At 60.8% G+C, this 57196-nt stretch carries 49 protein-coding genes, 2 tRNA genes and 1 pseudogene (2 of these 52 cut by a window edge); 27 read left to right on the top strand and 25 right to left on the bottom strand.

The features are described from left to right. From J2Y48_RS02420 to J2Y48_RS02405, 4 genes are all read right to left on the bottom strand, one after another. A protein-coding gene (locus J2Y48_RS02420) for a GNAT family N-acetyltransferase (protein WP_310412139.1) crosses the window boundary here: on the bottom strand, positions 1–89 show its beginning. Its footprint begins 823 nt before the window's first position; the window shows 89 of its 912 coding nt (coding positions 1–89); it begins with the start codon at positions 87–89; its stop codon lies beyond the left edge, outside the window. Between the two features lie 270 nt (positions 90–359). Then, a complete protein-coding gene (locus J2Y48_RS02415; protein ID WP_310412137.1) occupies positions 360–1319 on the bottom strand; it encodes an isoaspartyl peptidase/L-asparaginase in 960 nt (319 codons plus the stop codon). A 76-nt stretch (positions 1320–1395) separates the two neighbouring features. Further along, positions 1396–2973, bottom strand: coding sequence for an ABC transporter substrate-binding protein (locus J2Y48_RS02410; protein WP_310412133.1), 1578 nt, complete (start codon positions 2971–2973; stop codon positions 1396–1398). Between the two features lie 35 nt (positions 2974–3008). Beyond that, entirely contained in the window at positions 3009–3581 is a 573-nt protein-coding gene (locus J2Y48_RS02405) for a MarR family winged helix-turn-helix transcriptional regulator (protein WP_310412131.1), read from the bottom strand. 173 nt (positions 3582–3754) lie between these two features. Here J2Y48_RS02405 and J2Y48_RS02400 point away from each other — a divergent pair, with 173 nt between their 5' ends. From J2Y48_RS02400 to J2Y48_RS02345, 12 genes are all read left to right on the top strand, one after another. After that, positions 3755–4456, top strand: coding sequence for a creatininase family protein (locus J2Y48_RS02400; RefSeq protein WP_310412128.1), 702 nt, complete (start codon positions 3755–3757; stop codon positions 4454–4456). A 90-nt stretch (positions 4457–4546) separates the two neighbouring features. Then, on the top strand, positions 4547–5521 hold the full coding sequence (locus J2Y48_RS02395; RefSeq protein ID WP_310412125.1) for an ABC transporter permease: 975 nt from the start codon (positions 4547–4549) through the stop codon (positions 5519–5521). Continuing rightward, entirely contained in the window at positions 5518–6408 is an 891-nt protein-coding gene (locus J2Y48_RS02390; protein ID WP_310412123.1) for an ABC transporter permease, read from the top strand. Before J2Y48_RS02395 ends, J2Y48_RS02390 begins: the two co-directional genes overlap by 4 nt. After that, positions 6405–8087, top strand: coding sequence for an ABC transporter ATP-binding protein (locus tag J2Y48_RS02385; protein WP_310412120.1), 1683 nt, complete (start codon positions 6405–6407; stop codon positions 8085–8087). Before J2Y48_RS02390 ends, J2Y48_RS02385 begins: the two co-directional genes overlap by 4 nt. 1265 nt (positions 8088–9352) lie before the next feature. Further along, positions 9353–9583: a hypothetical protein gene (locus tag J2Y48_RS02380; RefSeq protein WP_310412117.1), complete on the top strand. Its 231-nt coding sequence runs from the start codon at positions 9353–9355 to the stop codon at positions 9581–9583. Positions 9584–10183: 600 nt separating this feature from the next. Continuing rightward, positions 10184–13714, top strand: a complete 3531-nt coding sequence (locus tag J2Y48_RS02375; protein ID WP_310412114.1) for a hypothetical protein — start codon at positions 10184–10186, stop codon at positions 13712–13714. Between the two features lie 27 nt (positions 13715–13741). Further along, positions 13742–16117, top strand: coding sequence for a D-Ala-D-Ala carboxypeptidase family metallohydrolase (locus J2Y48_RS02370; RefSeq protein ID WP_310412111.1), 2376 nt, complete (start codon positions 13742–13744; stop codon positions 16115–16117). Between the two features lie 285 nt (positions 16118–16402). Continuing rightward, the gene (locus J2Y48_RS02365; RefSeq protein WP_310412109.1) at positions 16403–16930 is read left to right on the top strand and encodes a hypothetical protein; all 528 of its coding nucleotides are present in this window, start codon (positions 16403–16405) and stop codon (positions 16928–16930) included. Between the two features lie 80 nt (positions 16931–17010). Continuing rightward, positions 17011–17634 (top strand): hypothetical protein, encoded by a 624-nt coding sequence (locus J2Y48_RS02360; protein ID WP_310412106.1) that lies wholly within the window; start codon positions 17011–17013, stop codon positions 17632–17634. A 46-nt stretch (positions 17635–17680) separates the two neighbouring features. Next, positions 17681–18961, top strand: coding sequence for a hypothetical protein (locus J2Y48_RS02355; RefSeq protein WP_310412103.1), 1281 nt, complete (start codon positions 17681–17683; stop codon positions 18959–18961). Between the two features lie 465 nt (positions 18962–19426). Next, a complete protein-coding gene (locus tag J2Y48_RS02350; RefSeq protein WP_310412100.1) occupies positions 19427–20215 on the top strand; it encodes a hypothetical protein in 789 nt (262 codons plus the stop codon). A 308-nt stretch (positions 20216–20523) separates the two neighbouring features. Then, positions 20524–21126 carry a recombinase family protein gene (locus J2Y48_RS02345; RefSeq protein WP_310412097.1) on the top strand — a complete coding sequence of 201 codons (603 nt, stop codon included), beginning with the start codon at positions 20524–20526 and terminating at the stop codon, positions 21124–21126. Here the strand turns inward: J2Y48_RS02345 and J2Y48_RS02340 are convergent. The 4 genes from J2Y48_RS02340 to J2Y48_RS02325 form a co-directional block, all read right to left on the bottom strand. Next, positions 21083–21544, bottom strand: coding sequence for a DUF4145 domain-containing protein (locus tag J2Y48_RS02340; protein WP_310412094.1), 462 nt, complete (start codon positions 21542–21544; stop codon positions 21083–21085). The two genes, J2Y48_RS02345 and J2Y48_RS02340, sit on opposite strands and share 44 nt — an antisense overlap. 313 nt (positions 21545–21857) lie before the next feature. Beyond that, positions 21858–23519, bottom strand: a complete 1662-nt coding sequence (locus J2Y48_RS02335) for a tyrosine-type recombinase/integrase (RefSeq protein ID WP_310412091.1) — start codon at positions 23517–23519, stop codon at positions 21858–21860. Between the two features lie 110 nt (positions 23520–23629). Next, positions 23630–23716 (bottom strand) — tRNA-Leu (locus J2Y48_RS02330). Between the two features lie 79 nt (positions 23717–23795). Continuing rightward, on the bottom strand, positions 23796–25229 hold the full coding sequence (locus J2Y48_RS02325; protein ID WP_310412088.1) for a phosphomannomutase: 1434 nt from the start codon (positions 25227–25229) through the stop codon (positions 23796–23798). Positions 25230–25435: 206 nt separating this feature from the next. Between J2Y48_RS02325 and J2Y48_RS02320 the strand changes: the two genes are divergently transcribed. Further along, positions 25436–25912 carry a BA14K family protein gene (locus J2Y48_RS02320; protein ID WP_310412085.1) on the top strand — a complete coding sequence of 159 codons (477 nt, stop codon included), beginning with the start codon at positions 25436–25438 and terminating at the stop codon, positions 25910–25912. 33 nt (positions 25913–25945) lie between these two features. On the opposite strand, the gene J2Y48_RS02315 is transcribed toward J2Y48_RS02320, so the two are convergent. After that, complete coding sequence (locus tag J2Y48_RS02315; protein ID WP_310412083.1) at positions 25946–26230, bottom strand: SelT/SelW/SelH family protein; 285 nt, start codon at positions 26228–26230, stop codon at positions 25946–25948. A 180-nt stretch (positions 26231–26410) separates the two neighbouring features. On the opposite strand from J2Y48_RS02315, the gene J2Y48_RS02310 reads away from it, so the two are divergent. Next, positions 26411–26860, top strand: a complete 450-nt coding sequence (locus J2Y48_RS02310; RefSeq protein ID WP_310412081.1) for a DoxX family protein — start codon at positions 26411–26413, stop codon at positions 26858–26860. On the opposite strand, the pseudogene J2Y48_RS02305 reads toward J2Y48_RS02310, so the two are convergent. Next, positions 26851–27136, bottom strand: a pseudogene (locus J2Y48_RS02305) (hypothetical protein); the annotation flags it as partial. The gene J2Y48_RS02310 and the pseudogene J2Y48_RS02305 overlap by 10 nt on opposite strands. Positions 27137–27440: 304 nt before the next feature. Here J2Y48_RS02305 and J2Y48_RS02300 point away from each other — a divergent pair. The 3 genes from J2Y48_RS02300 to J2Y48_RS02290 are packed head-to-tail and all read left to right on the top strand — an operon-like array spanning position 27441 to position 30341. After that, positions 27441–28055 carry a TRAP transporter small permease gene (locus tag J2Y48_RS02300; RefSeq protein ID WP_310412078.1) on the top strand — a complete coding sequence of 205 codons (615 nt, stop codon included), beginning with the start codon at positions 27441–27443 and terminating at the stop codon, positions 28053–28055. Then, complete coding sequence (locus J2Y48_RS02295; protein ID WP_310412075.1) at positions 28055–29317, top strand: TRAP transporter large permease; 1263 nt, start codon at positions 28055–28057, stop codon at positions 29315–29317. The genes J2Y48_RS02300 and J2Y48_RS02295 overlap by 1 nt, the downstream gene beginning before the upstream one ends. A 28-nt stretch (positions 29318–29345) precedes the next feature. After that, positions 29346–30341 carry a TRAP transporter substrate-binding protein gene (locus J2Y48_RS02290; protein ID WP_310412072.1) on the top strand — a complete coding sequence of 332 codons (996 nt, stop codon included), beginning with the start codon at positions 29346–29348 and terminating at the stop codon, positions 30339–30341. A 219-nt stretch (positions 30342–30560) separates the two neighbouring features. On the opposite strand, the gene pyrC is transcribed toward J2Y48_RS02290, so the two are convergent. The 6 genes from pyrC to J2Y48_RS02260 form a co-directional block, all read right to left on the bottom strand. After that, on the bottom strand, positions 30561–31601 hold the full coding sequence (pyrC, locus tag J2Y48_RS02285; protein ID WP_310412070.1) for a dihydroorotase: 1041 nt from the start codon (positions 31599–31601) through the stop codon (positions 30561–30563). Positions 31602–31683: 82 nt separating this feature from the next. Beyond that, positions 31684–32034 (bottom strand): DUF805 domain-containing protein, encoded by a 351-nt coding sequence (locus J2Y48_RS02280; protein ID WP_310412068.1) that lies wholly within the window; start codon positions 32032–32034, stop codon positions 31684–31686. Positions 32035–32126: 92 nt separating this feature from the next. Continuing rightward, positions 32127–32753, bottom strand: coding sequence for a nucleoside triphosphate hydrolase (locus J2Y48_RS02275; RefSeq protein ID WP_310412064.1), 627 nt, complete (start codon positions 32751–32753; stop codon positions 32127–32129). Beyond that, positions 32750–33532, bottom strand: coding sequence for an ATP-binding cassette domain-containing protein (locus tag J2Y48_RS02270; RefSeq protein ID WP_310412061.1), 783 nt, complete (start codon positions 33530–33532; stop codon positions 32750–32752). Before J2Y48_RS02270 ends, J2Y48_RS02275 begins: the two co-directional genes overlap by 4 nt. After that, positions 33532–34617 (bottom strand): ABC transporter permease, encoded by a 1086-nt coding sequence (locus J2Y48_RS02265; protein ID WP_310412058.1) that lies wholly within the window; start codon positions 34615–34617, stop codon positions 33532–33534. Before J2Y48_RS02265 ends, J2Y48_RS02270 begins: the two co-directional genes overlap by 1 nt. 181 nt (positions 34618–34798) lie before the next feature. Then, positions 34799–35824, bottom strand: a complete 1026-nt coding sequence (locus J2Y48_RS02260) for a sugar ABC transporter substrate-binding protein (protein WP_310412056.1) — start codon at positions 35822–35824, stop codon at positions 34799–34801. Positions 35825–36102: 278 nt separating this feature from the next. On the opposite strand from J2Y48_RS02260, the gene J2Y48_RS02255 reads away from it, so the two are divergent. The 3 genes from J2Y48_RS02255 (at position 36103) to J2Y48_RS02245 (ending at position 39205) form a co-directional block, all read left to right on the top strand. Continuing rightward, the gene (locus J2Y48_RS02255) at positions 36103–37329 is read left to right on the top strand and encodes an ROK family transcriptional regulator (protein ID WP_310412053.1); all 1227 of its coding nucleotides are present in this window, start codon (positions 36103–36105) and stop codon (positions 37327–37329) included. A gap of 188 nt (positions 37330–37517) precedes the next feature. Then, positions 37518–38288: a type 1 glutamine amidotransferase gene (locus J2Y48_RS02250; RefSeq protein WP_310412049.1), complete on the top strand. Its 771-nt coding sequence runs from the start codon at positions 37518–37520 to the stop codon at positions 38286–38288. 167 nt (positions 38289–38455) lie between these two features. Then, entirely contained in the window at positions 38456–39205 is a 750-nt protein-coding gene (locus tag J2Y48_RS02245) for a F0F1 ATP synthase subunit A (RefSeq protein WP_310412047.1), read from the top strand. 45 nt (positions 39206–39250) lie between these two features. On the opposite strand, the gene J2Y48_RS02240 is transcribed toward J2Y48_RS02245, so the two are convergent. Further along, a complete protein-coding gene (locus tag J2Y48_RS02240; RefSeq protein ID WP_310412044.1) occupies positions 39251–40282 on the bottom strand; it encodes a hydroxyacid dehydrogenase in 1032 nt (343 codons plus the stop codon). Positions 40283–40790: 508 nt separating this feature from the next. On the opposite strand from J2Y48_RS02240, the gene J2Y48_RS02235 reads away from it, so the two are divergent. Both J2Y48_RS02235 and J2Y48_RS02230 read left to right on the top strand, forming a co-directional pair. Continuing rightward, positions 40791–41417 (top strand): ribonuclease D, encoded by a 627-nt coding sequence (locus J2Y48_RS02235; protein ID WP_310412040.1) that lies wholly within the window; start codon positions 40791–40793, stop codon positions 41415–41417. Between the two features lie 105 nt (positions 41418–41522). After that, a complete protein-coding gene (locus J2Y48_RS02230; RefSeq protein WP_310412038.1) occupies positions 41523–42749 on the top strand; it encodes a hypothetical protein in 1227 nt (408 codons plus the stop codon). Positions 42750–42784: 35 nt separating this feature from the next. Here the strand turns inward: J2Y48_RS02230 and J2Y48_RS02225 are convergent, their stop codons facing one another. Beyond that, the gene (locus tag J2Y48_RS02225; RefSeq protein ID WP_310412035.1) at positions 42785–43117 is read right to left on the bottom strand and encodes a DUF6665 family protein; all 333 of its coding nucleotides are present in this window, start codon (positions 43115–43117) and stop codon (positions 42785–42787) included. Between the two features lie 470 nt (positions 43118–43587). Between J2Y48_RS02225 and J2Y48_RS02220 the strand changes: the two genes are divergently transcribed. Beyond that, positions 43588–45204 (top strand): hypothetical protein, encoded by a 1617-nt coding sequence (locus J2Y48_RS02220; protein WP_310412032.1) that lies wholly within the window; start codon positions 43588–43590, stop codon positions 45202–45204. 95 nt (positions 45205–45299) lie between these two features. Here J2Y48_RS02220 and rpsA read toward each other — a convergent pair whose 3' ends face one another. The 4 genes from rpsA to aroA all read right to left on the bottom strand — a co-directional run bounded on the left by rpsA (position 45300) and on the right by aroA (position 49939). Next, on the bottom strand, positions 45300–47006 hold the full coding sequence (gene rpsA, locus J2Y48_RS02215; RefSeq protein ID WP_310412030.1) for a 30S ribosomal protein S1: 1707 nt from the start codon (positions 47004–47006) through the stop codon (positions 45300–45302). Between the two features lie 117 nt (positions 47007–47123). After that, positions 47124–47753 (bottom strand): (d)CMP kinase, encoded by a 630-nt coding sequence (cmk, locus tag J2Y48_RS02210; RefSeq protein ID WP_310412028.1) that lies wholly within the window; start codon positions 47751–47753, stop codon positions 47124–47126. Between the two features lie 153 nt (positions 47754–47906). Further along, positions 47907–48509: a hypothetical protein gene (locus J2Y48_RS02205; RefSeq protein WP_310412025.1), complete on the bottom strand. Its 603-nt coding sequence runs from the start codon at positions 48507–48509 to the stop codon at positions 47907–47909. 71 nt (positions 48510–48580) lie between these two features. Beyond that, the gene (gene aroA / locus J2Y48_RS02200; protein WP_310412023.1) at positions 48581–49939 is read right to left on the bottom strand and encodes a 3-phosphoshikimate 1-carboxyvinyltransferase; all 1359 of its coding nucleotides are present in this window, start codon (positions 49937–49939) and stop codon (positions 48581–48583) included. A 308-nt stretch (positions 49940–50247) separates the two neighbouring features. Between aroA and J2Y48_RS02195 the strand changes: the two genes are divergently transcribed. Then, positions 50248–50634, top strand: a complete 387-nt coding sequence (locus J2Y48_RS02195; protein WP_310412019.1) for a TIGR02300 family protein — start codon at positions 50248–50250, stop codon at positions 50632–50634. A 147-nt stretch (positions 50635–50781) separates the two neighbouring features. Further along, positions 50782–50857: transfer RNA gene (locus J2Y48_RS02190), tRNA-Ala, on the top strand. Between the two features lie 641 nt (positions 50858–51498). Here the strand turns inward: J2Y48_RS02190 and J2Y48_RS02185 are convergent. Next, positions 51499–51951, bottom strand: coding sequence for a BRO family protein (locus tag J2Y48_RS02185; RefSeq protein ID WP_310412016.1), 453 nt, complete (start codon positions 51949–51951; stop codon positions 51499–51501). 279 nt (positions 51952–52230) lie between these two features. Here J2Y48_RS02185 and J2Y48_RS02180 point away from each other — a divergent pair, with 279 nt between their 5' ends. Further along, positions 52231–52986, top strand: coding sequence for an MltR family transcriptional regulator (locus J2Y48_RS02180; protein ID WP_310412013.1), 756 nt, complete (start codon positions 52231–52233; stop codon positions 52984–52986). On the opposite strand, the gene J2Y48_RS02175 is transcribed toward J2Y48_RS02180, so the two are convergent. After that, positions 52983–53318 carry a Rha family transcriptional regulator gene (locus J2Y48_RS02175; RefSeq protein WP_310412701.1) on the bottom strand — a complete coding sequence of 112 codons (336 nt, stop codon included), beginning with the start codon at positions 53316–53318 and terminating at the stop codon, positions 52983–52985. The genes J2Y48_RS02180 and J2Y48_RS02175 overlap by 4 nt on opposite strands. 85 nt (positions 53319–53403) lie before the next feature. On the opposite strand from J2Y48_RS02175, the gene J2Y48_RS02170 reads away from it, so the two are divergent. Then, positions 53404–54693 carry a hypothetical protein gene (locus J2Y48_RS02170; RefSeq protein WP_310412010.1) on the top strand — a complete coding sequence of 430 codons (1290 nt, stop codon included), beginning with the start codon at positions 53404–53406 and terminating at the stop codon, positions 54691–54693. A 351-nt stretch (positions 54694–55044) separates the two neighbouring features. On the opposite strand, the gene J2Y48_RS02165 is transcribed toward J2Y48_RS02170, so the two are convergent. Beyond that, a protein-coding gene (locus J2Y48_RS02165) for a hypothetical protein (protein WP_310412007.1) crosses the window boundary here: on the bottom strand, positions 55045–57196 show its 3' portion. The gene runs 206 nt beyond the window's last position; 2152 of the gene's 2358 nt are visible here — the last part of the coding sequence; its start codon lies off the right edge, out of view; the stop codon is at positions 55045–55047.

Raw genomic sequence — 57196 nt, 5'->3', positions numbered from 1 at the left:
GTGACGCGTTCATCTTCTAACCAGTCCATCAGGATCAGTGCGTGTGTCCGAGTGATTTCTGGACGCAACGAAACAAAAGGCTTGTTCATCTTCGCTACCTTGGTCGCAAGAATGAAAGCCTGTCACGGTCGCTGCCGTGCTGGTTCTTTCGGATCAACGTTGAAAATTAGAAGGCCGATCTAGCAAAGATCCAGCGGTGAAGGCCAGCGGAGAAACGCCCCCGTCAGGATTAGCGAAAGAGTCGGCGACTACCGTGCCCCATAACCATCTCCTCCACCAAGGCAAACTCGATACCAAGCGCGGGTTGCACGGACCGCGCCTGGCTTGCTGCACTGCTCGGATCGAGGCCGCTCAGGAAGTCAGGCGGGAAATTCTTCGAGCTGGAAAACCTGGTCATGGGTCGCGACGAAGATTTCGCCTTCGCTGGTCACCCAGCCGCGGAACATGCCATCGGTGTTGTAGGGAGCGGCGATCGAACCGTCTGCGGCCACGGCGACCAGTCCGGCACCGATCTGATGCGGCTTCAGGTCCTGATGAATGACCTTGTCCGATGCTGCCTTGAGGCTTTCGTTCAGATAGGCCATGCGGCTTGCGATTTCGTGCCCGACAACATGGCGAATGAAGAACTCACCCTTGCCGGTGCCGGATACGGCGCAGACGCCGTCGCGCGCATACGTTCCCGCGCCAATGATCGGTGAATCGCCCACGCGCCCGTCGGGCTTGTTGTTGTAGCCGCCGGTCGACGTGGCGGCGGCCAGGTGACCGGATGCATCCAGGGCGACCGCGCCGACCGTGCCGTGCTTTTCTGATTCCTTTGCGGCGGCGGCAGTCCCGCGGGCTTCATGAGCCTTCATGGCGGCAAGCGCCTGAACGCGACGCTCGGTCGTGAAATAGGATTGCGGTTCGACAGCGAGTCCGGATTTCTCGGCGAACTGGTCGGCCGCCCCCCCGGCGAGCAGCACAGCGTCGCCTTTTTCCATGACCGCACGCGCAGCTTTGACAGGGTTGCGGATCGAGCGGGCGGCACTGACGGCCCCTGCCGCCAATGTGGCGCCGTCCATGATCGAGGCATCAAGCTCGTGGACGCCGTTCTCGTTCAATGCCGCACCATGCCCTGCGTTGAAATGTGGGCTGTCTTCCATGACCACTACTGCCGCTTCGACCGCATCGAGCGCGGAACCTCCAGCACTCAGTACGGTCCAGCCAGCCTTGAGCGAGAGTGCCAGATCGTGACGCGCGGCCGTCCATTCGGCATCGCTCAAGTCAAGCTTGGCCATCACTCCACAGCCGCCATGAATGGCAAGGGCAACCTTGGCCATGTTTTTGTCCTTTCAATCGTTTTTAGAACGGGAAAGGCCGGGCGCTGGGCCCGGCCTTTTTGGGTACTCTCCCGGACTACTTCGCCGGGCGGATATTCATTGCCAAGGTGTCTTCGTCGGCACGCGGCGTCAGGACCACCTTGTCCTTCTTGAGCCCCCAGGCGCTGAGCAGCGTTGCCAGCGGCAGATCGGGACGATCCGTTGCAACCAGGCCGTTGGCCTTTTCCAGCAAGCCGCGACGGGCATCCGCATCCATCTCGGCGGCGGCATCCTCGATCAGCTTGTCCATTTCCGGATTTGCGTAGCCGCGAACGTTGAACGCGCCGAGCGACTTGGCAGGCTCATTGGAGTGCATCAACGACGACAGCATATAGTTTGCTTCGCCCGTCAGCGTGCCCCAGCTTGCCATGTACAGCGAATATTCGCCGCGGGTCTTGGCCGGATTGAAGACGGCAGCCGGCACACCGCTGACATCGGCGGTGATGCCGATGCTCGCCAGCATCTGCGCAATCGTAGGTCCGAGTTCCGATGGCATGCGATCGTTGGCATAGTTCAGCGTGATCTTGAAGCCATCCGGGTAGCCGGCTTCCGTCAGCAGTTCCTTGGCGCGCTTCACATCGAACTTGGGCGCTTCAAGCGACTTGTCATAGCCGAAGATGTTGGCGGTCACGAGCTGCGTCGGAACGACGGCCATACCTTCCAGTGCGAACTCGACGATGGTCTCGCGATCCAGCGCCAGATCGAACGCTTCGCGGACGCGCGGATCGAGCATCGGGTTCTTGTCCAGCTTCGCGCCGTTCTTGGCGAAGACCTGCGGGCTGTTTTCGCGGAAATCGAACTCGAGGTAGCTGATGTAGATGCTCTCGTTCTTCACGACAGAAAGGGCGGAGTCCTGTTCCAGGACCGGCACGTCCGCTGCCGGAACCTTGGAAATGATGTCGACCTGACCGGCCTTCAGCTGGGCCACGCGAGCTGCGTCATTCGGAATTTCCTTGCGGATGACGCGATCCCACGGCTCGGCACCACCCCAATATCCATCGAAGCGCGCCACGACGAGATCCTGCGTCGGCGCCCACGAGACGAACTTGTAAGGGCCGGTTCCGATCGTTGCCTTGCCGCTGTTGAAACCTTCAGCAGCGGTTTCCTGCGTCGAATAGTTGGCAGCTGCCGTATGCGAGGTGATGAACAGGCGCACGAAATCGTTCGGCAGATTGGGGGCCGGCTTCTCGGTCTTCACGCGGACAGTGTGAGCATCGACAACTTCCACAGATTTGACGCTGCGCACGAAGATGGTCGCCGGGTTGGGGCCGGTGACATTGGGAATACGCTCGATCGAAAACTTGACGTCCTCGGCAGTGAAGTCGGAACCATCGTGAAATTTCACGCCCTGGCGAAGCTTGAATTCCCAGGTCGTCTGGTCCAGCGCTTCCCAGCTCAGGGCGAGTGACGGTTCAAGCTCGAGATTGTTGCCGGAGCGGATCAGCGTGTCGAAAATATGCTTGGTGGCTTCTGCATTGGCGGCCGTTGCCGTGAAGTGCGGATCCATCGAAGCTGGCCCAGCCTTGATCGCCATCACCAGATCGGCGGCCAGCGCCTGACCGGCGGTCAGCAGCAGTGCCGTACCAAGCATCAGCGCACGTATTTGTTTCTGCATGTTCATGTAGTTCCCTGCTTTGATTTCGCGGTTTTCTACTCTTCGATCGCAGGCGCGTCGGAGGAGGAGATCGTTTCCGGCCAATCGCGGGACGCGATGACCATTTTGGCCAGGATATCGGACAGCATGATGCGTTCGGCCGGGCTCAGAGCCTCCAGCATCATGCGTTCGCGTTTGATCATCGGTGCCATCTTTGCCTCAACGATCGCACGCCCTGCATCTGTCAGGCACAGCACCACGCGACGAAGGTCGCCGAGATCCTCTTCTCGCCGGATGAGCTTGAGTCGGGTCAGTTTCTGGGTGGCGCGGCTCAGCGTGTTCTTGGGAAAACCGGAACCGGCAACGACCTCGGAAAGCGTCGTGCGGTCCTTCAGGAACAGCGAATAAAGCACCACGAATTCCGGTCGCAACAAATCGTGGTCGGCACCAATCATGCCGTAGACCGGATTGTTGTAGTGCAGCGCGAGATAGTTGATGCGGAAGGAGAGCCAGCACGGGTTCGACCACAGCTTGGCGTGCAGAATGTCGCTCTCGTCAATCCGTTCATCGACGGCTTCCGCACGCCCTGCGCGACCTTCGAAAAGCGCTATCCTGATCGGATCATCCATCGCCTCTCCCCCGCGATTAGGTTCCATTTAGGACAAAATACCGGGCGCATTAGCTATGTCAAACGCATTTTTTGTTCCAATTGGAACTTGTGCGTGATGCGATTTAGAGGTTACTGTTTTCGAAAATCATCTCCACGAGAGACGAAAGCGAATAGGGTCGGAAGGATTTTGGGATGCATATCAATGCGATGAACTGGAGCCAGGTCGAAGAGCGGGTCAAGACGGATGACCGCTGCATCCTGCCGATAGGCAGCGTCGAGCAGCATGCGCGCCTCAGCCTCGGCACGGACATGATCCTTGCCGAAAAGGTTTCGCTGGATGCAGCCGCCCCCCTCGGCGTGCCGGTCTTCCCGGTCGTGCCTTACGGCCTGGCCTCCAGCTTCGCCGACTTTCCCGGCACCGTGTCCTTCAGCCTGCGCACCTATGTCGGCGTGATCGAGGACATTCTCGACAGCCTCCACCGTTCCGGCTTCCGGCGCATCCTGGTCGTCAACGGGCATGGCGGCAACACGCCGGCGGCAACGGTCGTATCCGAATGGCTGAACCGCAACCGGGACGCCAGCGTGAAGATGCACGACTGGTGGCGGGCCCCCAAGACCATGGCCAAGGTGCTTGAAATCGACAAACGCGCGTCGCACGCGTCCTGGATGGAGAATTTTCCGTGGACCCGCCTCGAAGGCGTCGCCCAGCCGGAGCATGTCCAGGAACGGGTCGATTTCGACGGCCTGGCGCGCGTCGATGCCGGCCGCAAGCGCGAGCGCCTCGGCGAGGGCAACTACCACGGCCTGTTCGAGCGGCCCGACGCCGACATGCTGGCGATCTGGGACGTCGCGGTGACGGAAACCCGCGCCCTGCTGGAGAACGACTGGCACTGATCGGCCGCCGGCGGAAACGGGATGTTCCGCCAGGGGCCGCACAATTTATCCCGGTAGCCGGCTGCCGGGATGCGAGTGGGGACAGGACTGATGATTGCATTTATCGTGCGGCGAATCTGGCAGGCGATGCTCGTCATGCTGGTGATGTCGATGCTGGTATTTATGGGCGTCTTCGTGATCGGCAATCCGGTGGACGTGCTGATATCTCCCGATGCGACGCAGGAAATCCGCCAGCGGGTGATCGAGCAGTACGGCCTCGATCTTCCCGTGTGGCAGCAATATCTGCAATTCATGAACAGCCTGCTCCATGGCGATCTGGGCCGTTCCTTCGTCTACAACATGCCGGTTTCCGAGCTCATCGCATCCCGCCTTCCAGCGACGATGGAACTGGCCGTGATCGCCATCCTGCTGGCGAGCGTCGTTGGGATACCGCTCGGCGTATATGCCGGATACAAGCCCGACAGTTGGCTGTCCAAGGCGATCATGGCCCTGTCCATCCTGGGCTTTTCCGTGCCGACCTTCTGGATCGGCCTGATGCTGATCATGGTGTTCGCCGTGCAGTTCGGCATCATGCCGGCGGGAGGGCGCGGCGATACCATCACGCTGTTCGGCGTGCCATGGAGTTTCCTGACCCCCAATGGCCTGCATCACCTGGCCTTGCCGGCGCTCAACCTGTCGCTGTTCAAGATGTCGATGATGATCCGGTTGTCGGCGTCCGGCACGCGCGAAGTCATGCTGACCGACACCATCAAGTTCGCCCGTGCCGCCGGCATCGATGAGCACACCATTTTGCGCAGGCACGTCCTGCGCCTGATCTCCATCCCGCTGGTGACCGTCTTCGGGCTGGAGCTGGGGTCGACTATCGCCTTCGCCGTCGTGACCGAGACGATCTATTCGTGGCCCGGCCTCGGCAAGCTGATCATCGACAGCATCACCTCACTCGATCGCCCGGTCATGGTCGCCTATCTGATGCTGGTTTCGCTCTTGTTCATCACAATCAATCTCGTCGTTGATCTTGCCTATGCCGTGCTTGATCCGCGCATGCGGCAGGGAGGCGGCAAATGACAGCGACATCGGTGACGCCGCGTTCGTCCAACGGGTTCTGGGCCGAATTTCTTCGGCATCCGGTCCCGGTGGCGGCCGCCATTGCAGTGGTTGCCATCATCCTGCTGGCCGTCTTTGCGCCCCTCATCGCGCCGCAGGACCCATACGACCTTGCCAGCCTTGTCCTGCGCGATGCGCGCCGGGCGCCGGGTTATATCGGGCAGGGCGGATACATCCATATCCTTGGTACCGACAGCCAGGGCCGGGACCTGTTTTCCGCCATTCTCTATGGGCTCAGAATTTCCCTGCAGATGGGACTTCTGGCCGGCGCCATCGCATTCACGATCGGTGCCCTCGTGGGATCGGCGGCGGCCTATGTTGGCGGCCGCTTCGAGGCACTCGTCATGCGGCTGGTCGATCTGCAGCTGTCATTCCCGGCTATCCTGCTCGCTTTCGTCGTGGCCGCACTTCTTGGACAGGGCAAAAGCCAGCTCATTGTCGCGTTGGTTTTCTCGCAATACGCCTATTTCGTCCGCACCGCGCATGGTGCTGCCGCAGCCGAGCGCAACAAGGACTATGTCGAGGCGGCGCTTTCGGTGCCGATGAGCGGCTGGTTCGTCGTGACCCGCCACATTCTCCCCAACGCCCTGCCTCCATTGATTGTCGTCGCGACCGTGCAGGTGGCCAGTGCGATCTCGCTTGAAGCCACCCTGTCGTTTCTTGGTGTCGGCCTGCCGCCCACGGAACCTTCGTTGGGCATGCTGATCTCGACCGGCTTCCAGTACCTCCTGTCGGGCCGCTACTGGATCTCGATCTATCCCGGTGTCGCCCTGATCATCCTCATCCTGGCAATCAACATTGTCGGCGACCAGGTGCGTGACCAGCTCAATCCAAGGCTGAAGAAATGACGGCTCCCCTTCTCGAAGTCACCGATCTTCACACCCACTTCGAAGCGCGCGCCGGCACGGTGAAATCCGTCGACGGCATCTCGTTTCATCTCGAGCGCGGCGAGGTTCTCGGTCTCGTCGGCGAATCCGGCTCCGGAAAATCGATCACTGGCTTCTCGCTTATCGGATTGATCGACAGGCCGGGGCGCATTGTTCAGGGGTCGATCAAGCTGGAAGGCCGCGAACTCGTCGACCTCAGTGAAGGTGATCTGCGCAAGATCCGCGGTCGGGAAATCTCGATGGTCTTTCAGGACCCGATGATGACGCTCAACCCGGTGCTGACGGTCCTCGACCAGATGACCATGGCGCTGAGAGCCCACGAGCGCCTGTCTGACGCTGAGGCAAGAACTCGCTGTGTCGAAGCGCTGCGGCAGGTGCGCATCGTCGACCCGGAGCAGAAGGTGGACTTCTATCCGCATCAGTTTTCGGGCGGCATGCGCCAGCGCGTGGCCATTGCCATTGCTCTTTTGCACAAGCCGAAAGTGGTCATTGCCGACGAGCCGACGACGGCGCTCGATGTCTCGGTGCAGGCCGAGATCCTCGTCGAGGTCAAGGCACTGGTCGCCGAGTTGGGCATCTCGATGATCTGGATCAGCCACGATCTCGCCACCGTGGCATCGATCTCGAAGCGCATTGCGGTGATGAAATCCGGCAAGATCGTGGAAACCGGACCGGCGGCCGACGTGCTGCGTGCGCCGACCCATCCCTACACGCAACTGCTGCTGGATGCACTGCCATCACGCGCCAAGCCGGGGCAGTTGCTGGGTGCTCAAGCAGGCGAAAACGAGGCTTTCCAGGCGAATGACGTCAAAGGTGCTTCAGAGCCGTACCCGGAATTCGTAACCGTGAAAGGGGCGGTCAAGCGCTTCGAATGGAAAAGCGGCTTCTGGGGGCGCATCGGCGAGCGGCTGGGTATTGTCAAGCCGAGAAAAGCGGTGCTGGCGGTCAATGACGTCAGCCTTTCCATTGCCAGAGGCGAAGCCCTGGGGCTGGTCGGAGAATCGGGATCCGGCAAGTCCACGCTGGGACGCATGGTGTGCGGCATCTATCGTCCGTCCGAAGGCGAAATCAGGCTCGCTGGCGCGCCTGTCATGCTGGACAGCCAGCAGGGCCGGAAACTGACGACCAAGGTGCAGATGATCTTTCAGGATCCTTTCGCATCGCTCGATCCGCGCCGCACGATTGGGCAATCGATCGCCGAAGGCCCGATCGCCCACGGTCTTACGACACGAGCCGACGCACGCAGCTATGTTGCAAAGTGGCTCGAGGCGGTCAGCCTGGATCCCGCGGTTGCCGACCGTTATCCGCATCAGTTCTCGGGCGGACAACGTCAGCGTGTTGCGATCGCCCGCGCGCTTGCCATGCGTCCCGAGGTGATCGTCTGTGACGAACCGGTAGCTTCACTGGACGTCTCGATTCAGGCGCAAATTCTCAACCTGCTGCTGACGTTGCGCAAAGAACTCGGCCTCACGCTGCTGTTCATCAGCCACGACCTCTCGGTCGTGCGTCATCTTTGTGATCGCGTCGTCGTGATGTACCGTGGCAAGATCGTGGAAGAAGGCACGACAGAGGACATCTTCAGAACGCCGCAGGATGCCTACACAAGGATGCTTCTCGAGGCCATTCCAAGGCTGGTTTGACGACATCGTTGCGATAAAGGGCCAAACCGTTTCGGGCGTAGCCATTTGATGAAGCTGCGGCGCTCCTTGGCAGCGCAGACTTCGTTCAGCAGAACCTTATCGGCAACGGCCACCACTGGGTCAGGCAGTGGGCCATCGAGCCAGGCTGCCATTTTGAGGCGCTCATCCCAGTAGGACGCACGATGGTAGGCGCGGCGCACGGCCTTGCCGCTCACTGATGGCGTCCCAGCAAAATGCCATCAGAAATGCCATCAAATTCTTTGGATGCCCGTGGCCGCCGATGGATGCGAGCGGACGAAAACCTTGCAAAAGGGCAACAAAAAACCCCGCTAACGCGGGGTTTTTTGAGCTGTACCGGACGATCCGGAACGTGAAATTGGTGCCCAGAAGAGGACTGCGCATTTTCATCCTCTTTCCATTGATTTTATTGCATGATTTGTCGTTGACGACAAGCGTTGTTACACAGTCCTGTTGCACAGTTCGCGAGAGGCCGATGGATGCTCCACAGAAATCGTCGCTACCACATGTCTCATAATGAGCATTGGTGCTTCAATTGCGGAGACAAAACTAAAAAGCATTTCAAGCATATCGCCGAAAATAGTGTGTAAAGTGAGAGTAAAGCGAAATTCCCTATGATTTTTTTATCGCAATTTCGTCTTGACGAAGGGGAATAGTGGAATCAGACCTACGGCAAATCATGATCTATATCAGGGGTTTGTTGTGTCTAGGTTGCACCAATCTTTTCGAGGTTCTGATCTTATCACACCAGAAGCTATTCGCGGGGGCTTCTTTCCCAATAGAGCCAGGGATCTTCCCCGGTTCGTTCGGCGCTGGCTCGTCCTCTACAGCGCACCGGCCGACGACCCACTAACACATTGGCTCGGGGTGACCATCGGACAGCCCGATAGAACGAAGCCGCGCTCCGATGGCCTTATGACGGTCGCGAAGTTTGCGGCGCTGTGTGAAATCGGCCGGTTCGGCCATCAAGTTCGGCCCCATCCGTCAGACTTTTACCTTGGACAACGCAAGCCGGCCGACTTCCCGCGCCGCTACCATTGGGAGGTCACCTTTGCGTATGGCAGGCGGCACCATTCCTGTTTGGTCAATTCGCTCTGGCTGCCGGAAGGGGAGGAGGAGCGGGAGGGGTGCCTATGGCACGTGGAGCGTCGGGCGAGGCGATGTGCACCGGCAGAGTTTGAGGTGCCCCAGTACGTTCAGAATCTTCGGAGCCTTTTTACGATCATCATCAACCACAGGGGATGGGCATGAAGGAGTACACATATCGTTCAATGAAAGCCGGTTGGATGCGCGGCGAGTATTTCTTTCTGGAGGTCGGGAGGTACGGCTTTCAGGTAGAGATGGAGTGCCGCTTTCGGGAGTGGAGGCGATGGGACTTCTATCTTGAGCGCATGCCGACCGACCTCATTCTTCATGTCGGCCCTGGGAGCTTTGCTCTTTACCGATATGCGCCGACCCAGCGTGATTTCGCTGTGTAGCTGCTTCCAGTCCCCCGCTTCGGCTCGGGCCGGGGCGGGAATTCCTGAAAAATCCTGCGATGTGACACTGAAATCTAGTTCAGTCTAGTGATTTTCGAGTTTTCAGAAAACCTAGTAGGGCGAATTGGGAAGTATTTACAACTAGTTGTCAGTTTGTTTCGCCAGCGCTGCATGTCATTGATTTCATTATTGAATTTTGAATTTGCGTCTGCTATTTCTTAATAAGAATACTGAGAGACGACAATGGTTTAACTCCGAGGGGGAGCCCTCCGGGAGATGGAATACTTGTGCTCTCGCAGGACTTCCCGACCTCCCCAAGCATAAGAGGTCAAGGGTCACAGGGTGAAGAACCTTGAGTAAGTCTCGATGTGGCTGGAGGCGAACCCTCCATGAGAAACCATCAAGGCGGACAAGACGATTTAGTCTAGGGGTGCCGCTCCCCTACTGATGATGACCCGGCAGGGTCGAAACTAGGTCACACCCGAAAACCGGCCGCTACGATGAGGCGGCCACTTCTTCCCACACCTTAGAATACCACCGAGCGAGCGCCACGCACCCTCCGGCTCGCCCATCCCGCACGTCCATCACCAAGGAGAACACATGCCCGACTTTGACCCGCTTTTCCTCCAAGCCATCGAGGAGACCGACCGAGAGTTACGCCAAACAGGACCAAACGGCCAATTCGCAGCCGACGCCGGCCTTGTATGGAACTCCGCGACCGGCACTTACGACATGCCCGAGGTAGCACCGGAAGACACAGGTGCAGCGACCGAGAACGCAACGGGCGGGGCAGTGCTGACAGGCGCGGCCAAAGCCGGCTTCGAGGCGAGCGACTTTGTGCACGAACTCAGCGGCACCCCCATCGCCCCGGAAGATCGCTCCCAGTTCCGCCAGGACATCGAGACCACGAGCGAGGGCTTCCGCGCGACGACGCCGGCCGCAGGGGTGATTGAGGGTATCTCCCAGTTCGTTACCGGGCTGCTAGGCGTCGGCAAGCTCGTGGCTCCGCTCAATGCCGTCCAAAAACTCAAGGCAGCCGGCACGGCGGGACGAGCCACCTATGAGACAGCCCGAGGCGCGGCAGCCGGGGCAATCTTCCTAGACCCGCATGAGGAGCGGCTTTCCAACCTCATCCAATCCTCCCCCGCCCTCCAGAACCCCATCAGCGAGTATCTGGCAGCCGGCCCGGAAGACAGTGCCGCAGAGGGCCGCCTGAAGAATGCCCTTGAAGGTGCCGGAATGGACCTTGCCGTCACTGGTGCCTTCGCCCTGTCGCTTCGAGCAATGCGCTACTTAAAGTCTGGCGACCGGGACGCGGCGGCGGAGACCATCGAAGCCCTCGAAAGGGCTGAGGCCAGTGGCGAGGCACGCCCAGCCGCCATATCAGAGACTCCGACCGCAGCGGGGGCGGATAGCGCATCTCTGAAGGCGGACCCTCCGGCCAGCGCCGAGGGCGAAAACAGCATGACCGCCCCGGCCAGCGGCGAGGGAGACGCCGCACCGGCCCAGGCATGGACTTCGGACGGCTTCCCCCTTGAGGAGTGGGAAATTCCGCAAGGCACCGCGCTGGGGACGAAGGTAAGTGAGGCAGATACCGCTACCATCATCCAAGCCGCCAAGGCCGATCTTGATGCCATCCGCTTCTTTGATAGCCGAGAGGAGGCCATTGCGAACGGCTACAAGTTCTCCACCGGCAACCTCCCTTGGCAGAAACTTGCGGCGGGACCGGACGAGGCCAGGGCCTTGATAGACAACACGGCGGCAGTCCTGAAGCCGCGTCTAGACGACATCAAGGGCGGTGACGTTTTGGCCGATGCGGATTTGCGCCGGATGGTGGAGGACCGGGCCGCCCTCTTCAACGAGGACCCAAGTGAGACCATCGGGGAACTCATCCGCGCGGGCGACGGGGCAAAGTCACTAGCGGCAAACATGGAGGCCAGCTACCTCCTCGCCAACAGGGCGCTTGCGGAGACATACGACGTTGCCGCGAAGATCAGGAACGGCATGCTTGCCGACTGGGAGGGAGACGCCGCACGGGCAGCGGAGGAACTGAGGAACCGCCTTTCAGTCTCCGCCGACCTCTTGGGAGCCGCCCAGTCTATCCGCTCCAATGTCGGCCGGACTATGCGCCGCATGCGTTCAGAGTTCCAGATTCAGCCGGAAGACCTCGCAGCGCTGAAGACCATGGACGCCGCCAAGCTGGCCGAGCTGGTCTATGCGTCAAAGGGTGAGCCCGCCAAGCTGGCATCGCTCGCCAAACCCGGCATCCTTCGTAGGGTTATCGAGGAGGGCCGCTTCTCCCTCACCAACAGCCTATTGTGGCTTTGGCCGACCCATGCGGTGAACCTCACAACGAACGCCTACATGCTCGCAGCACGGCCGACCGAGAAGGCATTGGGGTCTCTCCTCTTGGGGGCTGCCGGCTCTCCAGTGCGCCGACAAGCCGTCAAGGAGTACGGCTCTACCGTTGCGGCCCTGCATGATGGCTGGGAGGCTCTGAGAGACGCCTTCCTGAAGGGCGACAGCATTCTCAGCCCCCACGCCAGCGAGGCATTTTCCCAAGGCCATGTTGGGCAACACCCGGCGTTGAACTTCAAGCCGATGAAGTCTTTGGACGGCATCCTGCACAACGCAATGTTGATCGCGAACTATCGGACCATCGTGGGCTTCCCCACCCGCGCTCTTGGGGCTGTAGATGAACTCATGAAGACGCTCCGCTATCGCGCTGTAGTGCAGGCCAAGGCAGCGACCGAGGCCGGCGATAAGGGCCTCTCCGGGGCAGACCTCAAGCAGTACATCGAGCGACGGCTTGCGGCGAGCTTTGACGATGCGGGACAGGCGACCGATGCGGCCGCCCTCCGAGAAGCCCAGACAGCAACCTTCCAGCAAGACCTCCTCCCCGGCACCATCGGGGCAACCTTGCAGAATGCCCGTGCGACACACCCGACGCTTGGCCTCGTGCTGCCGTTCATCAAGACGCCCATCAACGTCCTCCGCTACGCCCACAAGTACACGCCGGGCATCAACCTCCTCCAGAAGGAATACCGGCAGATGATCATGGGTGGAGCCGGAAAGGAGGCCCAGGCCCAGGCGATGGGGCAGATGATGCTAGGCACGGTTTTTACCGGGATAGCGGCGAACCTTGCAGCCAACGGCAGGATTTCCGGGGGAGGCCCGCGCGATCCCGCCTTGCTGTCCGCCCTCAGGGCGACGGGATGGCAGCCTTACAGCATCGTGTGGGAGGGCGAGGATGGGAATAAGCATTACTTCCCCCTTGGCAGGTTTGACCCCGTGGGACTCCCCATGTCCATCATCGCGGACCTTGTGGAAGCCCAGAAGGTTAACCCGGAAGACAGGAACCTTGGGGACGCCATGACGGCCTCCCTCCTTGCAGTGTCGAAGAACTTCAGCGACCGGGGTTTCCTCCTCAACATCAACCAGCTTCTCCGGGCGGCCTCCGATCCCGAGCGCCATCTTGGGAAGTACCTAGGACAGACAGCGGCCGGGGCAATTCCGTTGTCCTCACTACTCAAGGGTACAAACCCCGACCCTTACATGCGTGAGGCCCGATCCTTCGTGGACCAGCTCAAGAAGGACCTTCCCGGATACTCCGAGACACTACCGCCGCGACGGGATGCGTTTGGGGAGCCCATCTGGCGGCGTGTTGGTCTCATGACCACGGAGGAGGCCGACGAGGTGGAGGCAGAGCACAGCCGCATCCTTCTCGAAACCGGCAAGGGCTTCTCCCTCCCCAACCCGAACCACGGAGGGGTGGACCTCCGGGACTTCACCCTGTCGGACGGCAAGAACGCCTATGACCTCTATCAGCAGCTTGCCGCCGAGCCCGAGCGGGGACCGACACTGAAGGCAGCCCTCGCGAAGGCCATTAGGTCCGAGACCTACAGCATCCTTCCCGATGGTGATGCAGACGTGAAGGGCACCCGGATCAACACCCTTGCCGGCATCGTGCAGCAGTACCGGCAAGCCGCCTACAAGAGCCTCCTCCGCACCTACCCGGAACTCCGCAAGGAGACCACGCGCCGGAGCGCCACGACCGCCGCACAGATCAAAGCGAACCGCAGCGGCGAACCCGACAACGCCAAGAAGCTCCTTGATGCCCTTGGTTACTGACCATCTTTCCATTTTGAGGACTACATCATGGCCCGAGAACCAATCCGGGAGATTAGCGCCCCGAGCGCCATTCAGGGCGTTGCCCAACCCGTCAATAACTACGTCCGTCCGGCCGAGCCCGCGCCGTCATCTCTTCATGCGCTCGCGGAGGGTATGGCGGAGTTCGACAGGGGCCTTGGGGCATTCATGGAGAAGCGCCGCGCGAAAACCGACGAGGCCGACAAGATCAGGGCGGAAGCGCTCTTTAACAAGAACAACTCCATGGGATGGGCCGAAGCAGTACGCCAAGGGAAGGTGCCGGCCCACGCCTCCCCCATCTTCATGCAGAGCTACAAGTCTGCGCAGGGCAACCTTGCCGGCATCCAACTTCGCGACAAGTTCACCCAGGAGTATCTTCAATGGGGCGGACGCAATGCCAATGACCCGGCCGCCTTCCAGACCTTCCTTTCCGACTTCGTGGCGCGGAACGTGCAGAGTGATGACCCGGACGTACTCCGAGGGCTAAACCCTCACGTTCAGGTCCTCACATCGGACGCCTATGCGACGTTCTCAAGCGAGTCCGCGAAGTCCGTTTACGGCGGGGCGGTGACCACCAGGGCGGCCATTGTCAACCGTACGGTGGATGCTGCGAACTCAGCCGGCTTGGGCAGCGGCACCGGCACTGACTACGGGGCGCTGTGGGCCGACATCGAGCAGCAACGCCGGGAGTCGCTTGCGGCCGGCATTCGCAAGGAAGACCTAGACCGCGAACTTGTCGCCACCCTCACCACCAAAGCGGTTGAACTTCGAGACCCAGCTATTCTTGACCTTCTCGACCGCACCCTTGAGGGTGACACCGTGGCGCTCAAGGACTACCCGGACTATCGGGACATGAAGGCCGACGCGATCATTAAGCTTGAGACCATCGGCCGGCAACAGATGGTAGACCGCGACCGTACCCAGGAGAAGAGGGACAAGGAGCGAGAAGCGGAGTTGACCGTTGGAGCCACCCGCCTCCTCGCCAGCGATCCCAATGCCGAGATACCGGAACCGCTCATCAAGGAACTTGAGAAGTACAACCCCAAGGCCCGCAAGGAACTTGCCGAGATACGGAAGTCTCTGGGGGAGGCAGGCGTCTATGAGGATCCCCGGCGTATCTTGGAGCTTAACCGTGAAGTTGCCGAGGGCGCGACCCGCGAGGACATCCTCCATGCCGCACGCATAGGGCAGATACGGAGTCCGCAAACCCTCACCACACTCCTAGACCGCGCTGAGAAATACCAGAAGGCACGCCGCGAAGGCGGAGGCATCCTCACCGGCCAAACCGCAAGGCGCTTCACCAAGACCATCACCGAGCGCACCGGGCCGACCGATGACGGCCTCCCCATCCTAGACGCCTTTGGCAATTCCGCCATCACCGACGAGGGTCTTGAGGCCATACAGGACTTCGAGGCTGCCCTTATGCGGTGGGAGGATGAGAACCCCGACGCCTCCTTGATCGAGCGGGAGGAGTTCACCAACAAGATAGGCGAGATGATCCTTGGCCGGATCAACGTGGAGGCACCGCCAACGTACGCGAGCAAGTACGTCGGAGAAGCCGATATGGCCCGCGAGGCGGCCGCCAAGGCCCAGGAGGCGGCCGATAGGGAGACCACCAGAAATCTACCCGAGGCCGGGAACGGCACGGATGGAGGCCCGGAGTTCTATAGCGGGGATGAGCCGCCGCTCTTGGACACGCTGCCACAGAACTACCAGAAGCTCATTGAGGAAAGGGCGGCTGATCTTGATGTGACCCCGGAAGAGTACAATGGGGTGCTTTGGCGGAGGGCCCGCAAGAACATGAACCAGGACGGACAGCCGGAAGTGCCCCAGGGGGCCCAAGACGGCGGCTTGGTTGTCCCCGACGAACAGGGCGACATCGGGCCTGACTTGGAGAATTGGGGAGAGGAGCTTGGCGGCCTCATTGACAGGGCGGTTTCTACCCCGCGTCGAGCACCGGAGGCACCCCGTGGCCTAGCCGCGCTCGTTCCCTCCTCCAGGCGGGGCCGTGCGCCCGACCTCGACAACCTGAAGCCGGAACTCAAAGCCGGCATCGGGGCACTTCAGGAAGCTTGGGGGCAGGAGCTACCCATCGTATCGGGCTTCAGAGACGCTAAGCGAAACCGCAAAGCAGGGGGCGCGAAGAAGAGCCAACACATGCACGGCAACGCAGTGGACATCGATGTTTCCCACCTCAGCCATGATCAACGCCTTGACCTGATCCGGCTGGCCTCTAGGCAGGGCTTCACGGGAATTGGTGTCTACGACAACAGCCTTCATCTCGACTATGGTGCAAGGCGTGCGTGGGGTCCTTCGTATCATGCCGAAAGCGTACCGCAGTGGGCCCAAGCGTCGATTGCGGAACACCTGCAAGGCCAACTCTAGCTTTCAAAGTCGGCTGCCTCTGGTATCATCAAGACAACCGGAGGCGGCCAGCGGAGGCGCACAATGTCCCTATCGGAAGACCTGAGGCCGGCTAAGGCAGCCTTTGAGAAGATGACCCGACAACTGACATTCCGGTTTGCGTGCATGATGGTAGCCTTCGTCTTCGTTGGCTATCTGATCCTTAAGTAGCCCGGCCACCCCTAATCATCATCCGCCAGCTATGCACCGCCCATATGGCGCGGTGCGCGGCCGTGCGCCCCTCAATAATCTCAGAAGGATTTCACCATGCTTCCAGCAGGGACGAATTTTGACGTCTATCTGCACACCACCCGTGGCCCGCGAGACGCCCTCGATGACCGCAGACCCGTGGGCATCGGGATGACAATCGCGGCGGATGGTTTCCCCCTGCGAACCTTTCAGGGCTGGGGCTATGCCGATGATGAAGAAATGCCCCGCGCATACGCGGTCTCGTGGATCATCACCAGTGGCGTCCTAGCCCAAGGCGATACGCTGACCGTTCACACCAAGGGTCTTCTCGACCGCATTCAGCACTTCCAACGCGGGAACGGCCTAAAGAGTGACGGTACTGCGTTCGTCGGCTGGCCGGAGCTTTCTGTAGTATCTAAGGCGCTGAAGCAGGGGCTGCTAAGGATTGTGAAGCTCCCCGCCGCAGTCTTCATCCCGGATAGCCAGAGAGCCCGGTTTGCTGCTGAGAGTGCCCTTCGGGAGGCGTTGGGGAATCCTGCAAGCCGGCACTACGTTCCGGCCATCCTCAGCTCCAACTACATCGTAGACTTCCGCGAGGTGGCGTGATGCGTGCTGCCCGTCGTGATGATCCGACAAACATCCGGGGTCGGGCGAACAGTCCTCCAAATCCACGGGGCGGCACTTGCATGGCGTGGGGATGCGGCCGGCCAACACAGCGGGCCAAGGGCAAAGGCTTATCCGAAACGCACTGCAAGTCTCACGTCGAGTTCCACCGCCGTCATGGCTCCTATTGGTGCAAGTCCTTCACGAAGGCAGAACTGGCACCCTACCGCAAGGCCGCTTCTGTCTGGCTCAAGGCAAAGCAAGATATTCCAATGATGTCCCGCGTCATCGCAGCCCTTCAGGAAATGATTGATAGTTCCGGTTCTCAGGTCTCCGCCTATGCGCTCCGAGGACTACCGCCAGAGCGTCGCGCTGATGCTGTCTTGGCCAACCTCCGGGCAGCGGGGAAGAGCGGGAGGCAATTGCTCCTCCTAACCCTCACCATCAAGGCCGCCCAGTCCGACCTAGGGCCAAGAGGTGACCGCGAGTTCCTTCACGTCCAAATCGCCAAGGCCACGCACCGCCTCGCCAGCGGCACCCATCGGACTCCATCAGGGTTCCCCATCAAGTCCAAGTATCCACGGGCGGAAGGCCGCTTCATGCGTACGCTTGGGTTTAAGATCGAGGACACGGCCGGAATCGTCGCGGACTACGAGGCCGCGCAAGAGGTCAGAGACCTCGCGCATTCCTTCAAGCGCGAGACTTAATCCCGCCCGAGTGCGGATTTGGTCCCGCAATGTAGAAAGACCCCAGATGGCAGCCCCAGAGTACCCACCGCAGGCTCACACTGAGCCGGCAACGCAATTCCATGACCCATGGCTTATTTCACGTGGTCCACGGCTGTCCGGCCTCAGCGGAGCGATTGCGGACGCCATTGAGCGCAGCATCTCAGGACGCAAACGCCAAGACGCCACCCAGCGCCGCAGACAACTTGTTAGCAACGTCATGGCCAACCTTGCCGGTCTCGTGCTCGCTCCCGGAAGTGCTCCCAACGCCGTCCTTGCCGTTGCCACCGAGAAGAAGAAGCCGAGCCGTTACGGCCGGGAGGACTTCCCCCAAAGGCTCCTCTCAGACGCCCTCAGCGCCATGGAGGATGTGGGAGCGATCCACCGTCATCCGTACGTCTTCAAGCAGCGCCTTACGACCATCGAGCCGACCGCCGAGTTTTGCGCCAAGCTCACGACGGACGGTGTGCAATTGTCGGACATCGGACGAGACGCCGGAGCGGAGACCATATGGCTTACCGCACGTTCCGGCTTCAGACCCCGCCACGGTCTCCCCATGCCCAAGCTCTTGATGCCCTACCAGGATACCGACGAGAGCCGCCGATACCGTGCCCAGGTGGAGAGCATCAATGCACACCTGAACCGAGCGGCCATCACCTTCGACGGGGAACGCCATGCGCCCATCGCCCTCCGCCGTGTCTTTACTCTTCGGTCGCCACAAGACCCTGTGAGCTTCGATCTTGGTGGCCGCCTCTTTGGTGGCTTTTGGATGAACCTTCCGAGCCGGGAGCGGCACAAGCTGGCGATTGGCGGAGAGCCTGTGGCAGACCTCGACTATGCCGCGATGTTTGCACGGCTGGCTTACCTCAAGGCCGGTCAGGTGCCGCCGAACATAGACCCCTATGCCATCCCCGGACTTGAGGAACACCGCGACGGCGCGAAGATGGCGCTGCTATCGCTCCTCTCCCGCTCGACAGACCTCAAGCAGCTTGCGCCGGAACTCCGGGCGGCCCTGCCTGAAGGTTGGAACGCCAAGCGGCTCCGGGAAGCGGCAGCGGTCTACCATCCTCGCATCGCTCATCTCTTCGGGACTGACGTGGGGATTGAGTTGATGTTTGCTGAGAGTCAGCTTCTGGTCCGCGTGATGCTGGAACTTGCGGCCGAAGACATAGCGGGCCTACCGATGCACGATGGTGTCATGGTGCCGAACTCGCAGGCCGGTCGTGTCGCGCATGTCATGGAGCAAGCTGCCGTGAGGACTTTTGGCGTCACGATCCCCGTCAAAGAGAAGGCAATATGGCGACTGTGAGTAATAACCGGCCGCTATAGGGGGTAACCTTCTGGGGGGCTCTAGGTTCCCTGCTTCGAGGTCGGAGGGGGGATGGTCCTCTCTCCTCTCCTTGCTGCTTCAAGGAAACACGGAGTGCTGCTGCTTCCTTCTGTGCTTAAAGTGACCACTCCGTACCCCGGATAGTATTGGAGAAGAGGAAGGGTGTCCCTATGAGAAGAGACCGACTCAGGGTAGCTCTTCCAAAGCCTATTCTGAAGGGAGAACTGAATGTCCGCTCCATGTGCCATTTGGTCCGCACGTACAGACTCAAGTGCGCGTGTTAATTCCGGTGACAAGTACGAGTATGATTGCCCGAGGGCAGGCGGCAAGTACCAGATAACGGGCTCTGCGAAGCAGGTCGTCGGGGGTCTGTCTGACTGGCAGAAGGCATATTTGACGTCTTGGCTCATGGACCAGCGTAGAGGCGGCAATGAGGTACCCCTCGTGACGACGGCAGATTTGGAGCGGGCCAAGATTGCGAGCCCGAAGACACTCCCGGAGCGCCGCGATGGGCTGCTTCAAGCCGCCTCTGCACTTGCCCCAAGACTAGGCGATACCTTCAGTTATAGAGACCTCGCGATTTCCGTTTGGGACAATCCAAGGGAGAATCCCAATTGGGCTCAGTACGACTATCTCTTGGCAGCAACAGAGTCGATCAAGATTGACGAGGTCGATGCTCTGCTTCAGTTCGCTATTGGGCAAAATCTCTTGGCGCAGGAGGGCAAAGGTACTTACTCGCTGACCTTTGAAGGCTACTCCCATTTGGAGGCGCTCAAGGGTGCGGCGCAAGATTCACTTCAGGCATTCGTTGCGATGTGGTTTGGAAGCGAGGTGTCTGACGCATACGACCAAGGAATTGCCCCCGCGATAACTGACGCCGGCTACAAGCCAATGCGCATAGACCAGAAGGAACACAGCAATAAGATTGACGATGAAATCATTGCCGAGATACGCAGATCAAGGTTCCTTGTTGCAGACTTTACGTGTGGTTTGGTGGAAGCGGACGGCACGCCCATCGCTATCCCGCGTGGCGGGGTCTACTATGAGGCGGGCTTTGCGCAGGGCCTGGGAATTCCCGTCATTTGGTGTTGCCGCGCCGATCACATAAATCACGTCCACTTTGACACCAGGCAGTTCAATCACATCACGTGGACAACTCCTGAGGAATTGCGCGAAAAGCTGCGAAACCGAATTGGTGCTGTTCTGGGAGATGGCCCCCTGATGGGCCGCTAGCTATTTACCGGATCAAGAAATTTGGGTGTCTCGCGCGACGAGTCCAATGTACGTGCCAGCGCTTAGGCTTTCCCCCCGTGCCCCACCCCCGAGTTCTCCAAGAAGGGCGAGCATGCCGGAGAGCCAAGCCATGACCCCGCGCCCCAACCCTGGCCGCCGTTCTGCCCGCCTCTTCCAGTCTCACTAGGGCAAGCCCGTGTGAGTCTCCTTTAAGGTGCGCCATTTGAGTCTCACATAAATGGCTATTGACATTTGAGACCACCAGTCGCATAAAGTCTTTATCTCATGTGAGACTTTGGAGACGCCTCATGCCCGCCCCAGTGCTTCTAGGCTATGCCCGTACCTCTACGACCGACCAGAAGGCAGGGCTTGAAGCTCAGCTTCGCGATTTGCAGGTGGCCGGCTGCACCAAGATATTCAAGGAGGAGATTTCCTCGGTCGCGAACCGGAGGCCGGAGTTGGAGAGGGCCTTGGAGTTCGTCCGGGAAGGCGACATCTTGATTGTCACCAAGCTAGATCGTCTAGCCCGCTCAGTGGCGGACTTGGTGGACATCACCGGGAAGCTGGAGGCCAAGGGCGTGGAGCTGCGCATCCTCACCATGAACCTCGACACGGCCACTCCTACAGGAAAGCTCATGTTGAACCTTCTGGGGTCCATCGCAGAGTTTGAGCGGGAGTTGATGTTGGAGCGTCAACGGGAAGGCATTGCCAAGGCGAAGGCGGAGGGAAAATACAAGGGGCGGGCTCCCACGGCCAGGAGCAAGGCGGATGAGGTCTTGAGAATGAAGGCGGAAGGGAAGGCAGTGGCCCAGATTGTTGCAGAGTTGGGAGTCAGTCGGGCAAGTGTCTTTAGGGTGCTGAAAGAGGCTAGGCCAGAGCGCCATCCGGCGTCTCACCACGCCGGAGGCTGACCTCGAACGGAATAGAGATAAAATACCTGAGGAATGCGTCAGCAAAACCACGAATGGCCTTCGCTTCCTCCGCTGTAACGCCCTCCGGCTCGTGCGCTCCGTCGTTACCAATCCACCTAATATGGTCTGCCCAGTCTTTCATAGATGGTGGGAGGAGGCCCTTCTCAGTAAGTTTGGCGATACGGACTGCCAGTAAGCCCTTTACTTCCGGGTGCTTCTCCCTAATGGCCACATCGATTGACCGCCTATACATGGTGGCCGCTGCATCCTCCCCATCGGGCTGCGCAAAATTCCTCTCAGCAGACCTAAACGCCTTAGCCACGTTTTCGGGCAGATGCGGCGGATGATCATCAAGGCTCGGCGTTCGCGTTAGATGGAACACGAAGGGACCCGAAAGTGCGCTGTAGTCGGTCGCCATCACTCGGGTCATATCATCCTTGAAGCCTGAGTGATGATCTGCGGTCGGGTGCTTCGGATTGAACATAACCCCAGAAACCGGGGCCCAGCAAATTCCACAAACCGAATGAACAATGGCTGTGGGGAATGTATGGCGCACGGCAACGACTTCTCTTGGGAGCACTGTCCAAGACATAACAGACGAAGAAACATTTATCGCCGAACAATGAGGACAGTTATATTGGATTGTTGCCATGAGTTTCTTCGCCTATTTCGCATCCGTGCCTGGAGCCAGACTCTATCTCTCAGGTTGCGCCGAACCGCAAGATGGCAGGTTATGATCCCTCCACGTAGCGAGGAAATTTCGCCATCGCATCAACCTTGGTCTGCATTGAGACGCTACCATACTGTCGGCCAACAGTGGACGGTGCGTGAGCGCATATGGCGTCCAACACTTTCTCCTGAATGTCTGCCTCAAAGCCCTTCATCTTGAAGGTATGCCGCCAGCCATGGTTAGGAGCAACGTTCGGGTCCTTCACCACCTCCCGCGCGAACTCCGCTAGGCGGTTCTTCTTGCTCTGCCATGTGCCTCGGAACGTCTTTCCCGGCTTAACGGTCATGAACAGGTAGCCGGCCTTGGACTGCCCGACGAACCCAGGAAAACCCATTTCGACAAGGTGTGGGTGCAGCGGTATATCTCGCCGCTCCTTGCCCTTCACTGTTCCGGCTTCTGGAGTGATGGTGAGGACCCAGTTCCCATCCACGTCTCGAAGGTCTTCCTTGCGAAGCTGCACCATTTCGCCAACGCGGGAACCGGAGTATGCACAAAGCCATGGAACCCAGCGTCGGGCCAAGTCGGTCTGATTCGGCCGCGCCTTAGTGGCGAGACTATTCGCAGCCGTCAGAATGGCCGTGGCTTCTTCCGGGGTGAAATCTCGCTCCCGGACCTTAATCTTCTTGCCGAGCTTGATGGTCACCCCGGACGCCGGATTTGATGGCACCTTCAAGTTCGTAACCGCCCAATCGAAGACGCTCTTTAGGGCGGTGAGGTCGCTGGCCTTCACGGTTTTCGCGGAGACGGGCTTCTTCGTCTTCGGATTGATAGCGGACAGGCGGTGGTCCTTGTATCTCACCACGTCCTCAGGGGTGATCCTGAGGGCATCATCATGACCGAGGAAGGCCGAGAAAAGCCGAACCGTGTTGGAATAGCTCTCGTGGGTGCTTTCGGATTTGCCCGCCGCCTTGGCCTCTATCCACCACGACTCTACTAAGCCGTTGAGCGAGACCTTCGCAGGGCGCACACCGTTAGTCGGCTGGCTGGCCATTGCTGGAGCCTCCCAGACAGGGAAGCGAGCCGCATTGTCGTCGGGACGGAAATCGCCGTTGATGATCTTTCGCTGAGCCTCCATCCCTTCGCTGAGCGAGCGGGGCAATGCCTGGAGGAGGAGCGTCCGGGTCTTGTCGTCCACCCGCATGATGCCCTTGCGGACAATGAGCTTGTCGGCAAGCGAGCCTACCAGTCGCTCAAGGTCTGCCTCAAGGTCAGAATCGCCATGTGTCTCGACATATCGGGCAGCGGCTTCAAGCCCTAACGACAGCTCATCATCATCGACGCGATAGGTACGCACCATGCGCCCGTCTTGCTCTATGAAGGCGATTGTCCGGCTATCATCCGCTTCCTTTGCCCAGGAGTGATACAGTTCGCCCGCGAGCGCCGCCACTTGAGACCTCGTGAGAGAAGCGGGACGTTCCTCCCTCAGGGCCGCGAAGACTTCCTCCACATATTCGAGCGCCGCCGCTTGTCGCTTCTTGGCGTCAGATGGCGTGCTGGCCCTGAGTGAGAACCGAATGCTCTGCGAACTGGCAGTGATCCGGCAGGAGGCCGTCCCGGCAGTTTCCCCCAAGGGAATGACGAGTTCTTTTCCGATCAGCTGCGGCTTAATGTCTGCCGGTATGCGCTTCACAAATTGGGGAATTGACGAGCCTTGACGGGGCATCGGGCGGACTGGCCTCAAGCGCATTGTTACACACCGTTGTTACACAGTACGATATGCGCAATGCCTTGGAAAGGCTTAACATATTGATCTGGCTAAGATCAAAAATGGAATGGTGCCCAGAAGAGGACTCGAACCTCCACACCCTTGCGAGTACCAGCACCTGAAGCTGGCGCGTCTACCAATTCCGCCATCTGGGCGACGGAGGCCGATGTAAGGGGCGCCGCTGTTGCTGTCAACAGGCTATCTGAAGTTTTTGTAACGGCACCCACAATTGCGTCATTTCGCCCGGCCGGCCCAGGCTTGGAGAAGGTTAAGTCCCTGCGCCAAAAGGCGCTGCGCGGCTTCTTCTGTTGCCGCCTCGACGTAGCAGCGCATTTCCGGGGCGTTGCCGGAAGGGCGGAAGTGGATGATTCGCTCGTCCGCGAGCGTCACCCGCAGCCCGTCGATGTCGCTCGTGCGTGCCGGCACGCCGATTGGAGCCAGGAAGGCTGCAAGAGCCGCAGGACCCGAGCGCAACATGGCCATCAGCGCCGCACTGGTCTCGACTGGAAAGTTTTCCAGACGGTCGGCGGCGGCGAACGGCAGGCGGAACGAGGAGGCGACGGCGGAAAGCGGCTGTGCACTCTTGGCGGCAAACGCGAGGACGGCAAGCGCAGGCAGGAAGCAGTCGCGGGTCGGAAGCGGCGCAAGAACCTTGCCGTTGACCGTGCAGGGCGTGCCCGTCAGCGTGCCCCCGTTCGCCTCGAAGCCGACGACAGCCCTGGCGCCTTTCGCCACAGCCTCGTCCATGGCGGCGATCACGAAGGGCGAACCCACACGCGTCCGCAGCACGCCGAAACGGCCGGCCGCCTCGATCCCCGAGTTCGAGGTGACGGGCGTGACCACGACATCCGCACCCAGGAAGTTCGCCGCGATCAGGCCGATCAGGTCGCCGCGCAGCGGCGTGCCGGTCTCGTCAGCGACGAGCGGACGGTCGCCGTCGCCGTCCGCCGATACGATCGCGTCGAGCCGATGCTCGGCAGCCCAGCCGCGCATCCGGTCGACAGTCTCGACAGGCACCGCTTCCGTGTCGACCGGAATGAAAGTGTCCGAGCGCCCGAGCGCGATGCACTCAGCACCGCAGCCGGAAAGAACGGTCATAAGAAGGTCGCGCGCGACGGTGCTGTGCTGGTAGACGCCGATCCGCAGCCCGGTCAGCGTTCCCGGCGGCAACAGGCCGGCATAGCGCTCGAGGAACAAGGCCTCGGCGTCACCGGACGCATCGCTTGCCGTGGTGGCCGATGGTTGAATGGTTTCTCCGTTGGCTGCGATCGTTTCGGCGATCGCCATGATTGCCGTTTCGTCCGCCTTGCCGATCTCGCCATCCGGTCGGTAGAACTTGATGCCGTTCCTGTCAGCGGGAATGTGCGAGCCGGTGATCATCAGGCTCGCGGCGCCGCACTTGATCCCGAGGAGCGCAAGCGCCGGCGTCGGAACCGTGCCGCAATCGCGCGGCGCAAGGCCAGCCTGCCGCAGCGCGGCGATGACGATCGCGGCGATCCCCGGACTCGACGGGCGGAAATCGCGGCCGACGAGGACCGCGTCTCCCGGCCGGGCCAGGCCGGAACCTAGAAGATGGCGGGCGAAGGCCGTGGCGTAGAGTGCCGCCGGTGGACCCTCGAGCTCGCGTGAAAGACCGCGCAGTCCGCTGGTGCCGAATTTCAGACTCATGCCGTGCTCCGAGTTGTAGTATGCTGATGCAACCCGCATCTCATGCCCGATTTTCTCCGCCTTGTCCTCTGCTTCCAAGAAATGCGGTGCTGGACGGAGCACGTGAAAGATTAGGGAATTATACGGTGCGAAAACGCGTCGAAGTAAGGCGCAGAGAGGGAATGCAATAGGAAATCGCCTTTTTGGAAAAGTCAGAGAGGATCGCAATGTCCAGATTTCGCAGTCTCGCTCCAGCCGGCGCCATGGGTCTTGCGGCTGTTCTGTTCCCGCTTTCCGTCAACGCTTTGCCGCCGGCTTTTCCGAATCACGGGGTTGGATCCGACGTCGTTCCGGCCCGTGCCGTGTGCAATGCCTATAGCTGCTGGAACTTCACGCCGCTCTATAGCCCCTTCTATCGACCCTATTACAATCCAATCTATCAGCCTTACTATCGTTCGTATTACTGGCCGATCTACAGGCCGTACTACCGGCCCTACTACAATGGCCCGTACAACCGACCCTACTATCCGCCGTACCGGACCTATTATCAAACCTATGACAGCCCGTACTACGCGCCCGCCTACGGCAATTACGACTCCCACGTGACGTGGTGCCTCAATCGTTACCGCACTTACGACCCTGGAACGAACCGGTACCATGCCGGCGGCGGCGTTTATCGCGTCTGCTCCTCGCCCTATCGTTGAGCAAGCGGCCGGCAATTCGGCAACCCGACATTTTCAGCTTCGGTCGACGTGGCCGAGATCGCGATCCGGCTCGATCACGTCGCGCACGCGCTGCTTCAGTTCTTTCGGCCCCGGGAACCCACCGTCGCGCTTGCGCTCCCAGATCAGGTCCTCGTCAACCCGGATTTCGAAGCTGCCGCCGGTGCCCGGTAGCAGTGCGACTTCTCCTAGGCTATCGCCGAAAGTCTGCAGGAGTTCCTGTGCCATCCAGCCTGCCCGCAAAAGCCAGTTGCACTGCGTGCAGTAGAGGATGGAGATGCGGGGCTTCTGCTCATTCATGATTGTCTTTCCTTGCTGGTGGGCAGGCTGTCGGGCACACGGGCCGCTCTTTAAGTGAGTTGCTGCGCGGTTCACGAACATGTCAACTGAGTTCATCAGGCTTTACCGCGGCCGATCTTGCGCCGGAAGAGCGCTGCCCCGAAACGGTGTGCGGTGCAAAAATTCCTGATTGGATTCCTCATGAGCGATACCATCTCTCGGCAGCCCCGATTGATCCTGCCCCTCCTTGGCCCGGTCTATTCCTCCCTGGGCGAAAGCGCAGAGACCCTGCTGCGCATTCTCGCCGGGGCGCTCTTCGCCGTCCATGGCTATGGCAAGATCCTCAACCCCTTCGGAGCGGTCGGCATGGTGGAGAGCCTCGGTTTTTATCCGGGCGTGATCTGGTCGCCGTTGTTGGCAGCGACCGAGTTTTTCGGCGGCATTCTGATAGCGATCGGTCTATTCACGCGGCCGGCCGCGTTTGCCTCGATGATCGTTCTTGCTGTGACCGTCTACTTCCACTGGGTCGTCAAGGCCGAAGGACTGATGGGGGCGGAGAAATCGATTCTCTGGGCGGCGATCATGCTCTACTTCGCCGTCCGCGGCGCCAACGGTCAGTCGGTCGACGCCCGGATCGGCCGTCAATTCTGATCGTGACGCGGTGATGTGCCTGCGCGGTGAGGTCTCCACATCCCGTAGAGCGGGAACATCGGATCGAAAACGGTGACGGGCCCGGCCGCTCGATCTTCGCGGGGAAGGCGAGGGGTGATTCGCGGTGCACAGATCGTCCCCCCGTTGGCGGGCAGGCCATACCAGGCCGCCTGTTCAGCGACACGAAGGCCTCCAGCCGGTCGAGCGCCTTCTCTTCCTCAAACACGTGCGCCGGCAGTTCATGGTGTTGATCGAGGTGTAGATCTCGCCGTCGCATCAATAGCGTTGGCCGTTGGGTGCTCCCCGCCTTGCCCTGATAGCGATTTTCACAACGATGTGATGGCGTTCGCAGCAGCGATATTCGCCGGCTTTCGCAGGCGCCCGCAACCACAGAAGCCTACGCGGTCGGGAAGGTCATCGCCGATGACAGCGCGCTATCTCAGTTTCAAATTCGCCAATCTGACGAGCGCGCCGGCTACAGACGGTGGGTTTTTCTTCCCTCATACCGGAAAGCAGTTGACACCAGAAATCTCGCATACTTTATAAATACAATAAGTATGCAAAGGGAGGAGTGCACGCAATGTCGTCTGCAGAGGAGCCGTCGAGCCGGTGTGGCTGGGCGGAAAAAATCACCGGACTATCCCAGGCGATCCTGCGGAGCGAAAAGTTCCTGGCCGGAATATTCATAACGGTGCTCCTGGCCCTGATATTGGTGAACGTGGTGACGCGCTTTGCCAAGGTGCCGATCTATTGGATCGATGAAGCTTCGATTTTCGCGATGATCTGGCTAGGCTTCATTGGTGCCTCGGTTATGACGCGGCTCCGTATCGATTTTGCTGTTACCCTTCTTTCCGATCACTTGCCGCCCAAGTGGGTTGCGCGCTTGCGGGCTCTCGCCACCGCAATGTCGCTGGCGTTCGCTATCGGGTTTTTAGTAATGTGCTGGGTTTGGATGGATCCTGCGGGAATTGCTTCCCATGGTTTCGACGCACAGGGCTATGCGGCAGAAACGTTCAACTTCCTCTACACGGAAAAAACCCAGACGCTGGAATGGCCGACCTGGATCGTCAATCTCATCCTGCCGATTTTTGCTGTCACACTAATCGTACACTGTGCGGCCAACCTGCTTGAAGACCTCGGAATTGCTCGCAAGCGCGAGCAGGTTTCGCTGACGACTGCGGAAGGAGCTGCCTGATGGTTACCTTCGGCGCATTCGTTGCCTTCATGTTGATCGGTCTGCCGATCTCCATCGTGCTATGCCTGACGGCGGCAGCTTACATCTGGCAAACCGACAATACGGTTCTGTTCATATCCTTTCCGACCCAGATGTTTACCGGTTTGGACAGCTATGGCCTGATTGCCATCCCGCTTTTCATTCTCATCGGTGAGATCATGAATGGCGGCGGCATTACACGACGCATTATCGATATGGCGATGGCTTTCGTCGGCGCCCTCAAGGGCGGGCTCGCCTACGTCAATTTGCTGGCGAACATGTTCGTGGCTTCCATTCTCGGTTCGGCGGCGGCGCAGGTTGCACTGATGTCCCAGATGGTCGTGCCGGAAATGGAGCGCAAAGGCTATGACAAGACCTTCGCCGCAGGACTGACCGCTTATGCCGGCATGCTCGGACCGATCATTCCGCCGTCGATCATGTTTGTGGTTTACAGCGTCATCGCGCAGGTGCCGGTTGGAACCATGCTGGCCGCGGGCATTATCCCCGGCATCATTCTCTCTGCGGCCTTCTGCATCGTGATTGCACTGATGGGATACGTTTACAACTATCCGCGCGGCGAGCGTTTGCCGATGCGTGAGCGTGTAAGCATTACGCTGAAGGCAGTGCCAACGTTGATCATTCCGCTGATCATCGTAGGGTCGATCGTGACCGGGCTTGCCAACCCGACGGAAGCTGCAGCGATGGGCGTGATCGCAGCGATCCTCGTCGGCCGTTTCGTTACGGGCGATCTCCGCCTGAAGCAGCTCCCCGACATGTTCATCAAGGCAGGGGTTCTATCCGCAGGCATTCTGTTCCTGATCGCAGCCGCAGCCGTATTCTCGTGGGTTCTCGTGTACGGGATGGTCCCTCAGCGTGTAGCAGAATGGATCCAGACTATCGCGAAAGACCCGGTCACGTTCATGCTTCTGGTCAATGTGATCCTGCTCGTCATCGGGACGGTGATCGACGGAGCGCCTGGACTGATCATGACGATCCCCATCCTGCTGCCCATCGCAACGGATGTCTATGGCATTGACCCCGTACATTTTGGCGTCGTCGCCGTCATAAATCTGGTCCTGGGCTTCCTGTCGCCGCCGGTTGGTCTCAACTTCTTCATCGCCGCCGCCGTGACCGGAGCGAAGCCCGGCAAGATGTTCATCGTGACGCTGCCGTTCTTCTTTATCTGCTGCATCATTCTGGTGCTGCTTTCGATCTTCCCGGCGCTCTCAACCTACTTTTCGTAACCGCAAACTCACATAGAGGGGGACCATCATGACCATTACACGCCGAACCTTCACGAAAACGCTCTCGTTGGGAGCAGCAATGGCTGTTTCCGCACCTTCGATCCTGCGTGCGCAGAGCGCCAAGATCTACCGGCTCGGGATCACCACGCCTCCTGGCCATCCCTGGAACGTTGCGGCCGAGGCCGTCGGGAAGCGCCTTTCGGAGGAAACCAACGGCCGTCTCTCGATTCAGGTTTTTCCGTCGAACCAGCTCGGAAATGAAGGCGCGATGTTGCAGCAGATGCAGTCGGGCGCGCTGGATCTGGGTTGGATCATGACGGCCGAGCTTGGCTCACGCATTCCGCAGATCGCAGCCATCAACGCGCCATGGCTCGTATCGAGCACGGAAAAGGTGGCAAAGCTTGTTCGCCATCCTGTTGCAACCAAGCTGTTGGATGTGCTGCCGGCTCAAACGGGCACGATCGGCCTTGGCTATGGCATCACGACCCTGCGCGTCGTCTTCACCGGCAAGGAAACCGCTGGCATTGACGACATCAAGGGCATGAAGCTGCGCATCAATACGACACCGGCCTATCGCGACTTCTATCAGTTGCTCGGTGCAGCCCCGACGCCCATCCCGACACCGCAGGTGTTCGACGCCATGTCGAACGGTCAGGTGGATGGTCTTGAAGCCGACCTCGATCTGTCTTGGAACCAGCGCTACGACAAGGTCGCCAAGACCATGTTGCGGATGAATGCCATTTTCATGCCTTGTGTTGCATTGGCATCCGCCCGCGTATGGAAGGGTGTACCCGAAGCAGACCGTGAAATCATCACCCGCCTCACCCGCGAGGAGCTCGACAAGCAGATCGACGCAACCGTCGCCAAGGAGGCCACGCTTCTCCAGAACTTCAAGGATTCCGGTATCAAGATCGTGGACGTTGACCTGCAGAACACTGCAGACATCATCGCGGCCTATGACAAGATCTGGCTGCCCAAGGCACCGGCTCTGAAGGAGTTGCGCGAAGTCGGCGCGACCCTCTGACGAAGGCCACTCCACCTATCGACACGGCTTCCCGTTGGGAAGCCGTGTCGGCGGATGTGCGCATTCCGCATAGATTGCAACGACCCCATTTGATAGTGCAGGCGGCGATGCGAGGTTAACTTGGCCAAGGACGTCGCCGTCTGCAGCGCCAATGGCCAGTCGGTCGACGCCCGGATCGGCCGTCAGTTTTGAGTGTTGGGACGCTGACCTGCTTGCGTGTCAGGTCTCCACATCCCAGAAAAGCGGGAACATCGGATCGAAGACGGTGACCGGGCCCGCGCCTGTCTCGATCTTCGCCGGGAAGGCGACGGGCGTCTCGCGGCGCACAAGTCGGATCGTCTCGTCGTTGGCGGGCAAGCCGTACCAGGCCGGCCCGTTCAGCGACGCGAAGGCCTCCAGACGGTCGAGCGCCTTCTCTTCCTCGAACACGTGCGCCAGGCAGCTCATCGTATTGATGGAGGTGTAGATGCCGGCGCAGCCGCAGGCGCATTCCTTCAACGGATCGACATGCGGGGCAGAATCGGTGCCGAGGAAGAAGCGCGCATCGCCGGAGACGGCAGCGGCGCGCAAGGCCAGGCGATGCTGCTCGCGCTTGGCGACAGGCAGGCAGTAGTAGTGCGGCTTGATGCCGCCGACCAGGATGGCATTACGGTTGATGATCAGGTGATGGGTCGTGATCGACCCGGCGAGGTTGGCCTTCGACGCCCTGATGTAGTCGATGCCGTCCTTCGTCGTCACGTGCTCCATCGTGACCTTCAGTTCCGGCAGCCGCCGGCGCAGCGGATCGAGCACGGTCTCGATGAACACCGCTTCGCGGTCGAAGATGTCGACCGACGGTGTCGTTACCTCGCCATGGACACAGAGCGGCAGGCCGATCTTCGCCATCCGCTCCAGCGCCGGCATCGCCTTTTCGATGTCGCGCACGCCGCCATGCGAATTCGTCGTCGCGCCGGCAGGATAGAGTTTTATCGCTGTGACAAGGCCGCTCGCCTTGCCGACCTCGACGTCGTCGGGGCTCGTGTCTTCCGTCAGGTACAACGTCATCAGCGGCTGGAAGCGGTCGCCGACCGGCACCGCCGCCATGATCCGTTCGCGATAGGCGGTCGCGTCCGCCGTGGTGACCACCGGCGGCACGAGATTCGGCATGATGATGGCGCGGCCGAAGTGACGGCTCGTATCGCCGATCACACCCTTCAGCATCTCGCCGTCGCGCAGGTGCAGGTGCCAGTCGTCGGGGCGGCGAATGGTGATTGTTTGCATGCGCTGGAACTCCGCGGCTAACTTGATGGGATGCCGCGCGCATTATCACCCCGACAGGGCCTGTGGCAAACCTTTTGCCGCCTCAGGCCGGCTGGCCACCATACTGGTTCGCCCCCGGCGTGCCCTCGCTGATGTACCAGTACAGGAGCACGATCCAGCCGATCAGCGGAATGAGGACGATCAGCAGCCACCAGCCGGAGCGATCGATATCGTGCAGCCGTCGGGCGGCCACGGCGATGCCCGGCAGGAGCACGCCCAGCGCGAAGATGAAGCCGAGGATCTCCTGACCGAAGATCGCCTGGTCGATGACGCCGAGGACCACCGAGGCGATGAGATTGAAAAGTGCAAACCACCAGAATTCCGGACGGCCCGCGCGCCCGGTGAAATCGGCATATTTCGAAAAGACGGTCGAGACTGCTTCCTGAAAATTCATGATCCCTCTGGCCCCATGATTGAGTGCTTGCACACCAAGGTTGTGCCGAGGCGACGTTGCAACGATTCGCTCTCGGACGCAATGTCGGGGGATCAACCCTGCTCCAGGGTGAGATCAGCCGGTCTGCGGTTTCCCAGGATCAGGCGCCCGTTCGGGAGATCATTTTCGTAGACCTTCGCGTGCGCGGCCGCCTCGCTCAGCTTGTAGCCGCGCCAGCGCGCCCAGAGTCTTTCTTCAAGAACCTCGATCGGCGGCGCTAGCATGATCGAGTAGTCGAACAGGCCTTCCAGGTCGGTCCACTTGCCCTGGTTCAGCAAGAGGTAGTTGCCCTCGACGACGATGAAACGATGCCGGGGTGAAACGGCTCGCGCCGAGGCGATGGCGATCTCGCGCGATCGGTCGAAGACCGGGACCAGAACCTCCTGGTCGGCCGCGCGCACGGCGCGAAGGATGTCGAGAAAGCCGCGGACGTCGAAACTCTCCGGCACGCCCTTGCGCGCCAGGAGCCCGCGCTCGATCAACAGGCCGTTGTCGATGTGGAAGCCGTCCATGGGCAGGACTTCGGCGCTTTCTCCCCTTGCCTTCAGGGCGTCGGCCAACTGGTCGGCCATGGTCGATTTGCCGGCACCGGGCGGGCCGGCGATGGCGATGAGGAAACGTCCTGCGTCTTTCGCCCGGCGGGCGACCTCCGCGGCAATATCGTCGACGTCCGCGATCATGCGGCAAGCGATTCTACAGGCGGTTCCTTGGCGCCGGTCATGAAGGCGACCGCGTCCGACATGGTGTGCTGCTTGGGGTCGATGACGCACAATCGCCGGCCGAGCCGATGGACGTGAATGCGGTCCGCCACCTCGAACACATGCGGCATGTTGTGCGAGATCAGCACGATCGGCAGCCCGCGTGAGCGCACGTCGAGGATCAGTTCCAGCACCCGGCGGCTTTCCTTCACCCCAAGCGCTGCGGTCGGCTCGTCAAGGATGATGACCTTGGAGCCGAAGGCGGCGGCGCGCGCCACGGCAACGCCCTGGCGCTGGCCGCCAGACAGCGTCTCGACGGCCTGGTTGATGTTCTGGATCGTCATCAGGCCGAGCTCGGAAAGCTTGTTGCGCGCGAATTTTTCCATCGCGGAGCGGTCCAGCTTGCGGAACCAGCCGCCGAGCACGCCGGGCTTGCGGATCTCGCGGCCGAGGAACATGTTGTCGGCGATCGAGAGCGCCGGTGAGAGCGCGAGATTCTGGTAGACGGTCTCGATGCCGGCGCGCCGGGCCTCGATCGGCGATCGGAAATGCACCGGATGGCCGTCCAGGCTGATCTCGCCCTCGTCCGGGGTAACGGCACCGGAGATTGCCTTGATCAGCGTCGACTTGCCGGCGCCGTTGTCGCCGATCACGGCAAGGATCTCGCCGGGATAGAGGTCGAAATCGGCGTTGTCGAGTGCGGTGACGCGGCCATAGCGCTTGGTCAGGCCGCGTGCGGTGAGGATCGGATCGCTTGCCATCAGCCTGCTACCTTTCTGATCCACTGGTCGACGGCGACAGCCGTGATGATGAGGACGCCGGTGAGGAAGACCTTCCATTGCGGGTCGGCGCCGAGCATGTTGAGGCCCATCGAGACAACGCCGACGATCATGGCGCCGATCAGCGTGCCGAGGATCGAGCCGCGCCCCCCGAACAGCGAGATGCCGCCGATCACGGCTGCGGTGATGGCCTGGAGGTTGTAGTCGGTGACGGCGGCCGAAGGCGAGATCGAGCCATTGCGCCCGATCGAGACCCAGGCGGCGAGCGCCGCGATCAGTCCGGCCAGCGTGTAGGCCCCGAGAAGCCCGCGATCGACGCGGATACCGGAGAGTTCAGCAGCATCCGGGTCGTCGCCGACCGCGTAGAGATGCCGTCCCCAGGCGGTGTGGTTCAGGGTATACCAAAGCCCTAAGACGAGCAGCGCCATGATCAGGACACCGAGCGTGAACACGGCCGAGCCGACCTTAAAGCTGACGCCGAAGATATGCAGCAGCGGTGTCACCGCCGTCACGTCGGCCTCGCGGATGGTCGCGTTTGCCGAGTAGATGAAGTTGGTGGCCATGATCACGTACCAGGTGCCCAGCGTGACGATGAAGGGCGGCAGCTTGATCTTGGAAACGAGGAAGCCGTTGAGGAAGCCGCACAGACCGCCGACGCCGAATCCGGCCAGGACGGCGAGGGGCGCGGGCAGGCCGTAGGTGACGGCGAAGTTACCCATGATCACGGCGGAAAATACCATGATGACGCCGATCGAGAGATCGATGCCGGCCGTTAGGATGACCAGTGTCTGGGCGGCGCCGAGGATGCCGACGATCGCGATCTGCTGCAGGATCAGCGTCAGCGTGTAGGAGGAGAAGAACTTTCCGCCGATCGCCATGCCGAAGATGATGATCGCCGCCACGAGCACGATGAACGGGATTGCAGCCGGCGTCGAATGCAGGAAATGCTGGATTTTCTGGACCGCCGTCTTGTCGTGCGTATCGAACGATGCGACCTCGGTGGCGCTGTGGACCAGGACCCTTTCGAATTCCTGGGATGGTTGTGCGGCTAGGTTGGGCTCGCCCATGGCCTTCCTCCCGTGCCCCGCTTCATTGGGGTGCGTGCGTTCCGCGCCGCCCGCCTGCGACCAACAGGCCCGGCACTCCTGGAAAGCTGCGCGGTTTTTACTGTCTTGTCAAAGCGTCGGTGTGCGAAGGGCGGCGGGCCGCCCCTCGGTTTCATGCGCCGCGCGGTGCTGGGCGAAAGGGCTAGCCCCAGCACTTGTCCGTGCCGGTCTTGACGTCGATCGATTCGACGCCGGCGGCCGGCTTGTCGGTGACGAGCGCCACGCCGGTGTCGAAGAAGTCCTTGCCTTCGGTCGGCTTCGGCTTCTCGCCGGTCTCGGCATATTTCTTGATCGCCTCGACGCCGAGTGCGGCCATCATCAGCGGGTACTGCTGCGAGGTGGCGCCGATCACGCCCTCGGCAACCGACTTGACGCCCGGGCAGCCGCCGTCGACGGAGACGATCAGCACGTCGTTCTCCTTGCCGACAGCCTTAAGCGCCTGGTAGGCGCCGACTGCGGCCGGCTCGTTGATCGTGTGGATCACGTTGATGTCGGGATCCTTCTGGAGGAGGTTTTCCATCGCCTTGCGGCCGCCTTCCTCGTTGCCGTTCGTCACGTCGTGGCCGACGATGCGCGGATCGTCCTCGTCGCCGATCTTGTTCGGGTCCTTCGGATCGATGCCGAAGCCGATCATGAAGCCTTGGTCGCGCAGCACGTCCACGGTCGGCTGCGACGGGATCAGGTCGAGAAAGCCGATCTTGGCGTCCTTCGCCTTGTCGCCCATGGTGGCGGCGGCCCATTGGCCGATCAGCTTGCCAGCCATCAGGTTGTCGGTCGCGAACGTCGCATCGGCGGCAGTCGCCGGGTCGAGCGGGGTGTCGAGCGCGATCACGAGCAGGCCGGCGTCCTGCGCCTTCTTGACCTGATCGACGATTGCCTTGGTGTCGGAAGCGGCGATCAGGATGCCCTTGGCGCCGTCGGCGATGCAGGATTCGACCGCGGCCACCTGGCTGTCATGGTCACCGTCGATCTTGCCGGCGTAGGCCTTCAGCGTCAGGCCAAGCTCCTTGGCCTTCGCCGTCGCGCCTTCCTTCATTTTGACGAAGAAGGGATTGGTGTCGGTCTTGGTGATCAGGCAGGCGGTGACATCTTCAGCGGCGGCAGGCGAAGCAAATGCGACGCCGAGCGCGAGTGCGCCGAGAGCAGCGCTCACAATGGTCTTCTTCATGTAATCCTCCCAAGGACGAAATGGTCGATGCCGTCTGGGCATCCAGGATGCCGATGCCCGCCTGCTCCTCCGCAGGTCCGTGGTCGCGCTTCCACTTTCAAGGGAAGCACCGAAGCCGGGATCTGTCAATAAATAAATCGAATTGAATTATTAATTCGTTGTGGCATGCTGCGGCAAATCGGGGCATAGCCCGCAGAGCAACGCGCCTGCCCGGGAATTTGGGGATGGCGCAGAAGACTCGAATTGAATCCCTTGCCGGATTTCGGGAGGAGACCTGCATGGCTGAGACAACCGCACCGGCGATCTCGCCGGCGGTGATTCTTGATCCGTCCGGCGGGTCGAACCAGGTGCGCGTGCGGGCCTACAACGAACGGCTCGTCATGTCGCTGGTGCGCCGGCACGGCGAACTGTCCAAGGCTGAAATTGCCCGCCGCAGCGGTCTCTCTGCCCAGACCGTCACGGTCATCATGCGCGCGCTCGAGGCCGATGGATTGCTGATCCGTGGCGAGCCCACGCGCGGCAAAGTCGGCCAGCCGTCGATCCCCATGCGGCTCAACCCGGACGCGGTCTATTCCTTTGGGGTCAAGATCGGGCGACGCAGCGCCGAGCTCGCCGTCATGGATTTCGTCGGCCAGGTCCGGCTGCAGGTCCGCCGCATCTACGCCTATCCCATGCCGGACGACATTCTGTCGTTCATCATCGATGGCATTGCCGAACTGGAAGGGCAACTCACCGATGAGCAGCGTCAGCGCATCGCCGGCATCGGCATTGCGACGCCGTTCGAGCTGTGGAACTGGGCCGCAGAGGTCGGCGCGCCGCAGTTTGATATGGATCGCTGGCGCGGCGTCGACCTGCAGCGGGAGGTCGCCCGTCGCGTCGGTCACCCGGTTTTCCTTCAGAACGATGCGACCAGCGCCTGCGCCGCGGAACTCGTCTTCGGCCTGGGCCAGCGCTATCCCGATTTCATCTACTTCTTCATCGGTTCCTTCATCGGGGGCGGCGTCGTGCTCAATTCGGCACTCTTTTCCGGCCGCACCGGAACGGCTGGCGCCATCGGCCCGCTGCCCGTGCAGGGCAGGGATGGAAGGACGGTGCAGCTACTGAAGATCGCCTCGATCTTCGTGCTGGAGAATCATTTGCGTGCCCGCGGCATCGACCCGAGACCGTTGTGGTATTCGCCGGACGATTGGATCGATTTCGGCGAGCTGCTTGAAACCTGGATCCAGGATACTGCCGCGGCACTCGCCCAGGCGCTCGTCGCGGCGGCCTCCGTCATCGACTTTTCGGCGGCGGTGATCGACGGCGGCTTTCCGGCCTGGGTGCGGCAGCGGATCGTGATCGCCACCCGCGCCGCACTCGACCGGCACGATCTGCAGGGCGTGATCATGCCCGAAATACTCGAGGGCGAGGCCGGCAGTCAGGCGCGAACCATCGGTGCCGCCAGCCTGCCGCTGTTTGCCCGCTACCTGCTCGACCAGAACGTCCTCTTCAAGGAAACCGCCTGATATCGACGGGGTAGAGGCTGTTCCGCAGGGAACAGCCAGGCCGCGGATCCCATGGCATGTTCGCCTTGCCTTCGATATCCTCCCCGCCTTGCCCGGCTGCGAATGCAGCCGGGCAATTTTGTGCGTCCTTGAAACGACCGCCGGCCCGTGCTTCCTTGCACGTGTTCACGGACAAGGAGAATTGTTTGATGCGGGTGCTTGTCGTCGAAAATGACAGGGTGACGGTCCTCGGGCAGGTCGAGACGGCGCTCAGGGAGGCTGGGGCCGAGATCGTGCTGTGCCGGCCCCATGCCGGGGAGGCCCTGCCGGAGGGTGAAGTCGGTCACGATGCCCTCGTCGTGATGGGCGGGCCGCAATCGGCGATCGATGATGAGAAGCACCCCTATCTGCCCGATCTGGCGGCATTGATGCGCCAATACGGGGACGCCGGAAAGTCGGTCCTGGGGGTCTGCCTCGGCAGTCAATTGTTGGCGCGTGGCTACGGTGCAACAAACCTGATCGGCGTGGCAGCGGAGTTCGGCTGGTGCGACATCCATCCCACGGACGAGGGGCTCACTGACCCGCTGCTGGCATCGGTCGGTGGTACGTTCCCAATCTTCCAATGGCATAGCGATACCTTCACGCTGCCCGCTGGGGCAACGCATCTGGCGCACAATGCGATCGCTGCCAACCAGGCGTTTCGCCTCGGCCGCGCGGCTTACGGGACGCAGTTTCATTTCGAGGTCGACCGAAGCGTTGCCAAGCACTGGCGCGACGTCTTTCCCGATCAGATCGAGCGCACCTCGCCCGGGTGGCTTGAGCGTCACGATGAGCTTGCCGCCGCCCATGGACCGGACGCCGACGCTGCGGGGCTCGCGATCGCGCGCGCCTGGGTCGCGACGATCGAGGCGGGGATGGCTGTTGCTGGTGACGAGGCTGCCGTTACAGGATCGACAGGAGGTCCTCCGCCGGACCCTTAGGCGGTCCGCTTCGGTGCCCGGGCGGGAGAAGGGGCGATGGAGGCCTTCGGTCATTTTGTCGCAGCAGGTTGATCAGCATCCGGCGCCGTAGTACCCGGGACCCTGCGTAGGACGACCTATGCCGCTGCGCTTCGTCGGGGACGGCCCCACCAACCAAGGGGTCGATGATGGCGGGGCCAATCGAACAATTCGAAATCAAATCACTCTTCGACGTTGCCGAGTTCGGCGCGATTGATATCGATTTCACCAATTCCGCGGCCTACATGGTGCTTACCGTTGTCGCCGCCAGCCTGTTTCTGGTGCTCACGACGAGCCGCCGTCTGCTGGTGCCCGATCGTTGGCAATCCGCGAGCGAACTCCTCTACGAATTCGTTGCCAAAACGCTGCGGGAGAACGCCGGAGAAGCCGGAGCGCGCTTCTTTCCGCTGGTCTTTTCGCTCTTCATGTTCATCCTGACGGCGAATCTGATCGGCATGTTTCCGTTCGCCTTCACGGTGACGAGCCACATCATCGTCACCTTCGCGCTTGCGATGCTGGTCTTTCTCACGGTGACTATCTGCGGGGTGGTCCGCCACGGTATTGGCTTCTTTCGCCTCTTCCTGCCCTCCGGCGTTCCGATCGTCCTGGCGCCGCTCATCGTTCCGATCGAGGTGATCTCCTACCTCTCGCGGCCGGTCAGCCACTCCGTGCGTCTTTTCGCCGTCATGCTGTCCGGCCATATCACGCTGAAGGTGTTTGCGGGGTTCGTCGTCGGCCTTGGAAGTCTGGGATCGCTCGGCATGCTGTCTGCGATCGCACCGCTCGCCATGACGGTTGCCCTTACTGGCCTCGAACTGCTGATGGCCGTGATCCAGGCCTATATCTTCACCATGCTCACCTGCATGTATCTGAGCGACGCGCTGCACCCCGGGCACTAGGGTGTAACTGGCCGCAGTGACCCCGAGCCGGCGGAGCGGTTCGTATCAGTTCACGCTCACCGGCTTGGAGCGCATGCGTGATACGGTCTCCCGCTCGGCCCGCTTGCAGCGCATGGGCGGAAGACCGCGGTCCATCAGATCCATGTCCTCGAGCACCATTTCGCCCATCTTCTTGAAGGCGCTGTCGAGCGCGCCGGCCCGATGGGCCGACCGGATGAAGCCCTTGAGCCGTCGGACCGGGTGATCCGCCGCAAGCGGTTCCTGCGGGTAGACGTCGCTCGCAGCGACGATCCGGCCGCTCTCGACGGCCGCGATCAGGGCGTCGAAATCGACGACGTCGGCGCGGCTGAGCAGGATGAAGGCCGCCCCCTTTCGCATCCGCGCAAAGGCTTCGGCGCCGAGAAAGCCCTTGTTCTCGCTGGTCACGGCGGCGACGACGAAGACGAAATCGCTCTCCGACAGAACGGTGTCGAGCGAGGTGGGTTCGACGCCGGCTTCCCTCAGGATCGACGGCGGCATCCAGGGGTCGAAGACGCGGATGCGGGCGTGGAAGCCCGACAGGACACGGTTCAGCGCCTTCCCAAGGTCGCCGAAACCGATGATGCCGATGTCGGCACCGGAAACAAGGCGTGCGCCGGCATTGCCTTCGCCACCCCAGCGTTCGCGTCCCTCGCGAAAATCGAGATCGGCATCGATGACATCGCGGGCAAGGTTGAGTGCCAGGGCGAGACCGAGTTCGGCGACGGGTTCGGCAAAAACCTGCCCGGTCGTCACCACGTGTATCCCACGAGAAAACAGAATGTCGTAGGGCATGTTGCTGATGAGATTGCTCTCGACATTGAGGATGCAGCGCAACTCAGGCATCCGGCCAAGCGTCTCTGCCGAGAGCGGCGGCTGGCCGAGGATGTAGCGTGCCTCGGAAAGAATGGAGTCGTCGAGCCTGCCGATGTTTTCGGGATCTGCCTCGACAATCCGGTAGTTTGTTTTGAGGCGTCCAAGTGCTTCGGGTGTGAAGATCAGATCGAGTGTTCGCGGCGCGGGCGCGCTGATTACCAGTGGTTTGGTCGTGTCGGTCATGGCTTCCCCCCCCGCTCGTCAATTGCTACTCTTTCTGAGCGCCCGATAATACGGACTTGCCGCGTGTCAGGCTACCAGCCGATACCCCGCAGATCACGTTCGCGCGAAGGGGGCGGGTTGCGGCTGGTAAAAGTCCGGCCGTTCTGCGTGCATGTGTAGACCGGCTGCTTTAATTCACCCCACCGACGCGGCTCAGTCTCTTCGTAACCTCGCGTGCAAACCACCTCGTCCTTTTGGGCCGCGTCGTCCGGGCTTTTGACGCCGGGAAGGTCGGTGAATGGCTCACTTCCACCGTCGACGGTAAATGCACCCAGCGGCTGCCCAAAAGCCATTGGCGGGAGCGCCGAGAGAAAAAGAGCGAGGAGGCAGCTCAAAGTGCGGTGTCTAAAGGGCTTGTTCATGGTCGGTCTTCTGATCGGCGCGCCATATCGCCGCTTTGGAGTACCCCGACGGCTAAACATGCGATATAGCGCACTCAAAGTTTGTGCGGTTTCATGTGGGGTCTTCGATGGCAAATGCAATACGATATCACGAGGGCGACATCCCGGCGGCGGATGCGGCGCGCTACACCGGTGCGATCGCGATCGACACCGAGACGCTCGGTCTGATCCCGCGCCGCGACCGGCTCTGCGTTGTCCAGCTCTCGCCTGGGGACGGAACGGCCGACGTCATCAAGATTGCCGCCGGCCAGACGCGCGCCCCCAATCTCGTCGCGATGCTGAGCGACCCGTCCCGCCAGAAGATCTTTCACTATGGCCGTTTCGACATCGCCGTGCTGTTTCACACCTTCGGCGTGACCTGTTCGCCCGTGTTCTGCACAAAGATCGCCTCGCGGCTGACGCGGACCTACACCGACCGGCACGGGCTGAAGGACAATCTGAAGGAACTTCTCGAAATCGACATCTCCAAGCAGCAGCAATCCTCCGATTGGGCTGCGGAAACGCTGTCGCAGGCGCAGCTCGAATATGCCGCGTCCGACGTGCTGCACCTGCATGCGCTGCGCGACAAGCTCATGGCGCGGCTCGTACGCGACGGCAGGCTGCAACATGCCGAGGCCTGCTTCGCCTTCCTGCCGACGCGGGCCAAGCTTGATCTGCTCGGCTGGGAAGAAACCGATATCTTCGCCCACAGCTGAAGAACTGGTGTCCCGAATACTGCGGGTATCCGGGTAATACCGGCTTAACCACGCCTCTTTATCCTCGGCTGCAGAGTCTATCGATTTTGCAATCAGGACAATTGCATGCTCCCGCCGCTTCAACAGTCAAACGGCCAATTTGCGACCGACCAGCTTCGCTCGATGCTCGAAGACGTCGAGGCACGGCGGAAGGAGGCCGAGGACAAGGCCGCGGGCAAGGACAAGAACGACAGGATCGTCGGAACACACGCCGATCCGGTCTCGGCGGCGGCGAACGAAAAGATCAACGCCCATTTCTTTGGCGCGATGAAGGGCGATCCAGATCCGATGGCGACCCTGATCGCACGCTTCGCGTCGGCAGTGGGACTGTCGCAGGGACATGACGAATCGAGCAAAGCCTTTGCACAACGGCTCAGTGATGCTGTGGCCATGCTGGAGTACCAGAAAGCCGATTCGCTTGGAAAGCCCGTCAAGATTTCGCTGAAATCGCTGGGTGTTCCCGAAGACGATGTCATCGCCATCCTCAATGGCACGGCAACGACGGGCGCCGACCCCGCGTCGCAAATGGCCGCGCGCATTGCCAAGGAAGCAGGCTTGACCGGAGAGGAGAAGGACTTCGGTGAACAGATCTCCGCCGCGCTGATGTCAGTGCGTGCCACCTTGCCTGAGAACGTCGATCGCCTCGAAGAGAAGACCGGTCTAAAGGAGCTTGGCCTGAAGGCGCAGGACGTCATCGACGCGATAGCCAATCCCTGGGGCGAGGCGGCCCGGAAGGTAAAGGCGGCGCTGGCAGAGAAGGCCGAAGAGGACAAGTCGATGACGCGGGAGATGCGCAAGGTGCTTCAGCGTCTTGAGGATGTCGCGGATCCGAAGACCGTCGAGGAACTGAAGGAGCGCGATACGAGATCCGAACCGGGCAGGGTCGAGGACGCCGAGACAAAGGCGGAGCGCAAGCAGGACATCCAGAATCTCGAAAACGCCGAGAAGCTGGATGACGTCCGCGAACAGCAGGTCGCCGTGAAGGATCACCTCGATGAGGTTGAGAGCACTGGTGACACAACGACATCCATCGACGGCAGCCTGCAGGTCATCCAGGTCCTTGCATCCCAAGCGGTCAGGCACGAAGCGGACAATGATGACGCAACCAACAGTGGTAACGCTTCGGCCGAGAACATTGCGGGGAACCTGTCGAACGCTGCGCCGGGCGCGCAAGCGGAAAACGAGATGCGTGACATCCTGCAGCTATCCGAGACCATCGATCAAAACAATGTGCTGGTGCTGCCCGTCGACGATATCGGGATTTACGACCTGCTGAGACGCAAGGCCGCCTGAACCAGGCCGTCATGCGCGCTGATTGAGCCCGTTCCCTACGGCCCACTTTTGCGCACGATCCCGACCCGCGCGAGGACCGCTTTCGGGATCTCGTAGCGGCGGATGATGTCGCGCTGGTCGCGCAGGCCACAGATCTCGCGCTGGATGAAGAAGGCCCAGACGGCATCCGCCGCCGAGTCCAACAGGTCCTCGCGCAATTTCGGCTCGCACCCGGGCCCGGCATCCACCTTCAACCGCTCCAGTACCTTTTCGACCTTGAGCCCGTGGCGGCCAAGCGCGTCGGCGCGTTCGGCCATCAACTCGTATTCGAGCACGTTGAAACCGGAGAACGTCGGTCGGGCAAGCGATTGCGGCGGGCGTACGGACATTGGGACCTCCAATGATGCTGGCCAGGCATATCGTGAAGATCGGAAATGGCAGGACGATGTGCAAGCCAAAAAAGCATCGCGATTTTGCGCGCTGATGGTCCCGGCCAGAGCTCGTTTCCGCTCCCTTGGGCGATGCCCTGCATTTCGGAGTCCGCCAGCGCGGCCCCCGCCTGTAACGTCTGGCAGAGCCGATTTTACCAGTTGTTAACCATATGATGAGAAGCTTGGCCCATTGATTGTCTTGCGCGACATCCCGGCAGGAGATCGGCGAACCGATCGCTGTCGGTGCGTGCATCGTCAGATCTTGCATCCGCGGCCACGATTTGCCGCGCGTACTTGCAGGGCCCTCGCCGCGCGGGCCGCCAGCCAGTCGGAACCTGATGGGCGCGCATGATGCCCTCCCAGTTTGACCATGGATCGTTGGAGAGAGGCATCGTGCCAGTCGGATGGCGGCGCGCAGAAGATGCCGGATGGAGGAAGTGATGCTGCCGCGCCTGGCGACACAAGTCACAGTCCCAAATCCGCCGCCGGAACCGAGCACCGAGGGCGGGCCACGCCCGGTGCTTTCCGCCGAGGCGCTGGCCAACCTGCGAGCCGCCGTGGTTCTTCGTCTGCTCGAAGCCATGATGCGCCAGATCGCTCAAAGGGGCGACAACGGCGCGGTTGCCCATCAACTGCTCGACGTTCTGTTTGCGGCGATGAAAACGATGCCGCCCCGCGACGGCAAGGACAACGAACCGGCCAAGCACCTTGCGAACTTGCTTTCGCGGCTGCCGGCCGAGATGCGGCCGTCGATCGAGCGGCTGCTGACGACGGCGCTGTCCGTTGCTTCAACACGTGTGCTGATGGAGATCATCCGCAATCCCGGAGGCCGGGACGCGCAGCGGCTGGCGCAGGCGCTGCTTGCCACCGCCACCGACACGCCGAATGTCGACCGAGCGGCCGGCAGGCTCAATCAGCGCTTTGCCGGCCTGGAGGCGCAGCTTGCGGCCTCGTCGCGGAAATTTGGGCGGGATGCGCCCTCCGGCGGAGTGAATCCGGGTGCAGGCGACAGCAGGGCCTTGCAGGCGACTTTGCGCAGGATGTTCGAGGCTGGAGGCGAAACGCGCCCAAGCCACGGCCGCTCGCGTGTCGAGCCGGGGCCGACGATGGCGCCTGCCGCTGCCAGAGTGTCGATGCAGGCGTCCGCCGTTGCTGGAGCTGGAACGCAAGGCGCCTTGCAGCATGGGAGCAACGACAGCGCCCGTTTAGGCTTTGATGCGGCGAAGGCGCCGGAAAACCGCATGAGCAACGGCCAGTCACGGCTCGACGCCGCTGCGGGCGATCGGTTGACAAGCAAAGCCAATCCATTGGGGAGTTCCCGCGGGACGCCCCAGGAAAGCATGCAGCGACTGGTAGCCGGCATCATTTCCAATCTGACGGACGACGAGGCGCTCGTCTTGCGGCTGTTGCTGGAGGCGCCACTGCCGGAGGCGCCACCGGATGCTGTGGACCAGACGCCGCTGCCCGAACATACCGCTGACGATTCAGCCCCAGACCCGCGCACATTCGAGGCAAAGCCGAGCACGACCGACCGAGCGGGTGGGAACGGGCCGGGAGGCCCCAAGCCATCCCGGTCGGAAGGCGCCGGCGCCGACGCGGGCCCCGCTGCCGTGCCCGCCGCACCGCGCGAGGAAGAGAGCGCCGAGGCGTTGCAGCCAAGGACCGAGCAGGGCGATAAGCTCGCACGAACGGCAGCGAATGCAGTTCCCCTATTGGATCGACCACTGGAAAGGCTGCTCATGCCGTTGGCGTTGCGGGAGGGAATTGGTTTTCCCGTCGTCCCTCACCAGCTTGCGCAGGACGATCTCGACAGCGGCGAGGCTCTCCGTCGCGAGGAGGGTAACGAGGAAGGGACGTCGGACACGGCGGACGACAACGAGCCTGACGACGGCAATGAAGAAGCAGGCGACGACGATCAGCAGGCAGAGGAGCCGGCAGATGCCGATCCCGATCTGGCGGACCGCAGGCGCAAGATGAAGGAGCTTGCCGGTCCACCCGATCCGGGCTTTGCCTTCTACCAGAAACTCGGGGACTATTGGACCTGATCGGCAGAGGAGCGAGCCGCTCGCCCGTGCGGCACTCATGAAAAAGCCCGCGGGGATCGCTCTCCGCGGGCTCCTTATTTTGACTGACGCGAAGATTATTCCGCGTTGCCGCGGTTCTTCAGAGCCGCGCCGAGGATGTCGCCGAGCGAAGCGCCCGAGTCGGACGAACCGAACTGTGCGACGGCTTCCTTCTCTTCGGCGATTTCCAGCGCCTTGATCGAAAGCTGGATCTTGCGATCCTTCTTCGAGAAGTTCAGGACGCGCGCGTCGACGGTCTGGCCGACCGAGAAGCGCTCCGGACGCTGTTCGTCGCGGTCACGCGACAGGTCGCCGCGACGGATAAACGCGGTGATGTCCTCGTGGTCGACGAGCTTCACTTCGATGCCGCCATCGTTGATGGCGATGACTTCGCACGAAACGACAGCGTTCTTGCGCAGGTCGCCGGAAGCGGCAGCTTCGCCGACCGAGTCACGGCCGAGCTGCTTGATGCCGAGCGAGATGCGCTCCTTGTCGACGTCCACATCGAGAACGACAGCCTTGACGACGTCGCCCTTGTTGTACTCCTCGATGACCTGCTCGCCCGGACGGTTCCAGTCGAGGTCGGAGAGGTGGACCATGCCGTCGACGTCGCCGTCGAGACCAATGAACAGGCCGAATTCGGTCTTGTTCTTGACTTCGCCTTCGACTTCGGTGCCAGCCGGGTGGCTGTGCGCGAAGGCTTCCCACGGGTTCTCGAGCGTCTGCTTGAGGCCGAGCGAGATGCGGCGCTTGGTCGGGTCGACTTCGAGAACGACCACATCGACTTCCTGGCTCGTGGACAGGATCTTGCCGGGGTGGACGTTCTTCTTGGTCCAGGACATTTCGGAGATGTGGATCAGGCCTTCGATGCCCGGCTCCAGCTCGACGAACGCACCGTAGTCGGTGATGTTCGTAACCGTGCCGAAGATCTTCTTGCCGGTCGGGTACTTCGTGCCGATGCCATCCCACGGATCGCTCTCGAGCTGCTTCATGCCGAGCGAGATGCGGTGGGTTTCCTGGTTGATGCGGATGATCTGAACCTTGACCTGCTGGCCGATGGACAGGATCTCCGACGGATGGTTGACGCGGCGCCAGGCCATGTCGGTGACGTGCAGCAGGCCGTCGATGCCGCCGAGGTCAACGAACGCACCGTAATCGGTGATGTTCTTGACGACGCCGTCAACAACCTGGCCTTCTTCGAGGTTCTGAACGATTTCAGAACGCTGCTCGGCGCGCGACTCTTCGAGAACCGTGCGGCGCGATACAACGATGTTGCCGCGGCGCTTGTCCATCTTGAGGATTTCGAAGGGCTGCGGGTTGTGCATGAGCGGCGTGACGTCGCGGATCGGACGAATGTCGACCTGCGAACGCGGCAGGAAGGCAACGGCGCCGTCGAGATCGACGGTGAAGCCACCCTTGACCTGGTTGAAGATGACGCCTTCGACGCGCTCGCCAGCTTCGAACTTGACTTCGAGCTTGGCCCAGCTCTCTTCGCGGCGAGCCTTCTCGCGCGACAGAACAGCCTCGCCGAGAGCGTTTTCGATGCGCTCGACATAGACTTCGACTTCGTCGCCGACCTTCAGCGTGCCGTCCTTGGACTTGGCGCCGAATTCCTTGAGCGCGATGCGGCCCTCGACCTTGAGGCCGACGTCGACGATGGCGACGTCCTTCTCGATGGCGGTGATGATGCCCTTGGTGACGTAGCCTTCGGCCAGGTCGTGGGTGGCAAACGATTCCTGCAGGAGGGCTGCGAAATCGTCGCGCGTGGGATTAGCTTGGGACATGGAAACTCCTGGTGTGCCGAATGAAGGCACGGGCGCCGGGGGGTTAGCGTTGACAAAAAGCGAGGCACGTCCGCTTCCCCAGGGGGAAGCTAAACCGGCGCGGGGACGGCTGTCGCTCTAGTGCTTAAGGGCGGCATCGATGATGGATTTCGCCGCCAAAAACGCCGCCTCTATATCCATTTCCGAGGTGTCAAGCAAGTGCGCGTTTTCCGCGGGGCGCAGCGGGCTGTCGGCGCGGCCCATGTCGCGTTCGTCACGGCGGCGCACGTCCTCGTACACGGCGTCATAGTCGGCCGTGCCGCCATTGGCGATGATCTCGTCGTAGCGGCGCCGGGCTCGGACCTCGGGTGAGGCCGTTATGAAAAGCTTCACGGTGGCGTCGGGGCAGACGACGGTGCCGATGTCGCGCCCGTCGAGCACCGTGCCGGGCTGCCGCCGGGCAAACGCCCGCTGCGCCTCGACCAGGGCGCGCCGCACCGTCGGCATGACGGCGATTTTCGAGGCGGCTTCGCCGATCTCGTGGGCGGAAAGCACGCCGCGGTCGAGGTGGGAAAGGTCGAGCTTGCGCGCGACGTCGGCGGCGACAGCCTCGTCGTCGAGCGGCAGGCCGCGGTCGAGCAGCGCCTTGGCGGTGGCGCGATAGGTCAGGCCGGTATCAAGGTGATGAAAGCCATAGACCTCGGCAATCCGGCGAGACAACGTGCCCTTGCCGGCAGCCGCTGGACCGTCGATAGCAATCGTCGTCATTGAATTTCCTTGTTTCGGGATCGCTTCACGTTTCGTGTTACCGGAGAATGGGCCGTGATGCCAAGTGCGAATGAGTAGATCCGCCGCCGTGAGCGCATCTCTGACGCTTTGGCGATCGCAAGGCGAATGGTGACCCTGCAAGGTTGGGAACACCTATCGTGACTGCTCTGCCTTCCGTCTCTGGCGCTCCTTAAGATGGGCCCGCAAGGCTATGGCGGAAGCGATTGCCGCCAGGACAAGGGCAACGGGATGGGTGTCGGGAACAGTCGGGTCGCTGCCCTCGATCTGTTTCCAGAGCACGAACAAGGATGCGAACAGGATCCCACCGAAGAGGATGATACCTGAGCGAAGCCCTTTATTGTCCATCGTTCTAAGCAGGAGAGTTGGCGCTGAGAGGATCAAATCCAGCCTCGATGGAACAGGTTCTAGTCCCTCACCTTCGAACAGCGGAGCTGCGTCAAGGATTGCGTTCTGTCGCCTGCCCCAGACCGCCTCGGCCAGGAACGACAGAGAGAAGACGGCCGCCGCGCTTATAGCTGCAAATGGCGCCGGCAGCACACCCTGACGATACAGCAGGAACGAAATGAGCATCGAGAATGCGATTGCCACGGCGCTCAACGATTTGCGCTGACCCAGCGTCTCAACCGCCTGATAATCCGCCTCGCTAAGTATTACCGCCTTCGCCCGCGGGAGCCGGCGATAGACGACGCGCCCGTCATCGAGACGGCGCACAAGGCGGCTGGGGAGCTTCGTCATGCTCTGTCCTCCGGTTTCAGCGAAACCTAGCTGACGGGCATTAATGCTTCATTCCCGGGAGGGTTGCAATCTTAGGCGTTGCTTTCGATCCTCGCACCCAGCCCCGCCATCAGCCCCATGAACTCGGGGAAGCTGGTCGCGATCATCGTCGCGTCGTCAACCGTCACCGGGTGCTCCGAGGCGAGCCCCATGACGAGGAAGCTCATGGCGATGCGGTGGTCGAGGTGGGTGGCGACGGCCGCGCCCGACGCACTGCCGAGGCCCTTGCCATCGGGACGTCCGCGCACGACCAGCGACGCTTCGCCCTCGTCGCAGTCCACGCCGTTCAGCGTCAGCCCAACGGCGACGGCGGACAGGCGATCGCTTTCCTTGACCCTCAGTTCCTCCAGCCCGTTCATCACCGTCGTGCCCTCGGCGAAAGCGGCGGCGACGGCAAGGATCGGGTACTCGTCGATCATCGAGGGCGCACGGTCCTCCGGCACGGTGATGCCCTTCAGTTCCGAGTGGCGCACGCGCAGGTCGGCCACGTCCTCTCCACCGGCAAGGCGCGCGTTCAAGACTTCGATGTTCGCGCCCATCTCCTGCAATGTCAGGATCAGCCCGGTCCGCGTCGGGTTCATCAGCACGTTGACGATGGTCACGTCGGAGCCGGGCACGAGGAGGGCGGCAACGAGCGGGAAGGCGGTGGAGGAGGGGTCGCCGGGCACGTCGATCACCTGGCCGCTCAGCTTGCCCTGGCCTTCCAGGCGGATCGTGCGAACGCCGCTTGCATCCGTCTCGACCGTCAGGTTCGCACCAAAACCCTGCAGCATCTTTTCCGTGTGGTCGCGCGTCATCACCGGTTCGATTACCGTGGTGATTCCCGGCGTGTTCAGGCCGGCGAGCAGAACGGCCGACTTCACCTGGGCGGAGGCCATCGGCACCCGATAGGTGATCGGCGTTGCCGCTTGTGGTCCACGGAGCGTCACCGGCAGACGGTCGCCGTCGGCGGCTTTCACCTGCACGCCCATCTCGCGCAGCGGGTTCAGCACGCGCCCCATCGGACGCTTGGTCAGCGAGGCGTCACCGAGGAAGGTCGAATCGAAGTCGTAGACGCCGACGAGGCCCATCATCAGGCGGCAGCCGGTGCCGGCATTGCCGAAGTCCAGCGGTGCCTCGGGTGCCAACAGCGCGCCGTTGCCCACCCCGTTGATGATCCAGGTGTCGCCCTCTTTGCGGATCTTCGCGCCCATGGCCTGCATGGCCTTGCCGGTGTTGATCACGTCCTCGCCTTCGAGCAGGCCGGTGATCCGCGTCTCGCCGCTGGCAAGCCCGCCAAACATGAAGGCACGATGCGAGATTGACTTGTCGCCTGGGATGCGGACGGTCCCGGAAAGGGCGGTCGATGACTTGCGTGCGGTTGCGGGCTTTGGCTGGGCACCATGCGACATGGAACGGAGATCCTCTATTCAGAGCGTGCTGGACGGCCGGCCGATCTGCGAACGCGATTGTCCTGGCGCCATCCCCCACCGAAGTTGTGCGGCTTGCTAGCACAAAGCACCGGAAGCGTCATCCTCCTTGCCTGGGAAAAAGCCATGGCCGTTTTTCATGCGCGCGCTGGCCTCGCAAAGCCCTGTAAACTTAGGCTTTGACAGCGGCGGGCAAGACGATTATGGGAGCCGGCTAATTCTTTTTCTCGAACATCCCGCCGGTTATCCGGCTTCGCCGGAAATATTCGGCCATTCAAGAGGCTTTGACTGTGGCAAAACCGGAACTTGGAACCAAGCGCATTGACCCGGAAACCGGCCGTAAATTCTACGACCTGAACCGTGATCCGATCGTTTCGCCCTACACGGGCAAGTCCTATCCGCTCTCCTTCTTTGAGGAAACCTCTGCGGCCGCCGTTCTGGAGAAGGATGAGGACGAAGAGGTCAACGAGGTCGATACCGAGAACACGGACGTCGAACTGGTTTCGCTCGAGGACGCTGATGATGAAGCAGCGGGCGGCAACGATCTGCCGGATATGGACGACGAAGACGTCGAGATGGGCGACGAGGACGACACCTTCCTCGAGCAGGACGAGGATGACGACGACAACGACATGACGGGCATCATCGGCGTCACCGGCGACGACGAGGAAGCCTAAGATTTTGTTTTTCCGGCCGGAATCAAAAAAATCCGGCCGGAAAGGATTTTTCGGCTTGCCATCTTCGGAAACCGGAAGTATGAAGCCGCACCTGCCGGGGAAAACCCCGGTTCGGTATCCCGGAACCGGCCTTGCCGGACCCTTGATGGGGCTATAGCTCAGCTGGGAGAGCGCTTGCATGGCATGCAAGAGGTCAGCGGTTCGATCCCGCTTAGCTCCACCAATCCTTTTATTTCGGCTAAACTTTCAAGAATATCAATAAGATACCAGCGCCATATCAAAAGTGCGTACCCAATAAAGTACCCACAGTGCGTACCCACGCGTATCGCGTCAATGCTGACACCCTGCGGCATCTGGGGACGCCTGTAACTCCTACCGATAGAACCGCCGCAGGATCGTCCTCGGGAAAGCTGTGGTCCAATTGACCCGCGCCCTCCGCAGCGCTGTCGGAGCTTCAACCTCAATAGCTGACAGGCCAGCGTCTTGCGTCATCTTTAGGAGCGTCGGCAGGTCGGCTGCGATGTTAACCACGGGATCAGGCAGGAGGTCGAAGGCATGGGGATGGTTGCGGGAGAAGAACGCATAAGCAGTGTCATAGCCATCGGGGACCTTGGCGTTCTGGTATCGCCTGAAACTTGGCAGTCTTGCAGGTGAAGTTCTTCTGATGTCGGCTTCCGTTGAAGATGGAGGCATTTGCGTGTTCCTTTCAAATCAGTCTCGGGGCAGCGCCCAGCCGATGCGATAGGAGCTAGCAGAACCCGCGTCAATGCAAAAAAACACAGAGATATCAATGCATTAAATGCACATATGCAATAGTTGCAGCAGTGAAAGTTTACCAAATCCCCAGAGCCCCGAGACCTCAGCCTATCCACCGCCTAGCAGAGGGAGATGCTTGCGGGGGTGCAACGTGTATCCCGTCAGAATGTTAATTTCGGTCATGGCTCCAGAAGGAACATTCTCCTCGCCCTGGATGTAGCCCCCATCCTTGCGGATCGCCGGGAGGACGACCTTCGTGACCCAGTTCTGGAACGCCTTTGCCTCGGGTTTGTCCGAGCGCATGACCAGCTTGTAGAGACCGCTCTCAGAGACGATGCGAACCTTCTGCTGGCGTATGGAGCCGCCTCGGCCTTTGGTCTCAATCGGATTTAGCGCAGTCTCAGACCCACTGAGCTTCTTGATTATCATGCCATGCGACTTTCCAGGGTAACCGAGCGCCGTAAGAGTGTCGACTGTCACGAACCATGGCTCCCCGTCGATCTTCACCACGCGGATGTCGCGCTCGTTGAACTTGAAGAGGCTCACGCTGTTGTCGTTCATCGCTCGTCCTCCCCTTAGTTCGCTGCGCCCGGTACGGCGACCGGCGCTTGCTGTTGCTGCTGCTCGTCGTTGTTGAAGAGCCAGTTGTAGGTGCCGATCCCAGCGAACGACCCGAACATGCTTGACATGAACCCACCGCCCGACCGCTGCTGGATGATGGTGGTGTTGTTGACCGTCTTGGTAGGAGCTCGGCTCGGCGCATAGCTCGGACGCGGGGGCATTACCGATAGTTAGTGTTCCAATGATAGGGGAGGTCTGTCACGCCTCGGAGGCAAATGGATGGGAAAGAAAGCTAAACACGACCTGCCACATGACGACAGCATGAGTGCGATTAACGCGCTCTCCGGGCGTCTCGGTGATCTCGACGAGCAGGGGCTAGTGTTGGCGGCAGCAGCTTTCGCTGAAGACAGTCTAGCAAAACTGCTAAGGGCGTTCATGCTTCCCAATAATGCCGCCAGCCAACTGATTGACGGTTTCAATGCGCCTCTCGGGACGCTGTCAGCAAAGGTCAAGGCAGCGTATGCACTTGGCCTTGTTACGAAGGCTCAGTTTGAAGACCTAGAGCATTTGCGGATCATCCGAAACGATTTCTCGCATACGTGGCGAGTAGTCGCCTTCTCTGATCAAGCCATTTCAGATCGGATCAGGAGCATCAACTACAGTAATTTGGCGGAGGAGTTTCCAGAAACACCGCTCGCGAAACTGCGCAGCTCGGTGATGTCACTGCTTCTTGAGTTGGAGATAACTGCCTCTCAGATTGAGAAGAAAAATCTACGTGCGGCTGTGATTGGGAATGGCCTTATTGCGGGTCAAACCGGCAACATTGATGAGCAGATCGATGAGGCGCGACTGAGGATAAGCGAACTAGCAGATGCAATCTCGGCTAGTGACGGGGAGAAGAAGAAGTTCCTGCTAATGTTAGAGCGACGTTGGTTGAGCCGCCTAACGATTACAGCGAGAAACGCCCCACTTGATCGGCGACAGGAAGTCTTGCTTTTGCACGATGAACTGCAGAAGCGGGTTCAATCTCGCTAGGACATTGCCCCCTCCATGGCGTTGTACGCCTCGATATAGCGGAGCTTGAACTGGAGCGCCTTGGCTCCGGTGAAGCCCACGGCCAGTAGCGTGAAGCCGTCCCGGGTCATGTCATAGCCGCGATCCCTGCGGATACCGAAGCCAACTTTGGTCTCGATCTCAATGGCTTCAAAATTGATGGCAATGCTCGACCCGCTGAAAATTAGGGCGTCGATGTCGCGCAGCACGTTGAAGTGTGCCTTCCCGAAGAAGTCTGCAACGTCACGGCTGTTAGCGACGACAGTGCCTCCTTTGCTGGAGACGACAGAGGCGGAGACCGGGGCGGTAGTCAGTAGCTATTGGGTTCTCTGCCGACATTTCCCATTGACAGTAGTCTCTTGTGTTGGAACTAACAACGACTGGGCAGGAGGCAAAAAAATGCATCAGACGTTATCGATTATTCAGCAAAGCCTAACAAAGATTATCGCACAGGTACAGGCGACTATTCCAAACGATGAGCCATTTGGAATTGCTCATAATAATTGGAGCTTCCCTTCGCTTACTCGCAGCGAATTGATCGAAGAAGCTCAGTCAATTATCGATATAATCGATGCTGAGGGCGTTGACGAGCTTGGAAGTCACGAAGCCCGTCTCCAGGACTACGTCCGTCGTCTTCAATTCCTTCTTCAACATACTGTACCGCAGCTTTGGGGAAACGCTTCTCAGGCTGTTCCGGCATACCAATCCACCTTGCTTGGACTTCGCAGGGCGCTCGGCCCCGTCCTAAATCAAGACGGCCATGCTCAAGCGGTCAGAAAGCTCAAAGTGCTGGCCGGTCAGCTTCGCAGCTTGGAAGCTCGATTGAAGGGACTTCAGCCGCGCACTGTATTGCTGTCAACCATGATTGAGAGGATAGAGAAAGCGCACGGTGCAGCAGATCAGCTTCCGACAGACTTGGAGACGCTGGCGGAAGCACAGCAAAAGATCGACGAACTTGTTCGCGCCGCCACTCAGGATCAAGGACGGATTTTGGACGCGCGAGAACAGGCGGACGATGTGAGTAAGCTACTAGCCAAGAGCGTTGAGGACGCCAACGCAGTGTTGCAGCGATGCGAAACCGCTTACTCAGCTGCGACCAGTGTAGGGCTGGCTGCCGCGTTTAGCGAGCGCTCGCGGGAGCTGTCGAGGTCTATGTGGTTCTGGATCGCCAGCCTGATGGCAGCGCTTGGGTTGGGTAGCTATTTTGGCTCAAAGCAGCTGGGCACACTCTCGCAGCTCTTCAAAACACCAGACGTGCCCCCATCAGTTGTCGCGCTGAATTTGCTGTTGTCCATTCTGTCGGTCGGCGCTCCGGTCTGGTTCGCGTGGCTCGCCACAAAGCAAATTGGTCAGAGGTTCCGACTTGCTGAAGACTATGCCTACAAGGCCTCAATCTCCCGTGCATACGAGGGCTTCCGGCGTGAGGCTGCACGGTTCGATAAGGAAATGGAGACGAAACTCCTAACGTCAGCTTTAACGCGGCTGGATGAGCTTCCCCTCCGCCTCGTGGAAGCCGCGACCCACGGCAGCCCTTGGCATGAACTGGCGTCGTCAAATGCGGTGAAAAAAGCCATTCGGATTGTCCCCGACTTTGCTGAACAAGTGGGTGCTCTGGCGAACAAGTCGATCGATGCAATCAAGCCATCCAAGTCAAAACCCAAAGTGCCGTCGGTCCAAGCAAGCGAGTAGTCCCGTAGTAGCCCAGCGACAGCAGCAGCGGTGATGACGGTCGGGTCGTGGCGGCGGTTTTTTCCAGCAAAGCGACCTTTGGGGGTGCTGCGGTTCCTGCCGTTAGCGACTATGGTGCCGCCCCTGTAACGATCGGCGCGGGAGCGGGTCCTTGTGGCTAAATGAGTGTTCAGCTAACAGTGGGAAGTCCCGAGGCTTTAGCCCGAGTCCCCCTTGGCTAGAGGGTGAGAATGAAGGCCACGGTGATCGAGACCGTGGTCTTTTTCTTTGGACAGAGACACCGATAAGGAAGCGGAGTGCCGGAACAGGGGAGAGGCCCCGGTTTCTACCCGAGGCCCCGTCACTGTCTGGTTAGTCGTTCAGGACCGTGTTGCCCACCTTCACGCTCGGGAGGATATTCCCCCAGAACTTCCGGCGACGTTCAGCCGCCTTGTCGATGTCGTTCTCCCATTGCTTCATGTCCTCGCGGTACTGCTTGAGGTCGGAGCCCCGTAGTCTGCCCCACCAACGCCCAGCCTCGTAGCCTTTCAGAACGAAGCTGCCATCTTCCTTGACAACTTGCGCTCGTCGGTAGCGTTTGCCGGTCTTCTTCCAGATGGGGTAGCTGTCCTTCTCGGTGTACTGGAAGGTGAAGACCTCTCTGGACTTGGGATCAATCCAGTTGAGGGAGCCATCGTGGTCTCTGGCATAGACGAGACCCTTTTGCATGACGGAATGGTCGAAGGATGCCTGACGGCTGCTCTGGAGACTTGCAGCCTCCTTCTCCTTGGTCAATCGAGCTGAGACCTGCCTCAGCCCGGCTAACGTGATAACCGCCACGTTGCCACTATCGTCATGCAGGGTTGCGACTGGGTTCTCCTTACTGGCGATGACAAAGCGTCCACCCGACAGATCACCGCCAAGGGGAACGATGGTCATCTCCTCCGGGTCAAGGCCAGAGCGCTGGACCACCTTCGGGTTCTTCTCGATGAACTCGGCCAAGGCTTCATCCACGAGATCGGTGAAGTTATCGGGTACGTCGAGACCTTGCAGGAACAGCACGGTGCCGTTGTGCACGGTCGATCTCTGCTTGACGCTCATGGCAGCCATCTTGATTGCGTCCTCGGGGTTGAGCCCAGCCACGACCATCTTCTCGGCAAGCTGGGACACCTTGGTCCTGACTGTGGAGTAGTTGCCCGGGGCGCTATCCCAGTCGATACCGAACCAGCCCTTCTTGCTGGCGATGTCATTCACGGCACCGTCCAACTGCCGCTGATATTTGGACAGGCTTTCCCGGCCCGAGGCATCGATAGGCTGAGCAACTTTGATAGCGAAGTCCAAAGCTTCATCGTCAGACTTGCCGAGGAAGTCCACGGCATCCACGAACGCCTCGGCAAAGTCCCGGTCTTTCTCGGAAGTGTAGGCGTTGATTGCCCCTGGGCTTTCCTGCCGTATGACGCGATAGGTCAGCAGCTTGTCGAGCAGCTTCGCCTTGCCGTCGGGGTCGCCTATGAGATCAACCGTGGCCATGTCCGAGATGTTCGTTAGACGCTCTTCAAGATAGGGGAGCTTGCGTCCGTTCATCCTTGCAACCCGAAGGTCCCGAAAGGTTTTCTCTTGCGGTGTTTCCTGACGGCCCCGCGCAAGCGCCTCCGACGCATTGAGATAGGACGCCTCGGCTGCCTTCATCCGGTCTTCTTTCGTCACCGTCACTGAGCGCCCATCGGACGTGGTGAAAGTGACATCACGGAATGCATCCGCTGAACCGCCCCGATAGGTCTCAAGGTCGGCATCGGCAAGCTGTTGTCTGGTTCGAGCCTCGGACTGACGGCCCATAGCTCGCTTCGCGGTATCCATGATCTGCAAGACCGTATCCTGCTTGTCGCGATCCATGGCAAAGGAGCGCTCCATGCCGTCGCGGCCCTTCCTTGTGTGGTTGACTAATGCCATCGCCCCCTCGGGCTGTTCCTCTGCGATGCGTCGGGCGACATTGAGCACGATGTTATCCAGACGGTCGTTGTCAACGCCAAGGGTGCCGTCCTTGCCGAGGTCTGGGAACTGAGCGAACAGGTTCCGGGCGACCGCAGCCGGGTCGGTGCCAGCCTCAAGCTGGCCACGGGTGAAACGGTCGATGAACTCGAAAGCTGCTTGTTCCTGATCGGTAACGGTCTGCTCTACCTTTCGATCATGGCCATAGCCTATGGCCCAGCTTCGGAGACTGTCCGCATTGCGCATGAAGTTCGCACCGAAGTTTGGATCATCGCGGTACGGGCTGTTTTGCAGGTAGGCGTTGATCTCGTTTGTGATGAAGGCGTCCGGGTCGCCAGTGTTCCAGTCGAAGTCCGTGGTCATCCGCTCCTTGAGGTCTGCGGCAAAAGTCGCGCCTCTGGTTCCACCGAAGACGGCGTGTACTGCCTGACGGACGAAAGGCTTCTCGTAGACTGGGATTTGCCCAGCATCGGAAAGGGCATTCTGCTCTTCTCGGGTCATGCCATGGATGCGGCGCTCGGCTATGTATATGGCC

Origin of the sequence: Mycoplana sp. BE70, assembly GCF_031455855.1 — a bacterium.
GTDB lineage: Bacteria > Pseudomonadota > Alphaproteobacteria > Rhizobiales > Rhizobiaceae > Mycoplana.
The sequence above is the reverse complement of the archived record's forward strand: the minus strand, read 5'-3'. Positions and strand labels throughout refer to the sequence as shown.

What these genes read in the sequence shown, in the direction of transcription:
- J2Y48_RS02255 (WP_310412053.1), top strand. Translation starts at nt 36,103, where the DNA reads ATGGCTGAGACAACCGCACCGGCGATCTCGCCGGCGGTGATTCTTGAT.
- J2Y48_RS02225 (WP_310412035.1), bottom strand. Translation starts at nt 43,117, where the DNA reads ATGTCCGTACGCCCGCCGCAATCGCTTGCCCGACCGACGTTCTCCGGT.
- J2Y48_RS02240 (WP_310412044.1), bottom strand. Translation starts at nt 40,282, where the DNA reads ATGACCGACACGACCAAACCACTGGTAATCAGCGCGCCCGCGCCGCGA.
- J2Y48_RS02360 (WP_310412106.1), top strand. Translation starts at nt 17,011, where the DNA reads ATGGCGTGGGGATGCGGCCGGCCAACACAGCGGGCCAAGGGCAAAGGC.
- J2Y48_RS02300 (WP_310412078.1), top strand. Translation starts at nt 27,441, where the DNA reads ATGTCGTCTGCAGAGGAGCCGTCGAGCCGGTGTGGCTGGGCGGAAAAA.
- cmk (WP_310412028.1), bottom strand. Translation starts at nt 47,753, where the DNA reads ATGACGACGATTGCTATCGACGGTCCAGCGGCTGCCGGCAAGGGCACG.
- J2Y48_RS02280 (WP_310412068.1), bottom strand. Translation starts at nt 32,034, where the DNA reads ATGAATTTTCAGGAAGCAGTCTCGACCGTCTTTTCGAAATATGCCGAT.
- J2Y48_RS02335 (WP_310412091.1), bottom strand. Translation starts at nt 23,519, where the DNA reads ATGCCCCGTCAAGGCTCGTCAATTCCCCAATTTGTGAAGCGCATACCG.
- J2Y48_RS02275 (WP_310412064.1), bottom strand. Translation starts at nt 32,753, where the DNA reads ATGATCGCGGACGTCGACGATATTGCCGCGGAGGTCGCCCGCCGGGCG.
- J2Y48_RS02375 (WP_310412114.1), top strand. Translation starts at nt 10,184, where the DNA reads ATGCCCGACTTTGACCCGCTTTTCCTCCAAGCCATCGAGGAGACCGAC.
- J2Y48_RS02290 (WP_310412072.1), top strand. Translation starts at nt 29,346, where the DNA reads ATGACCATTACACGCCGAACCTTCACGAAAACGCTCTCGTTGGGAGCA.
- J2Y48_RS02340 (WP_310412094.1), bottom strand. Translation starts at nt 21,544, where the DNA reads ATGGCGACCGACTACAGCGCACTTTCGGGTCCCTTCGTGTTCCATCTA.
- aroA (WP_310412023.1), bottom strand. Translation starts at nt 49,939, where the DNA reads ATGTCGCATGGTGCCCAGCCAAAGCCCGCAACCGCACGCAAGTCATCG.
- J2Y48_RS02205 (WP_310412025.1), bottom strand. Translation starts at nt 48,509, where the DNA reads ATGACGAAGCTCCCCAGCCGCCTTGTGCGCCGTCTCGATGACGGGCGC.
- J2Y48_RS02230 (WP_310412038.1), top strand. Translation starts at nt 41,523, where the DNA reads ATGCTCCCGCCGCTTCAACAGTCAAACGGCCAATTTGCGACCGACCAG.
- J2Y48_RS02270 (WP_310412061.1), bottom strand. Translation starts at nt 33,532, where the DNA reads ATGGCAAGCGATCCGATCCTCACCGCACGCGGCCTGACCAAGCGCTAT.
- J2Y48_RS02370 (WP_310412111.1), top strand. Translation starts at nt 13,742, where the DNA reads ATGGCCCGAGAACCAATCCGGGAGATTAGCGCCCCGAGCGCCATTCAG.
- J2Y48_RS02220 (WP_310412032.1), top strand. Translation starts at nt 43,588, where the DNA reads ATGGAGGAAGTGATGCTGCCGCGCCTGGCGACACAAGTCACAGTCCCA.
- J2Y48_RS02385 (WP_310412120.1), top strand. Translation starts at nt 6,405, where the DNA reads ATGACGGCTCCCCTTCTCGAAGTCACCGATCTTCACACCCACTTCGAA.
- J2Y48_RS02355 (WP_310412103.1), top strand. Translation starts at nt 17,681, where the DNA reads ATGGCAGCCCCAGAGTACCCACCGCAGGCTCACACTGAGCCGGCAACG.
- rpsA (WP_310412030.1), bottom strand. Translation starts at nt 47,006, where the DNA reads ATGTCCCAAGCTAATCCCACGCGCGACGATTTCGCAGCCCTCCTGCAG.
- J2Y48_RS02180 (WP_310412013.1), top strand. Translation starts at nt 52,231, where the DNA reads ATGGGAAAGAAAGCTAAACACGACCTGCCACATGACGACAGCATGAGT.
- J2Y48_RS02245 (WP_310412047.1), top strand. Translation starts at nt 38,456, where the DNA reads ATGGCGGGGCCAATCGAACAATTCGAAATCAAATCACTCTTCGACGTT.
- J2Y48_RS02250 (WP_310412049.1), top strand. Translation starts at nt 37,518, where the DNA reads ATGCGGGTGCTTGTCGTCGAAAATGACAGGGTGACGGTCCTCGGGCAG.
- J2Y48_RS02365 (WP_310412109.1), top strand. Translation starts at nt 16,403, where the DNA reads ATGCTTCCAGCAGGGACGAATTTTGACGTCTATCTGCACACCACCCGT.
- J2Y48_RS02295 (WP_310412075.1), top strand. Translation starts at nt 28,055, where the DNA reads ATGGTTACCTTCGGCGCATTCGTTGCCTTCATGTTGATCGGTCTGCCG.
- J2Y48_RS02235 (WP_310412040.1), top strand. Translation starts at nt 40,791, where the DNA reads ATGGCAAATGCAATACGATATCACGAGGGCGACATCCCGGCGGCGGAT.
- J2Y48_RS02405 (WP_310412131.1), bottom strand. Translation starts at nt 3,581, where the DNA reads ATGGATGATCCGATCAGGATAGCGCTTTTCGAAGGTCGCGCAGGGCGT.
- J2Y48_RS02320 (WP_310412085.1), top strand. Translation starts at nt 25,436, where the DNA reads ATGTCCAGATTTCGCAGTCTCGCTCCAGCCGGCGCCATGGGTCTTGCG.
- J2Y48_RS02395 (WP_310412125.1), top strand. Translation starts at nt 4,547, where the DNA reads ATGATTGCATTTATCGTGCGGCGAATCTGGCAGGCGATGCTCGTCATG.
- J2Y48_RS02265 (WP_310412058.1), bottom strand. Translation starts at nt 34,617, where the DNA reads ATGGGCGAGCCCAACCTAGCCGCACAACCATCCCAGGAATTCGAAAGG.
- J2Y48_RS02415 (WP_310412137.1), bottom strand. Translation starts at nt 1,319, where the DNA reads ATGGCCAAGGTTGCCCTTGCCATTCATGGCGGCTGTGGAGTGATGGCC.
- pyrC (WP_310412070.1), bottom strand. Translation starts at nt 31,601, where the DNA reads ATGCAAACAATCACCATTCGCCGCCCCGACGACTGGCACCTGCACCTG.
- J2Y48_RS02410 (WP_310412133.1), bottom strand. Translation starts at nt 2,973, where the DNA reads ATGCAGAAACAAATACGTGCGCTGATGCTTGGTACGGCACTGCTGCTG.
- J2Y48_RS02380 (WP_310412117.1), top strand. Translation starts at nt 9,353, where the DNA reads ATGAAGGAGTACACATATCGTTCAATGAAAGCCGGTTGGATGCGCGGC.
- J2Y48_RS02400 (WP_310412128.1), top strand. Translation starts at nt 3,755, where the DNA reads ATGCATATCAATGCGATGAACTGGAGCCAGGTCGAAGAGCGGGTCAAG.
- J2Y48_RS02390 (WP_310412123.1), top strand. Translation starts at nt 5,518, where the DNA reads ATGACAGCGACATCGGTGACGCCGCGTTCGTCCAACGGGTTCTGGGCC.
- J2Y48_RS02260 (WP_310412056.1), bottom strand. Translation starts at nt 35,824, where the DNA reads ATGAAGAAGACCATTGTGAGCGCTGCTCTCGGCGCACTCGCGCTCGGC.
- J2Y48_RS02315 (WP_310412083.1), bottom strand. Translation starts at nt 26,230, where the DNA reads ATGAATGAGCAGAAGCCCCGCATCTCCATCCTCTACTGCACGCAGTGC.
- J2Y48_RS02310 (WP_310412081.1), top strand. Translation starts at nt 26,411, where the DNA reads ATGAGCGATACCATCTCTCGGCAGCCCCGATTGATCCTGCCCCTCCTT.
- J2Y48_RS02325 (WP_310412088.1), bottom strand. Translation starts at nt 25,229, where the DNA reads ATGAGTCTGAAATTCGGCACCAGCGGACTGCGCGGTCTTTCACGCGAG.
- J2Y48_RS02345 (WP_310412097.1), top strand. Translation starts at nt 20,524, where the DNA reads ATGCCCGCCCCAGTGCTTCTAGGCTATGCCCGTACCTCTACGACCGAC.
- J2Y48_RS02170 (WP_310412010.1), top strand. Translation starts at nt 53,404, where the DNA reads ATGCATCAGACGTTATCGATTATTCAGCAAAGCCTAACAAAGATTATC.
- J2Y48_RS02185 (WP_310412016.1), bottom strand. Translation starts at nt 51,951, where the DNA reads ATGAACGACAACAGCGTGAGCCTCTTCAAGTTCAACGAGCGCGACATC.